Below are 54,267 nucleotides of genomic sequence, written 5' to 3' on the forward strand. Positions count from 1 at the left end.
CGGGCCTTGACCTTGGAATGACCAAGGCCGGCGGCCCGCGCCTAGCCTGCGCCGCGCCTGGCTTGAACGCGTCTCCTTCTTCATGGTGAAACGGGTTCTGTGGAGACAACAATATGCAGGAGACAGCCATCCTGGCTGATGCCGCGTGCGATCTGCCGCGCGACGTCATGGCCCAGCTGAAGGTCCACACGATTCCGTTCCGCATCCGCGCGGGCGAGCATTTCGTCGCCGATACGCGCGATGAAGACGCGCTGCCCACGCTCTACCAGCGATACCTGGTCGGCCGGCAGGACCACTACGCCGAATCGATCCCGCTGCTCGAGCGCGAGCTGGAAGAACACCTGCTGCACAACGTGGTGGCCCACTGCGACCGCGCCATCCTGTTCACCATCGCCAGTTCGCGCAGCAAGCTGTATGCGCATGCCACCGGCGCGGTGATCGGCACCGTGGCGCGCAGCGTGCGCCTGCGCAAGGAAGCCGGGCGCACCGGCCTGTTCGACCTGACCGTGGTCGACACCGGCGCGATCGGGCCGGGCCAGGCGCTGATCGTGCGTGAAGCCGCGCGCATGGCGGCCGCCGGCGCCAGCCCCCAAGCGGTGCAGGTAGCGGTCGAGACGCGCCTGCGCGATGCCGCCCATATGTTCCTGGTGCCCGACGAGCTGCTCTACATGTACACCCGCGCGCGCCAGAAGGGCGAGGGCAGCATCACTTGGGGGCGCTATGTGATGGGCAGCGCCTTCAATATCCGTCCGGTGGTGCGCATGCACCGCGGGCACACCGACGCCATCGCCAAGGCGCGCGGCTCCGAGGAAGGTGCGCGCCGCGTGCTGCAGCATGCAGAGCAATGCATCCGCGGCGGCGACCTGATGGTGCCGGCGATCTCTGTCTGCTATGCCGGCCCGCTCGACGCCGTGCGCGCGATGCCGGCCTTCCAGTCGCTGGAGCGCACCGCGCGCGGCCAGGGCGTGGCGCTGATGCTGGCGCCGATGAGCCTGACGGTGGCGCTGAATGTCGGCGCGCGCGCGTTCGGGCTGAGCTATCTTTCCGAATCGCCGCCGCCTTTTGAATAACCCTCCAAGCAATGCATCCACAGACGAGGACACCATGAGCATCCGCACCGGCATCGAGCAGGGCATCCTGACCATCGAGTTCGACCGTATCGACAAGAAGAACGCCATTACCGCGGCGATGTACCAGGCCATGGCCGACGCCCTGCGCGCGGCCGAGACCGACCGCACCGTGCGCGCCATCCTGCTGCGCGGCAAGCCAGAGATCTTTACCGCCGGCAACGACCTGGAAGACTTCATGCAGCGCCCGCCTGCCGCGGGCGAAGGCGCCGAGCAGGCGCCGGTGTTCCAGTTCCTCTACCAGATCAGCCACGCCACCAAGCCGATCGTGGCAGCCGTCAGCGGTGCCGCGGTCGGGGTGGGCACGACCATGCTGCTGCATTGCGACCTGGTCTATGCGTCCGATACGGCCAAGCTGTCGCTGCCGTTCGTGCAACTGGGCCTGTGCCCCGAGGCAGCCTCGAGCTTGTTGCTGCCGCGGCTGGTCGGCTACCAGCGCGCGGCCGAGAAGCTGCTGCTGGGCGAAGCCTTCAGCGCGCAAGAGGCGCTGGAGATCGGGCTCGTGACGCGGGTGCTGCCAGTGGCCGAACTGCACGACTTTGCCCTGCAGCAGGCGCGCAAGCTGGCGGCCCTGCCGGCGTCCTCGCTGCGCGAGACCAAGCGGCTGATGAAGGCGGGGGATATGGCGGCGGTGGAAAAGCAGATGGCCGACGAGGGCGCGGTGTTCCGCAGGATGCTGGCGGCGCCGGAGGCGAAAGAGGCGTTTGCTGCCTTCTTCCAGAAGCGCAAGCCGGATTTTACGAAATTCGAGTAGGCCGGCCGGAGCCCCGGAAAGGAAAAAAGCCGCCTGCTTTTACGCAGGCGGCTTTTTGCAATCGGGGGCGAAGGCGCTCAAGCCGACGGCAACACCCGCGGCTGCCGCGATTCATCCGTCGCCACATACGTCAGCGTGGCCTCGGTCACCTTGACGATCTCATTGCTGTGGCGCATCCGTTGCGCATAGACCTCGACCGACACCGTGATCGAGGTACGGCCGGTCTTGACGATGTCCGCATAAAAGCTGACCAGGTCGCCAACGAACACCGGATGCTTGAACAGGAAGGAGTTGACCGCGACGGTGGCCACGCGGCCCTGGGCGCGTTCCACCGCCGGGATCGAGCCGGCGATATCCACCTGCGCCATGATCCAGCCCCCGAACACGTCGCCGTGCACATTGGCGTCGGCGGGCATGGGCACCACGCGCAGAGCGGGATTCTTGCCGGCGGGCAGGGCGGGGACGGTGTGGGGAGCGTTCATGACGGTGTGTGGTGGACTGCGGAAGGAGGCGGGGCGGGGCGAAAGACCCTTCGCCTGCCACGTAATGCGAACTCTGCGACAATCGTGCATTGGCCTGAATTCTAACGTATGCGCCGCTATTCCACGACCGCTGAGCCGGCCCCCGCTCCTGCTTCAAACACGCTCTTTCCCGGTCAGCGCGCGCCGCGCAGCGACTGGCAGACGGTGCGCAACCTGCTGCCCTACGTCTGGCACTACAAGTGGCGCGTGATGCTGGCGCTGGCGTGCCTGGTGTCCGCCAAGGTGGCCAACCTGGGCGTGCCGGTGCTGATGAAGCAGCTGATCGACAGCATGAACCTGCAACCGGGCGATCCGCGCGCGCTGCTGGCGGTGCCGGTGGGGCTGATCGTTGCCTACGGGCTGCTGCGGCTGTCGGCGACGCTGTTCACCGAGTTGCGGGAGATGCTCTTTTCCAAGGTCACGCAGAGCGCGGTGCGCGAGATCGCGCTGCAGGTGTTCCGGCACCTGCACGCGCTGTCGCTGCGTTTCCACCTGGACCGGCAGACCGGCGGCATGAGCCGCGACATCGAGCGCGGCACGCGCGGCATCCAGTCGCTGATCTCGTATTCGCTGTACAGCATCCTGCCCACGCTGGTGGAAATGGGGCTGGTGATCGGCTTCTTTATCCTGCACTACGACATCTGGTTCGCGGCCATCACCGGCTGCGCGCTGTTGGGCTATATCGTCTTCACCATCGTGGTGACCGAGTGGCGCACGCATTTCCGCCGCCGCATGAACGAGCTGGATTCGCGCGCCAACCAGAAGGCGATCGATTCCCTGCTCAACTTCGAGACCGTCAAGTACTTCGGCAATGAAGAGTATGAAGCGCAGCGCTACGACGAGAACCTGCGCAAGTACCGCACCGCCGCAATCCGCTCGCAGAATTCGCTGTCGTTCCTGAACTTCGGCCAGCAGACCATCATCGCATTGGGGCTGATCCTGATCCTGTGGCGCGCCACCGTGGGCGTGGTCGACGGCAAGCTCACGCTGGGCGACCTGGTGCTGGTCAATACGCTCATGATCCAGCTCTATATCCCGCTGAACTTCCTTGGCGTGATCTACCGCGAGATCAAGCAGGCCACCACCGACATGGACCGCATGTTCGTGCTTCTGGGCACCAACCAGGAGGTGGCCGACGCGCCTGGCGCGCAGCCGCTGCAGGTGAACGGCGCGCAGGTGCGTTTTCGCGACGTGCGCTTCAGCTATGAGCCGGACCGGCTGATCCTGGACGGCGTGGACTTCACCATCGCGGCGGGCACCACCACCGCGGTGGTGGGGCACAGCGGCTCGGGCAAGTCGACGCTGGCGCGGCTGTTGTTCCGCTTCTATGACGTCAACGGCGGCGCCATCGAGATCGACGGCCAGGACATCCGCACGATCACGCAGGACAGCCTGCGCCGCGCCATCGGCATCGTGCCGCAGGACACCGTGCTGTTCAACGACAGCATCTTCTACAACATCGCCTACGGCCGGCCCGACGCCAGCCGCGACGAGGTCATCGCCGCCGCGCGCGCCGCGCAGATCGACACCTTTATCCGCGAGCTGCCGCAGGGCTACGACACCCCGGTGGGCGAGCGCGGCCTGAAGCTGTCCGGCGGCGAGAAGCAGCGCGTGGCGATCGCGCGCACGCTGCTGAAGAACCCGCCGGTGCTGGTCTTCGACGAAGCCACCTCGGCGCTGGATTCACGCACCGAGCAGGCGATCCAGGCCGAGCTGATGCGGCTGGCGCAGAACCGCACCACGCTGCTGATCGCGCACCGGCTGTCCACCGTCGTGCATGCCGACCAGATCCTGGTGATGGACCACGGCCGCATCGTCGAGCGCGGCACCCATGCCGAACTGATGCGCGCGCGTGGCCGCTATGCCGAGATGTGGGACATCCAGGCGCGCGCCGCCGCCAAGGGCGGCGAAGCCGTGAGCGCGGACGCGCTGGCACTCGATGTGGGCGACGCCACGCAGGACGCCTGACGGGACTGCGTTCTCCTGCATCCACGTGCACCAAGGGTGGCGGGCATTGTCGACAATCATTGCCGACGATACCGCTGCGGCAATCGCCTCGCACGTTTTTGGGTCGGCAATCGCTTGCGGGCACGCCCTGAAACGGGGCTTCAAAACCTGGCACGTCCCTTGCGGACGACTCTTTCCGAGATCACGGTCAACGGAGAGAGTCCATGCCTTATTTCCACGCTGCGCCAGCGTCCCCCGGCGTTTGCGCCGCTGCCGCCGAGAACAATGCGCATACCGGCACGGGCGCGTCCCGCAACGCGGCTCGGCGCCGCCTGCTGAAGCTCGGCGTGATGATCGGCACCAGCCTGGTGCTGTCGACACAATTCGCCGGCGCGGCCCACGCGCAGGCTGCACCAACCAAGGTCCGCTTCCAACTGGACTGGCGCTTCGAAGGGCCGGCGGCACTGTTCCTGCTGGGCGAGCAGAAGGGCTACTACAAGGCCGAGAAGCTCGACGTCTCGATCGACGCCGGCAACGGCTCGGGCAACGTGGTCAACCGCGTGGCCTCGGGCACGTACGACATGGGCTTCGCCGATATGTCGTCGGTGATGGAGTTCTACGGCAACAACCCGGACGCGAAGAACAAGCCGGTGGCCGTGATGATGGTCTACAACAACACGCCCGCGGCCGTCCTCGCGCTGAAGAAGTCCGGCATCCGCGCACCGAAGGATCTCGCCGGCAAGCGCATGGGCGCGCCGGTGTTCGACGCCGGCCGCCGCGCCTTCCCGATCTTCGCCAAGGCCAACGGCCTGCAGGCGTCCTCGTTCAGCTGGCAGGCGATGGACCCGACGCTGCGCGAGACCATGCTCACGCGCGGCGACCTCGATGCCATCACCGGGTTCTCGTTCACCTCGATCCTGAACCTGAACGCGCGCGGCGTGAAGGATGAAGACATCGTGGTGCTGCCGTACCCGCAGTTCGGCGTGAAGCTGTACGGCAACGCGGTGATCACGTCTGAAGAATTCATGAAGAAGAACCCGGAGGCAGTGAAGGCCTTCCTGCGGGCCTTCAGCAAGTCGGCGCGCGACGTGATCGCCCGTCCGGAAGAGGGCATCAAGGCGGTCAAGGCGCGCGATGGCATCATCGACGAGAAGCTGGAAGTGCGCCGGCTGAAGCTGGCGCTGGACAGTGTGGTCAAGTCGCCGGACGCGAAGGCCGAGGGCTTCGGGCGCATCAGCAAGCCGCGCCTGTCGCTGATGGCCTCGCAGGTGGCCGACGCCTTTGGCACCAAGGGCCGCATCAACCCTGATGCGCTGTGGACCGACGCGTTCCTGCCCAGCGCGGCTGAACTGGATGTGCTCCGATGATGACGCGCCAGGCTGCCTTCATGCCCGCGTCCGGCGGGAGCGCCGCGCCCGCGGCCGCGGAACCCTTTGTCGATTTCAACCGGGTCTGGCTGGCCTATAACGACGAGCTGGCGCACAAGGGCGAGTTCGCGGTCGAGGACATCTCGCTGCAGGTGGCGCCGGGCGAGTTCATCGCCATCGTCGGCCCGTCCGGCTGCGGCAAGTCCACCTTCATGAAGCTGGCGACCGGGCTCAAGCCGGCCACGCGCGGCGTCGTGAAGATTGCCGGCCAGAAGGTGACCGGCCCGCTCAAGCAGGTCGGCATGGCCTTCCAGGCGCCCACGCTGCTGCCGTGGCGCACCACGCTGGACAACGTGATGCTGCCGCTGGAGATCGTCGAGCCGTACCGCTCCACCCTGCGCGCACGTCGCGGCGAGTACGTCGAGCGTGCCCGCAAGCTGCTGCAAACGGTGGGCCTGTCCGGCTACGAGGACAAGTACCCGTGGCAGCTGTCCGGCGGCATGCAGCAGCGCGCCTCGATCTGCCGCGCGCTGATCCACGAGCCGCGCATGCTGCTGCTGGACGAGCCCTTCGGCGCGCTCGACGCCTTTACCCGCGAGGAACTCTGGTGCGTGCTGCGCGACCTGTGGCAGGCGCAGCGCTTCAACGTGATCCTGGTCACGCATGACCTGCGCGAGGCCGTGTTCCTGGCCGACACCGTCTATGTGATGAGCCAGCGCCCGGGCCGCATCCTGATGCGCAAGGAGATTACCCTGCCGCGCCCGCGCGACCTGGAACTGACCTATACCGAGCCCTTTGCCGACCTGGTGCACGTGCTGCGCGAGAAGATCGGCCATGTGCGGCAACACTAAGGCAAAGCTACGATGATGACTCTCACTTCCGCGCAGGAGCGCCGCGTGCAGCGCGTGGCGCCCTGGCTGCTGCTGGCCGCGGTGCTGCTGCTGTGGCAGGGCGCGTGCATGGCCTTCGGCGTGTCCGACTTCATTTTGCCGACGCCGTCGGCGATCGTGGCCTCGCTGGTGGAATATGCCGACGTGATCGCCGGCCATGCGTGGCGCACCTTCTGGACCACCATGGTGGGCTTCGCCGTGGCCATCGCCGTGGGCGTGCTGCTGGGGCTGGCAATGGGCTCGTCGCGGCTGCTCTATGCCGCCAGCTATCCGCTGATGACGGCCTTCAATGCGCTGCCCAAGGCCGCCTTCGTGCCGATCCTGGTGGTGTGGTTCGGCCTGGGCGCTGGCCCGGCGATCCTGACCGCGTTCCTGATCTCGTTCTTCCCGATCATGGTCAATATCGCCACCGGGCTGGCCACGCTGGAGCCGGAGCTGGAAGACGTGCTGCGCGTGCTGGGCGCCAAGCGGCGCGACGTGCTGTTCAAGGTCGGGCTGCCGCGTGCGATGCCGTATTTCTTTGCCTCGCTGAAGGTGGCGATCACCCTGGCCTTTGTCGGCACCACGGTGTCGGAGATGAACGCCGCCAACGAGGGCATCGGCTACCTGCTGGTGTCGGCCGGTTCGGCCATGAAGATGCCGCTGGCCTTTGCCGGGCTGGTGGTGATCGCAGTGATGGCGATGGCGATGTACGAGCTGTTTGCGGTGGTCGAGAAGCGCATGACCGGCTGGGCGCATCGCGGCTGACGGCTTGCTGCCGGGCAGGTGACGCAGGCCCCGGCGCGGGTGGATAATCCGCGTCATGGAAATCAAATGGCTTGAAGACTTCGTCAGCCTGGCCGAGACGCACAGCTTCTCGCGCTCGGCCGAGCTGCGCCACGTCACGCAGCCCGCGTTCTCGCGCCGCATCCAGTCGCTGGAGGCGTGGGTCGGCACCGAGCTGATCGACCGCTCGAGCTACCCCACCAGCCTGACCCCGGCCGGCAAGGTGTTCTACGAGCAGGCGCTGGCCATGCTGGCGCAGGTCAGCGAGACCCGCGCGCTGATGCGCGGCCAGCGCTCGGCCAACGCCCAGGTGCTGGAGTTCGCGGTGCCGCATACGCTGTCGCTGACCTTCTTCCCGGAATGGCTCAAGGCGCTGGAGCGCCGGATCGGCACGCTGCCGTGCCGGCTGCGCGCGCTCAACGTCCACGACGCGGTGCTGATGCTGGTGGAGGGCGGCTGCGACCTGGTGATGGTCTACCACCACGCGCGCCAGGCGATCCAGCTGGATCCGGCACGGTACGACATGCTGGTGCTTGGTACCGAGCGGCTGTCGCCCTACAGCGTGCCGGACGCCGCCGGCAAGCCGCTGTTCCGGCTGCCCGGCACCGACAAGAAGCCGGTGCCTTTCCTCAGTTACACGCCCAACGCCTTCCTCGGCCGCATGGTCGACCTGCTGTTGGCAGATACCTCCGAGGCGCTCAAGCTCGACAAATGCTACGAGACCGACATGGCCGAGGCGCTCAAGGTGATGGCGCTGGCCGGCCACGGCATGGCCTTCCTGCCCGAAAGCGCGGTACGCGAGGACGTGGCCGCGGGCCGGCTGGTGCGGGCCGAGTCGGCGCGCGGGCTGCCCTTGTCGATCGACATGGAAATCCGCCTGTACCGCGAGCGCCCGGGCGAGAACGGCAACGAGCGCCGTGCCGGAGCACGGCGCAAGCGCCAGCTGGTCGACCAGGTGTGGTCGACCTTGTCGGCGGCCCAGGCTCCCCAGCTTGCCGGGGCCCCGGTTTCCGCCAGATGACAAGGTTATGCAGGTTTTGCATGACGGGATGAGCAAACGGCATTGGATTCGGGTGGGGCGCCACCCCTAAGCTTGCGGGCATTCTTCACACCGGAACCAACCGATGTCTTCCGCAGCACCGACCAATATTGCTGGCCAAAAGCACGCACTCCCGTCTTACCTCAATGCCGACAATCTCGGCCCCTGGGGCATCTACCTGCAGCAGGTCGACCGTGTCACGCCTTACCTGGGCTCGCTGGCACGCTGGGTTGAAACCCTGAAGCGCCCCAAGCGCGCGATGGTCGTCGACGTTCCCATCGAACTGGATAACGGCACCATTGCCCATTTCGAGGGCTATCGCGTGCAGCACAACCTGTCGCGCGGCCCGGGCAAGGGCGGCGTGCGTTTCCACCAGGACGTGACCCTGTCCGAAGTGATGGCGCTGTCGGCCTGGATGTCGGTGAAGAACGCCGCGGTCAACGTGCCCTACGGCGGTGCCAAGGGCGGCATCCGCGTCGATCCGCGCACGCTCTCGCACGCCGAGCTGGAACGCCTGACGCGCCGCTACACCAGCGAAATCAACATCATCATCGGGCCGAGCAAGGATATTCCGGCGCCGGACGTCAACACCAACGCCCAGGTCATGGCCTGGATGATGGACACGTACTCGATGAACTCCGGTAGCACGGCCACCGGCGTGGTGACCGGCAAGCCGATCTCGCTGGGCGGCTCGCTCGGCCGTCACGAAGCCACCGGCCGCGGCGTGTTCGTGGTCGGCTCCGAAGCCGCGCGCAATATCGGCCTGGAAATCAAGGGCGCGCGCGTGGCGGTGCAGGGCTTCGGCAACGTAGGCGCCGTGGCCGCCAAGCTGTTCCATGAGGCCGGCGCCAAGGTGGTGGCGGTACAGGACCACCGCACCACGCTGTTCGACCCGGCCGGCCTGGACGTGCCGGCGCTGATGGAATACGCCTCGCACAGCGGCACCATCGAAGGCTTCCGCGGCGAAGTCCTGCGTACCGCGCAGTTCTGGGAAGTCGACTGCGACATCCTGATCCCGGCCGCGCTGGAAGGCCAGATCACGGCCGAGAACGCGCCGCAGATCAAGGCCCGCCTGGTGATCGAGGGTGCCAACGGCCCGACCACCCCGGAAGCGGACGACATCCTGCGCGAGCGCAATATCCTGGTGGCCCCGGACGTGATCGCCAACGCCGGCGGCGTGACCGTGTCCTACTTCGAATGGGTGCAGGATTTCTCGAGCTTCTTCTGGACCGAGGAAGAGATCAACCAGCGCCTGGTACGGATCATGCAAGAAGCCTTCCGGGCAATCTGGCAAGTGGCACAGGACAACAAGGTGACCCTGCGCACGGCGGCGTTTATCGTGGCCTGTACGCGGATCCTGCAGGCGCGCGAGATGCGCGGCCTGTATCCCTGACAGGCAGGACAGGAAAGCCGGGACGAGGCACTGCTATGGTGCAACGCAGCAATTGTCCCGGCACCCCTGGGTTATGACCGCCAGACGCGGTCTCCGGCTAGCGCCGGAGACCGCGTTGTCATATCCGGATGCCGTGCGCAGTGATTGCCCTGAAGTGTGGTTCTAGGAGAAAACCCAGTTGTATTGCGGCGGATGCTGCGCAATACTGTTCCATCAGTGGGGTTTTTGTCTCTAGAATCCCGCTTTCTCTTCATGGTCAAGGAGATGTTATGAATTTTGCCAAGTTGGCTGCCCTGATGATTGCCGGGGGCGTGATGTGCGGGACGGCACAGGCAGCTGAACAACTGACGGGCACGCTGAAGAAGATCAAGGACACCGGCGTCATCACGCTGGGCGTGCGCGAGTCGTCGATTCCGTTCAACTACAACCTGGGCGGCGTGCGGCAAGTCGGCTATTCCTACGATATCAACATGAAGATCGTGGAAGCCATCAAGGACCAGCTGAAGCTGCCGAACCTGCAGGTCAAGGAAATCCCGATCACCTCGCAGAACCGCATCACGCTGCTGCAGAACGGCACCATCGACATCGAGTGCGGCTCCACCACCAACAACCTGGAACGCCAGAAGCAGGTTGCCTTCACCAACTCCATCTTCATCATCGGCACGCGCATCATGGTGAAGAAGGATGCCGGCATCAAGGACTGGGCCGACCTGAAGGGCAAGAACATCGTCACCACCGCCGGCACCACGTCGGAGCGCCTGCTGCGCAAGATGAACGATGACCAGAAGCTGGGCCTGAACATCATCAGCACCAAGGACCACGGCCAGTCGTTCCTGACGCTGGAATCGGGCCGCGCGGTCGCGTTCATGATGGATGACGCGCTGCTGTACGGCGAGCGCGCCAAGGCCAAGAACCCGGCCGACTGGATCGTGGTGGGCAAGCCGCAATCGCGCGAGTCCTATGGCTGCATGATCCGCAAGGACGATCCGCAGTTCAAGAAGCTGTCCGATACCGTGATCTCCGGCATGATGAAGGACGGCTCGATCAACACCCTGTACACCAAGTGGTTCATGCAACCGGTGCCGCCGAAGGGCCTCAACCTGGACTTCCCGCTGTCCGAAGACATGAAGGCGTTGTTCAAGACGCCGAACGACAAGGCGCTGGACTGACCTGCCGTTGACAGCAGTGTGAAACGGAAGGCATGTCCTTCCGTTTCTTTTTGAGGACGCAACATGAACTACAACTGGCATTGGGGAGTCTTCCTCGAACAGGCCGCCCAGAACGAGACCTACCTGGACTGGATGATCTCGGGCCTGAAGGTGACACTTGCGCTGGGGCTCTCGTCCTGGGTCATCGCCCTGGTCATCGGCTCGGTGCTTGGCGTGCTGCGCACCGTGCCCAACAAGTGGTTGGCGGGCATCGCCGCCACCTATGTGGAAATCTTCCGCAACATCCCGCTGCTGGTGCAGCTGTTCATCTGGTATTTCGTCATGCCCGAGCTGCTGCCCGGCGGCGAGTCGATCAAGCAGATGAACCCGTTCGCGCAGCAGTTCCTGGCCGCCATGCTGTGCCTGGGCACTTTCACCGCCGCGCGGGTCTGCGAGCAGGTGCGCTCGGGCATCAACTCGCTGGCGCGCGGGCAGAAGAACGCCGGCCTGGCGATGGGCTTTACGCTGCCGCAAACGTACCGCCACGTGCTGCTGCCGATGGCGTTCCGCGTGATCGTGCCGCCGCTGACCTCCGAGTTCCTGAATATCTTCAAGAATTCGGCGGTGGCGTCGACCATCGGCCTGCTGGAACTGGCCGCACAGGGCCGGCAACTGGTGGACTACACCGCGCGCCCGTATGAATCGTTCATCGCGGTCACGCTGATGTACGCGCTGATCAACGTGACGGTGATGCTGATCATGCGCTGGGTGGAAGCCCGCACGCGCGTGCCCGGCTTTATCGGCGGCAAGTAAGGGGGCGCCATGGCTTATTCATTCGATTTCACCTCCATCACCCCTGCCACGCTCGATGTCCTGGGCGAGGGCATGATGGTCTCGCTCAAGATCACCGTCACCGCGGTGGTGGTGGGCATCGTCTGGGGCACCATCCTGGCGATGATGCGGCTGTCGTCGTTCAAGCCGCTGAACTGGTTTGCGCAGGGGTACGTGACCATCTTCCGTTCCATCCCGCTGGTGATGGTGCTGCTGTGGTTCTTCCTGATCATCCCGCAGGTGCTGCAGAACATCTTCAACCTGTCGCCGGCGACCGACCTGCGCATGACCTCTGCACTGGTGGCCTTTGCGCTGTTCGAGGCCGCGTACTACTCGGAAATCATCCGCGCGGGCATCCAGAGCGTGTCGCGCGGGCAGATGTTCGCGGCGCAGGCGGTGGGCATGACCTATGGCCAGTCGATGCGGCTGGTGATCCTGCCGCAGGCGTTCCGCAACATGGTGCCGCTGCTGCTGACGCAAGGGATCATTCTGTTCCAGGATACGTCGCTGGTCTACGTCAGCGCGCTGGCCGACTTCTTCGGCCAGGCCTACGGCATCGGCGAACGCGACGGCCGTATCGTCGAGATGCTGCTGTTCGCCGGCCTGGTGTACTTCGTTATCTGCTTCTCCGCTTCGCTGCTGGTCAAGCGTTACCAGAAAAAGGTGGCTGTATGATCGAAATCAACAATGTCTCCAAGTGGTACGGCACCTTCCAGGTGCTGACCGACTGCACCACCAAGGTCGCCAAGGGTGAAGTGGTGGTGGTGTGCGGCCCGTCCGGGTCGGGCAAGTCCACCCTGATCAAGACCGTCAACGCGCTTGAGCCGTTCCAGAAGGGCGATATCCTGGTCGACGGCACCTCGGTGGGCAATCCCAAGACCAACCTGCCCAAGCTGCGCTCGCGCGTGGGCATGGTGTTCCAGAACTTCGAGCTGTTCCCGCACCTGTCGATCACCGAGAACCTGACCATCGCGCAGATGAAGGTGCTCGGCCGCTCCAAGGACGAGGCGCTGGCCAAGGGCCTGAAGTACCTGGACCGCGTGGGCCTGAAGAGCCAGGCGGAGAAGTACCCCGGCCAGCTGTCGGGCGGCCAGCAGCAGCGCGTGGCGATCGCCCGCGCGCTGTCGATGGACCCGATCTGCATGCTGTTCGACGAGCCGACTTCGGCGCTGGACCCGGAGATGGTCAACGAAGTGCTGGACGTGATGGTGCAGCTGGCCCAGGAAGGCATGACCATGATGTGCGTGACCCACGAAATGGGCTTCGCGCGCAAGGTGGCCAACCGCGTGATCTTCATGGATCAGGGCAAGATCGTCGAAGATGCCGACAAGGAAGAATTCTTCGGCAATATCGATGCACGTTCGGAGCGCGCGCGCCAGTTCCTGTCGAAGATCCTGCATCACTGAACGGCCGGCAGGGCAAGCAAGGAGGGACGCCTCGGCGTCCCTTTTTTTGTTTCCGATGGTTCAGGTGCAGGCCGTGTTGGCCGCGTTCTTCGCCTGCACTTCCGGCGGGATCGGCACCGTCAGCGTCATGGTCGGGCGCCCGTCCTCGAACATGATCAGCTCGCCGGGGGCAAAGCGGGTCCAGGTCTCGTTGTCGGTCAGCGGCTGGGTGGCGATCACCGCCACGCGGTCGTCCGGCGTGGTGACCTGGGCGAAGTCGATCGACAGGTCGGCATCGATCAGATGCGCGGTCGAGAACGGCCACTGCCGCACGATGTAGTACAGGTGCGTGGAACAGTGCGCGAACTGGGCCTGGCCGTTGCACAGCAGGTAGTTGAACACGCCATGCAGCGTGATCTCGCGGGTGATGTCGGCCAGCGCATGGCACAGTTCGTTTAGCGGCGGCTGCGAGCCCGGAAAGCGCTTGCGCAGGCCCTGCATCAGCGTGCAGAAGGCCAGTTCGCTGTCGGTGTCGCCCACTGGCTGGTAGACGCCGGACAGGAACGGGGTGAAGCCCTTCAGGTCGCCGTTATGGGCGAAGATCCAGTGGCGGCCCCACAACTCGCGCATGAAGGGGTGGCAGTTCTCCAGCAGCACGGTCCCCTGCGTCGCCTTGCGGATATGCGAGATGACGTTCTTGGACTTGATCGGGTAGCGCTTGATCAGGTCTGCCACCGGCGAGGTGCCGGCGGACTGGTTGTCGATAAACAGGCGGCAGGCCTTGTCCTCGAAGAAGGCGACACCGAAGCCGTCGGCGTGATGGTCGGTCAGGCCACCACGCGCGGCAAAGCCGGTGAAGGAGAACGTCACGTCGGTCGGCGTGGCGCAGTTCATGCCTAGCAGCTGGCACATATCGGGGCACCGGTCGGCAGCGGGCTGCCGCTTTGCAATAGAATGCAGACATTATCCCGCGCACCCGGGCCGCTGCCAAGCAGCGTTGGCCGGGCCATGCGCGGCGACCTACCATCCTGCACGTATCTCCCCAACCACCATGCGCCAACACAAGATCGCCGTGATTCCCGGAGACGGAATCGGCACGGAAGTCATGCCCGAGGGCATCCGCGTGATGGACGCCGCGGCGCGGCGCTTCGGCATCGGCTTCCAGTGGGACCACTTCGACTTTTCCAGCTGCGACTACTACGCCCGCCACGGCAAGATGCTGCCGGACGACTGGTTCGACACGCTGGTCAAGTACGACGCCATTTATTTCGGCGCGGTGGGCTGGCCTGATGCCGTGCCCGACCACGTCTCGCTGTGGGGCTCGCTGCTGCAGTTCCGGCGCTCGTTCGACCAGTATGTGAACCTGCGCCCGGTGCGGCTGATGCCCGGAGTCAGGAGCCCGCTGGCCGGCCGCCAGCCTGGCGATATCGATTTTTATGTGGTGCGCGAGAACACCGAGGGCGAGTACTCCAGCATCGGCGGGCGCATGTTTCCGGGCACCGAGCGCGAGATCGTGGTGCAGGAAACCGTGATGAGCCGTACCGGCGTTGACCGCATCCTGAAGTTTGCCTTCGAGTTGGCGCAGAAGCGGCCCAAGAAGCACCTGACGTCGGCGACCAAGTCCAATGGCATTTCGATCACCATGCCGTACTGGGACGAGCGCGTCGAGGCGATGGCGGCCAGCTATCCCGGCATCAAGGTCGACAAGTACCACATCGACATCCTGACCGCGCATTTCGTCCAGCATCCGGACTGGTTCGACGTGGTGGTGGCCAGCAACCTGTTCGGCGACATCCTGTCCGACCTGGGCCCGGCCTGCACCGGCACCATCGGCATCGCGCCGTCGGGCAATATCAACCCCGACCGCACCTTCCCCAGCCTGTTCGAGCCGGTGCACGGCTCGGCGCCGGACATTGCGGGGCGCGGCGTGGCCAACCCGATCGGCCAGATCTGGTGCGGCGCCATGATGCTGGAGCACCTGGGCCATGAAGAAGCCGGCGCCGCCGTGCTGGGTGCGATCGAGAAGGTGCTGGCCGCGGGCCCCGAACACGCGCCGCTGACGCGCGACATCGGCGGCAAGGCCGGCACGGCCGACCTGGGCCTGGCTATCGCGGAGGCGCTGTGAGCGCGGCGGGCGCGGGTGAGCCGCGCGTACTCCTGCTGGACAGCTTCCACGCCGCCGTGGCGGCCGCTGATCCGCTGCAGATCGTGGCGCAGCACCTGCCGCCGCCGCACGCGGGCGGCCGCACGCTGGTGGTGGGCGCGGGCAAGGCCGCAGCGTCGATGGCCGCGGCGGTCGAGCGTGCCTATGCCGGCAAGGCCACGCTGGAAGGGCTGGTGGTCACGCGCTACGCCCACGGGCTGCCGACCGGCCATATCCGCGTGATCGAGGCTGGCCATCCGGTGCCCGACGAGGCCGGCGAGCAGGCCGCCGCCGATATCCTGGCCAGCGTGCAGTCGCTGACGCCGCAGGACCGGCTGCTGGTGCTGGTGTCGGGCGGCGGCTCCAGCCTGCTGTCGCTGCCGGCCGAAGGCATCCCGATGGCTGACCTGAAGGCCACCACCCGGGAACTGCTGCGGTGTGGCGCGCCGATCACCGAAATGAATATCGTGCGCAAGCATGTCTCGCGCATCCAGGGCGGGCGGCTGGCGCAGGCAAGCCGTGCGCCGGTGACCACGCTGATCGTCTCGGACGTGGCCGGCGACGATCCCAGCGCGATCGCCTCGGGTCCGACCGTGGCCGACCCGAGCACCTTTGCCGATGCACTGGCGATCCTGCGCCGCTGGGGCGCGCAGGTGCCGGCCAGCGTGCAGGCGCACCTGGAGCGCGGCGCCCGCGGCGAGGTGCCGGAAACGCCCAAGCCGGGCGACGCGCTGTTCGCCCAGGTCGACAACCGCATGATCGCCACTGCCCATGGCAGCCTGCAGGCGGCCGCGGCGCTGTTCCGCGAACGCGGCATCACGCCGGTGGTGCTGGGCGATACCGTGACCGGCGAAGCGCGCGAAGTGGCCCGCGTCTACGCTGCGCTGGTGCGCGAGATTCGCGCGTACAATGCGCCGTTTGCCACGCCCGTGGCACTGATTTCCGGAGGTGAGTGCACGGTCACTTTGCCTGCCGGCGGTGATGCCGCGAAGGCGCGGGGCGGGCGTTGCTCCGAATTCCTGCTGTCGCTGGCAGTCGAGCTTGACGGCATGCCCGGCGTGCATGCGATTGCGGCCGACACCGACGGCATCGACGGTTCGGAAGACAATGCGGGTGCGCTGGCCGATCCGACCACGCTGGCGCGCGCCGCGGCCGCTGGCCTGCCGGGACTGCGCCAGCTGGACGCGCACGACGCCTGGGGCCTGTTCGATGCCATCGGCGACCTGGTGGTCACCGGCCCGACGCGCACCAATGTGAACGACTACCGCGCTATCCTGATTCTCTGATTTCGACGAACGCCCGCCGCCGCCGCGGCAGGCCCAAGCTAGCCATGACCCAGAAGCTCACCATCACCCGCCCGGACGACTGGCACCTGCACCTGCGCGACGGCGCGGCCCTGGCCGCCGTGTTGCCCGACACCGCGCGCCAGTTCGCACGCGCCATCATCATGCCCAACCTGAAGCCGCCCGTGACCACGGTGGCGCAGGCGCAGGCCTACCGTGCCCGGATCCTGGCGGCGCTGCCGGCCGGCATGCAGTTCGAGCCGCTGATGACGCTGTACCTGACCGACAACACCACCGCCGAAGAGATCACCGCGGCCAAGGCCAGCGGCTTTGTGCACGGCGTCAAGCTGTACCCGGCCGGCGCCACCACCAACAGCGACGCTGGCGTGACCGATATCCGCCGCTGCTACCCGGCGCTGGAAGCGATGCAGCGCGCGGGCCTGCCGCTGCAGGTGCACGGCGAGGTGACCGACCCGAGCATCGATATCTTCGACCGCGAAGCCGTCTTTATCGACCGCGTGATGACGCCGCTGCGCCGCGACATGCCCGAGCTGAAGGTGGTGTTCGAGCACATCACCACCAAGGACGCGGCCGAGTACGTGCGCGACGCCAGCGGCCCGGTCGGCGCCACCATCACGGCGCACCACCTGCTCTACAACCGCAACGCCATCTTCACCGGCGGCATCCGCCCGCACTACTACTGCCTGCCGGTGCTCAAGCGCGAGACCCATCGCGAGGCCCTGGTGGCGGCCGCCGTCTCGGGCAGCCCGCGCTTCTTCCTGGGCACCGACAGCGCGCCGCACGCGCGCGGGCTGAAGGAACATGCCTGCGGCTGCGCCGGCTGCTATACCGCGCTGCATGCAATGGAGCTGTATGCCGAGGCTTTCGACGCCGCCGGCGCGCTGGACAAGCTGGAAGCCTTTGCCAGCTTCAACGGCCCGGCCTTCTACGGCCTGCCGCGCAACACCGGCACGCTGACGCTGGAGCGAGAGGACTGGGAACTGCCGGCCGAGCTGCCCTACGGCGACACCACGCTGGTGCCGCTGCGCGGCGGCGAGACGCTGCGCTGGAAGGCCCGCTAAACCCTGCCGAGGCCTTGCCCATGCAGGTGCCCGCGGCCGACGAGCCTTTCGTCGCCGCGCTGGCCGGGATCGACTGGTCCCGGCCGTGGTTCCAGCCGTTTGCGGCACAGGGTGCCGCGCTCGCTGCGGCGGCGCAGGGCGGGGCCGATCTGCGCGCGCTGTTCGAAGCGCGCGCCAGCCAGCTTGGCCTGCGCAATGCGCGCGGCCTGCCGCTGCGTTTTATCGCCCCGCATGCCTTGCCCGAAGGCAGCGCTTATGAGGCGCATATCCATGCCACGGGCGAGATCCCGACCCGCGACAATCTCCACGATTTCTTCAACGCGCTGACCTGGCTGCATTTCCCGCAGGCCAAGCGCGTGCTCAACCAGATCCAGGCCGAGGTCATCGCGCGCGAAGGCGTGCAAACCAAGCGCGGCGGCGTGCGCGATGCGGCGACCCTGTTCGACGAAAATGCGGTGCTGTTTGTCAGCGCCGATCAGGACCTGGCGGATGCGCTCAAGGGGTTTGCGTGGCAGCAGCTGTTCGTCGCGTGCAGGCCGGCGTGGGGCAGGGCCTGCACGGTGGTGCCGTTCGGCCATGCGCTACTCGAAAAACTGGTGCGGCCGTACAAGTCGGTCACGGCGCATGCGTGGGTGCTGCCGCTGGCGCCGCATCAGACGGCATGCCCGTCGCTGGACGCCATGCTGGCGCATTCCCTTGCCGCTGCGGCCCAGGCTGGCGCGCTGCGCGGCGGGCGCAGTTTTGCGCCGTTGCCGGTGATGGGCATCCCGGGCTGGTGCGACGATAACGCCGAACCTGGCTTCTACGCCGATACCGCGGTGTTCCGCCCAGGACGGCGCGCCGGCTGAAGGCGCCGCCAATCAGTGTTAGACTGCGGGCCGCAAAGCAGGCCAGGCAACCGCTGCCTGCACCGCAAGGTGCAGGGGGAGGAAAGTCCGGACTCCACAGGGCAGGGTGTTGGCTAACAGCCATCCACGGCAACGTGCGGAATAGGGCCACAGAGACGAGTCTTGCCGCCGGGTTCGCCTGGCGGGAAGGGTGAAACGCGGTAACCTCCACCTGGAGCAATCCCAAATAGGCAGGCGATGAAGCGGCCCGCTGAGTCTGCGGGTAGGGAGCTGGAGCCGGCTGGTAACAGTCGGCCTAGAGGAATGGTTGTCACGCACCGTTTGCCGCAAGGCGGGCGGGGCGCACAGAATCCGGCTTATCGGCCTGCTTTGCTTCTTCTTCCGGGACCCGGCGCCACCACGGCATGCCGGGTCTGCATCTTCCCTTCAGGCTTCGACGATTTCCAGCGTGTGCGTGATCTCGGCCGTCTTGGCCAGCATGATCGACGCCGAGCAGTACTTCTCGTGCGACAGCTTGATGGCCCGTTCGACCGTGGCGGGGTTGAGATTCTTGCCGGTCACCACAAAATGGAAGTTGATGCGGGTGAAGACCTTGGGGTCCTCGCCGGCGCGCTCGGCCTGCAACTGCACGCTGCAGCCGGTGACGTCCTGGCGGCCGCGCTTGAGGATCAGCACCACGTCATAGGCGGTGCAGCCGCCGGTGCCGAGCAGCACCATCTCCATCGGCCGCGGCGCCAGATTGTGGCCGCCGCCCTCGGGCGCACCGTCCATCGCAACGATATGACCGCTGCCGGTCTGGGCCACGAAGCTCATGCCGTCCGCGCCCATCCATGTCACTTTGCATTCCATTTTGTTCGTTCCTGTCTTTTGTATTGTGTGCTTCCGATCACAAGCGCGTGATCTCGAATCTTGCAATTCTCAGTATATGGCATCGTCAAGCTTGAGCTGCTGACGCCAATACCCCTATAAAATCTGAGGGTTTCCTCTAGTGCGACAGTTCAGCGACATGCCTGGGTGTTGCATAAATCATTGATTTTTAACGGAAATGGCTTATCTTACGCACGGCGCTTTTCGTTCCGCAATACGAAATTGCATTTCGCAGTGCAAATTTCCCTTGCACTGGGGAAAACCCCATGTATAATTTGAATCATTGAACGACGGCGCTGACAGCGCGCCAGAGTGCGAAAGCGAAGCCCCCGGGGCAAGCCCTCCGCACCGCCCGCCAGTCCCTCCGTCGATCTCCCAGTGTCTCCTCCACCCTCCTCCTTTGGTGGATTCAAACCCAAGCTCAACAGCTTGGGTTTTTTTTCGCCCCTGCGTCCTGGCGCACCGTGCACGCCAAAGTGCCCGAGGCTGCCCTGGCTTGGCCCCTCCATGGCAGCGATCTTGACGAAAAGATCAGTCTTTGCTTGTGCGCTTCCGGCAGCCGTCAGTATAATGGAAGGCTTTCCGTCATACCCGCGGAAGAAAGAGCAGGATCAGGCCAGCCTTCACGGGCCAGCCACAAGACTTGCAGGGGCGAGCACAAGCCTTCGCGAGTCGGATTTCGGGTACGAACTAATAGTCAGGAAAAATCATGAAGACCTTTTCCGCCAAGCCTCATGAGGTAAAGCGCGACTGGTACGTGATTGACGCGACGGACAAAGTCCTCGGCCGTGTCGCCAGCGAAGTGGCACGCCGTCTGCGCGGCAAGCACAAGCCGGAATTCACTCCGCACGTCGACACGGGTGATTACATCATCATCGTCAATGCAGCCAAGCTGCGTGTCACGGGTACCAAGGAAACGGACAAGAAGTACTATCGCCATTCGGGCTACCCGGGCGGTATCTACGAAACGACGTTCGGCAAGATGCAACAGCGTTTCCCGGGCCGTGCCCTGGAAAAGGCTGTGAAGGGCATGCTGCCGAAGGGTCCGCTGGGCTATGCGATGATCAAGAAGCTGAAGGTTTACGCCGAAGCCGAGCATCCGCACGAAGCGCAGCAGCCCAAGGCGCTGGAAATCTAAGGAGGCCAATCCATGATCGGTAACTGGAATTACGGTACTGGCCGCCGCAAGAGCGCTGTGGCTCGTGTCTTCATCAAGTCGGGCAAGGGCGACATCGTCGTCAACGGCAAGCCCATCAAAGAGTATTTCGCTCGCGAAACCTCGCTGATGATCGTGCGCCAGCCCCTGGAACTGACCGCCCACGGCGAAACGTTCGACATCAAGGTCAACGTGACCGGCGGTGGCGAAACCGGCCAGGCCGGCGCAGTGCGCCACGGCATCACCCGTGCCCTGATCGACTACGATGCGACCCTGAAGTCGGCGCTGTCGAAGGCTGGCTACGTCACGCGCGATGCACGTGAAGTCGAGCGTAAGAAGGTCGGCTTCCACAAGGCGCGTCGTCGCAAGCAGTTCTCGAAGCGCTGATGCGCTTTCGCGGGTCCGGTACTGCCGGACTTTGCGAGACCAGAAAACCGCACGCTGGCCGTGCGGTTTTTTTTCGCGCCCAGGGTACGGAAATGCATTGGCCTGCCGAAAAAGCGATTGGGCAGCCATACTTTTGTGGGGTATGGGCTGCGCGCGGCTACAATCACGCCCTGTCGCCATCGGCAAGTGCTGCTTGCCGGCGCGAATGCGCCACGGCCGGAGGGTTCGGCACGAACGAGAGAGGAGTGAGAGTGATGCTGTTTTCGAAAAAGAAGGGCCTTTCGATCGATACGCTGATCGGCGAAGACTCCGTCATCGACGGCGACCTGGTGTTTGCCGGCGGCCTGCGCCTGGACGGCCGCGTGCGCGGCAACGTCACGGCGGCGCCGGGCAAGCCGAGCATGCTGGTGGTCAGCGAAAAAGGCATGGTCGAGGGCGAGATCAGCGTCGGCCACCTGGTGCTCAACGGCACCGTCAAGGGCCCGGTGCAGGCCACCGACCTGCTCGAACTGCAGCCGCATGCCCGCGTGCTGGGTGACGTGCGCTACGCGGCGCTGGAAATGCACCAGGGTGCGCTGGTCGAAGGCCGCCTGATGCCGCTGGTGCAAGGCGAAATCAAGGCGCTGCCGAATCTGCTCGAGGCGGCGCCGGCGGCTGAAGTGACGGAAGCGGCGGACGAGGCTGCTGTCACGGACCGCGCAACGCCCGCTGCCGGCGCCCATCCCACTGAAAAGGCCGCCTGAGCGGCGCCCGCCATGCCGGGAACCCCTTGAAAACACAGGGTTTCGGCACGATCTTCCAGTAGCGCTTAGAATACAGGCGTATCTAAACAGGAGAACACCCCATGAACGCAGTCGCAGAGGCACCCGTTACCGAGGACGTGCCGGCACCGTTCGTCTTTACCGACAGCGCCGCCGACAAGGTCAAGCAGTTGATCGAGGAAGAGGGCAATGCCGAACTGAAACTGCGCGTGTTCGTGCAGGGCGGCGGCTGCTCCGGCTTCCAGTATGGCTTCACCTTCGATGAGGAAGTCAACGAAGACGACACCACCATGGTCAAGAACGGCGTCACCCTGCTGATCGACTCGATGAGCTACCAGTACCTGGTCGGCGCGGAGATCGACTACAAGGAAGACATCAACGGCGCGCAGTTCGTGATCAAGAACCCGAATGCCTCGACCACCTGCGGTTGCGGCTCGTCGTTCTCGGTCTGACCCACACCGGTCCCCAGAAAAAAACGCACCTTCGGGTGCGTTTTTTTCTTTTCCGCGATAGCTTACTGCGCGGCGCGCCAGACCACGGGAAACCAGTCTTCGCGCATGCGCTCGCCGGTCTGCTGATCGATGCCGGGGAACGGCGGCGAGGTGCGCCCGGGCCGCTGCATGAAGCGCACGTCGTCGCCCAGGAAGCGCGCCGAGAACGCGCGTCGGCGCCCGGTGCCGGTATTGCCGGCCGCGCCGTGCACGGTGCGGAAGTCGAACACCACGGCATCGCCCGGCGCCAGCTCCGGCGCGAGCAGGGTGTAGCTGCCGTCTTCCACGTCCGGCATCTCCATGAAGGCGTCGTCACCGCCATAGAAGTTCTCGTTGCTGGCCCAGCGCTTGGGCCGCACCAGCCGCGGCCAGCGGTGCGAGCCGGCCACCAGGCGCAGCGTATTGGCCTGCGTGACCGGATCCAGCGGGATCCAGTAGCTCGCGGTCTGGGTGCCGTCGACACAGTAATAGGGCAGGTCCTGGTGCCACGGCGTGGGCTTGGCCGTGCCGGGCTCCTTGACCAGGATGTGCTCGTGGAATACCTGCACCGCCTGCGACTGCATGATGCACCCGGCAAAGGCCGCCGCCGGCGACTGGCGGATAAAGTCATCGAACGGCGTAATGCGCTGCCAGTTGCAGTAGTCCTCGAAGAAGCGCCCGCTTTCGCCGGGCCGTACGTTCTCGATGGCGAAGGGGCCTGGCTCGGCCAGGTTCTGCGCAAAGCCGTCGCGCAGCCGTTCGACCCAGTCGGTGAAGGCGCCGCGCAACACCAGCACGCCGTCGCGCTGGTAGGTGTCGATCTGTTCCTGGGTGATGTTCATGGCAACGTTGTGTGGGGGCGATGTGCCCAGTATCGCCATGCATTGGGGATAGGAAAAGCATATATTTCCTATGTTGTGATATAGGAAATCATGATTCCATTCTCCTTCCGCCAGCTCGAATACTTTGTCGCTGCAGCCGAGCACGGCAGTATCAGCGCGGCGGCTCGGGCGCGTCATGTGTCGCAGCCTTCTGTCTCCACCGCGGTCGCACAGCTGGAAGACACCCTGGGCGAGCCTCTCTTCAGGCGCCAGGTCAGCCGCGGGCTGTCCCTGACGCCCGCCGGGCAGCGCTTGCTGGGGCGGGCACGAGACATCCTCGCGCTGGCGGCCGGCCTCACCGTGGACGACGCCAGCGGCCGGGGGCTGATCGGCCAGCTCTCGCTGACCTGCTTCCAGGACCTCGGGCCGTACTTTGTGCCACGTCTGCTGGCGGGGCTGCGCCGGCACCATCCGGGCATCTCGGTGACCTTGTTCGAGGCCGATCTGGCAACCGTCCACCGCACGCTGCAGGCGGGCAAGGCCGAACTGGCGCTGACCTATGAACTGGGGCTCGATGCCCGCACCGAGCGCCGCACGCTGGCGGAACTGGCACCCTATGCGCTGCTGCCCGCCGGCCATCCGCTGGCAAGCGGCACCGAGGTGAGCCTGGCCGACCTGGCCGGCGAACGGCTGATCCTCGAGGACATCCCGCAGACGCGCGAGTACTTCCTGTCGCTGTTCTGGGCGCATGGCCTGCACCCGGTGCTGCACCAGTACACGCAGACCTTCGAGATGCAGCGCGGGCTGGTGGCGCACGGCTATGGCGTGGCGCTGTCGTGCACGCGCCCGGCCGGCGACCACAGCTACGACGGCGTGCCGATCGCCTGCCTGCCGCTGCGCGAGCCGGTGACGCCGCAGCGCGTGGTGCTGGCGCGCTCGCCGGCCATGCGGGCCTCGCCGCTGGCGCAGGCGTTTATGGATTGGGTGGAGGCGGGCGGCGCGATGCGCCTGCCCTAGGCCCTAGCGCTTAGCGCGGATAGATCGCGCCCAGCACGCGCGGCCCGGCGGCGCCGGTCACGGTGGGCACGTTGCCGGGCAGGCGCACCAGGCACTGGCGTGCCAGCCAGGCAAAGGCGATGGCTTCGACCTGCGACACCGGCACGCCGTAGTCTTCCGAGGTCTCGATGGCCACGCCGGGCATCGCCTGCGCCAGCCGTGCCATCACGAACGCATTGCGGGCGCCGCCGCCGCAGACGATCAGGCGGCGCGCATCGGGGGCATGGGTGCGCACGTCGCGCGCGATGGCCTCGGCCGTCAGCGCGGCCAGCGTCGCCTGCACGTCGGCAGGCGCGAGGTGTTGGGATGAGGCGAGACGGGCTTCGAGCCAGCCCGGATGGAACAGGTCGCGCCCGGTGCTCTTGGGCGGCGCTGCGCTGAAGTAGGGCTCGGCCAGGCACTGCGCCAGCAGTGCGGCGTCGACACGCCCGCTGGCGGCCCAGTCGCCGTTGCTGTCAAAGGGAAGCCCGCGGTGGCGGCCGACCCAGTAGTCGAGCAGCGCATTGCCCGGGCCGCAGTCGAAGCCGCTGACGGCGCCGCCCGCCGCGGGCAGGATGCTGATATTGGAGATGCCGCCGATATTGCAGGCAACGCGGGTTTCGGCGTTGCTGCCGAACAGCGCATGGTGCAGCGCCGGCACCAGCGGCGCGCCCTGGCCGCCGGCGGCGATGTCGCGGCTGCGGAAGTCCGCCACCACGTCGATGCCGGCCAGCTCGGCCAGCCGCGCCGGATGCTGGCTCTGACGGGTGTAGCCGATGCCGTCGTACAGGCCCGGCCGGTGGCGGATAGTCTGGCCGTGGGCGCCGATGGCGGCCACCGCGGCTGCGTCGACCTGCGCCTCGCTCAGCAGGGCGGCCACGCAGCCGGCATAGACCTGCGCCAGCGCATTGGCAGCCAGTGCCTCGCGGTGGATCTCGTCCTCGCCCGGCTGCTGCAGGGCGGCGAAGGCCGCGCGCAGCGTGTCGGGGAAGGGCTGGCTGGCGGCCGCCAGCACGGCGGGCCGCGCGCCGCTGAAATCCACCAGCACCGCGTCGGCACCGTCCATGCTGGTGCCGGACATGATGCCGATATAGCGTTCGCTGCCAGGCACGGACAGGGTCACGATGGGCGCGCTCAGTTGGAGGCGGTCAGCACGTTGTAGGTGCGCAGCGCATTGATGCGGCTGAGCAGCCCGCTGGTGTAGGTCAGGAATTCCTGGCGCGACTTGCCGGTCAGCGTCGGCGATTCCATCAGCGTGATGGTCAGCGGGTTCTGCGGCACGTCGTTGAAGCGGAACTCATAGTGCAGGTGCGGGCCGGTGGCCCAGCCGGTCGAGCCGACATAGCCGATCAGCTGACCCTGGCGCACCGGCTGGCCCTGGCGCATGCCGGCAAAGCCGGACAGGTGCGCGTAGTAGGTCGAGTAGCCGTTGGCGTGGTTCAGGATGACGATATTGCCGTAGCCGTTCTGCTGGCCGACGAACTCGACCACGCCGTCGCCGGTGGCCAGCACCTTGGTGCCGGTCGGGGCGGCGAAGTCCACGCCCTTGTGCTGCGCCCAGTCATGATGCAGCGGATGCTCGCGGCCGCCGAAGCCCGACGACACGCGCGAGAATTCCACCGGCGAACGCAGGAACGGCCGCTTCATGCTGCGCCCGTCGAAGGTGTAGTAGGCGCCGCCGTCCTTGCTGTCCTCGGGCGCGAACCACAGCGCCTGGTGCAGCTGGTTGCGGTTGATCAGCTCCAATGCGACCACGCGGCCGTTGCGCACGAAGGTGCCGTCGCGGAAGCCCGCTTCGTAGATGATGCGGAAGCGGTCGCCGTTGGCGATGTCGTGGTGGAAGTCGATCACGCCGGAGAAGATCGACAGCATCTGCTGCACGACTTCGTCGGGCACGTTGGCCGCGTCCATGGCCTTGAAGAAACCGCCCGCGGAAATTGCTCCCGAGGCCATCTCGTAGTGCACGTCGTTGTCGACGCGCTGCACCTTGGCCTTGTAGGCGGCGGCGGTGTCGTCGCTGGCCGCGCGCACGCGCTCGATCACCAGCTCGCGCGAGGCCGCTGCGTCGCCGCCCAGGTTGGCCTGCAGCGACACCAGCGTGTTGCTTTCGTCGATCTCCGCCTGCACCGCCTGGCCGGGGCTCAGGCTGAACAGGCCGCGCGCGGTCGGGTTCTTGACGATGAACGCCTGCGCATCGGCATCGTCCACGCCCAGCCGCTTGAGCAGGCTGGCGATGGTGTCGCCGCGCTGCATGCGCTCTTCGCGCACGTAGACGGCCTCGCTGTCGGTAAGCTGCTCAAGTTGCTCGCGCACGTCGGGCATGCGCAGCGCCTGCTGCGTGCGCGGTGCGAGCGGATCGTCAAAGGCGCTGCGCGGCGCAACGCCCATCGCCGCGGCCATGCCGAGCGTGAAGATTGCGCCCACCGAGGCCGTCAGTTGTTTGCGCCGCCGCGCGTGCTGGGGGTTGGTCGGATCGACAAGAACCACCAGCTCACGCGCGAAAACTTCGCGGAGTCTGGACCACATCACGTAAAATTCAACCTTGGTCTGAGCACCGCTGCCGGGGACGATGTGTCTCGTCTGCCTTCCTCCCCCGAGGTGCGGCACGGGCTCTTCACTGTTATTTGGCCGCCTGCATTGCTGCACAAAGTGGCGGGTAGCGCACTTGAAAGGCTTCCGTAGGCGCCGGGAATCGCGGATTATACCAAAATCCGGCCCTGGTGGCTGTCAGGAAATTTCCTAAAATTTCAAGTATTTCAAAGACTTACGTCATGACTGAAGTAGCCACGGGCCCCACGGCCAAATACCCCCTGACGCCGTCGGTGATGCAGGCCCTGGAAGTCTCCAGGCGAGGCTGCGACGAACTGCTGATTGAATCCGAGTGGGCGCAGAAGCTGGCGCGCAGCGAGGCCACCGGCGTGCCGCTGCGCATCAAGCTGGGCCTGGATCCGACCGCGCCCGACATCCATATCGGCCATACCGTGGTCCTGAACAAGCTGCGCCAGCTGCAGGACCTCGGCCACCAGGTGATCTTCCTGATCGGCGACTTCACCTCGACCATCGGCGATCCGTCGGGCCGCAACAGCACGCGCCCGCCGCTCACGCGCGAACAGATCGAGGCCAACGCCCAGACCTACTACCGCCAGGCCAGCCTGGTGCTGGACCCGGCTCGCACCGAGATCCGCTACAACAGCGAGTGGTGCGATCCGCTGGGCGCGCGCGGCATGATCCAGCTGGCGGCCAAGTACACCGTGGCGCGCATGATGGAACGCGACGACTTCACCAAGCGCTTCCGCTCCGGGATTCCGATTTCGGTGCATGAGTTCCTCTACCCGCTGATGCAGGGCTATGACTCGGTCGCGCTCAAGTCGGACCTGGAGCTGGGCGGCACCGACCAGAAGTTCAACCTGCTGGTCGGGCGCGAGCTGCAGAAGGAATACGGCCAGGAGCCGCAGTGCATCCTGACCATGCCGCTGCTGGTGGGCCTGGACGGCGTCGAGAAGATGTCCAAGTCCAAGGGCAACTACGTCGGCGTGACCGAGGCGCCCAACGAGATGTTCGGCAAGCTGATGAGCATCTCGGACGACCTGATGTGGCAGTACTACACGCTGCTGTCGTTCCGCCCGATGAGCGAGATCGACCTGATGAAGCAGGAGATCGCCGCGGGCCGCAATCCGCGCGACTGCAAGGTGCTGCTGGCGCAGGAGATCGTGGCGCGCTTCCACAGCCAGGCCGATGCCGAGAAGGCGCTGGAAGATTTCAACCACCGCGCCCGCGGCGGCGTGCCGGACGATATCCCGGCGGTCAGCCTGAGCGGCGCGCCGCTGGGCATCGCGCAACTGCTCAAGCAGGCCAACCTGGTGCCGTCCACGTCGGAAGCCAACCGCAATATCGAGCAGGGCGGCGTCAAGATCGATGGCGCCACGGTCGGCGACAAAGCCACCAAGGTGGCGGCGGGCACCTACGTCGTGCAGGTCGGCAAGCGCCGCTTCGCGCGCGTGACGCTGGCCTGAGGCGGCCGGGATGATCGCGCTGATCCAGCGGGTGGCCCAGGCCCGCGTCACGGTCGAAGGCCGAACCACCGGTGAAATCGGCGCCGGCCTGCTGGCGCTGGTCTGCGCCGAGCGCGGCGACACCGAGGCGCAGGCCGAGCGGCTGCTGGCCAAGATGCTGTCGTACCGGGTGTTTTCCGATGCGGCCGGCAAGATGAACCTGCCGGTGCAGAACATGGACGGCAACGGCAACGCCGGCGGGCTGCTGGTGGTGTCGCAGTTCACGCTGGCGGCCGATACCAACAGCGGCACGCGGCCGAGCTTCACGCCCGCGGCCTCGCCCGAGGACGGCCGGCGCCTGTACGAGCATTTCGTGGCGCAGGCGCGCGCCGCCCATCCGCAGGTGCAGACCGGCGAGTTCGGCGCGATGATGCAGGTCAGCCTGGTCAACGACGGCCCGGTCACCTTCTGGCTGCGGGTGCCGCCGGCCTGAACAGATTCGAAGCTGCCGCGCCCCGGCGCGGCACCAAGACAGGAGAGACAAATGAAACTCTGGAGCAAGTCCTTCAACGACAACGCGCCGATTCCCGGCGAGTTCGCCTTCTGTGTGCCCGACGCCGCCGCCCACGTGGCCCTGTCGAACAACCGCAATCCCGACCTGCACTGGGAAGACGCCCCGGCCGAGACGCGCTCGTTCGTGCTGATCTGCCACGACCGCGACGTCCCGAGCAAGGGGGACGACGTCAACCAGGAAGGCCGCGAAGTGCCGTCCTCGCTGCCGCGCGTGGACTTCTTCCACTGGGTGCTGGTCGACATCCCGCCGGGCCTGACCTCGATCGCGGCGGGCTCGCACAGCGACGGCGTGATCGCGCGCGGCAAGCCGGGTCCCGAAGCCACCGGCGGCACCGCCACCGCGGGCGGCTTGCGCCACGGCATCAACGACTACACCGGCTGGTTTGCCGGCGATGCCGACATGAAGGGCGACTACTACGGCTATGACGGCCCGTGCCCCCCGTGGAACGACACGCTGCTGCACCACTACGTGTTCACGCTGTATGCGCTGGACGTCGACCGGCTGCCGCTGGATGGCACTTTCACCGGCGCGCAGGCGCGCGAGGCGATCCAGGGCCATGTGCTGGCGCAGGCCAGCCTCACCGGCACCTATACGCTGAACCCTAAGCTGGCGAAATAACGCCTGGCCGGCGCCGCGCCAGCCGCGCGGTGCCGGCCTCAAGGAAATCCCGAAGGAAACGGCATGTCGCAAAGCCCCGGGCCGCATTCGCTGGCCTATACCCACCTGATCGTGATCCGCCACGGCGAAACGGCCTGGAACCGGGACCGCCGGCTGCAGGGCCAGCTCGACATTCCCCTGAACGAGACCGGCCGCGCCCAGGCGCGCGCGCTGGCCACTGCGCTGGCGGGCGAGCCGATCGATGCGGTCTATGCCAGCGACCTGTCGCGTGCGATGGAAACCGCTGCGCCGCTGGCCGAGGTGCTGGGGCTGCAGGTACGCCCCGATGCGCGCCTGCGCGAGCGCAGCTACGGCACGCTGCAGGGCAAGACCTACGCCGAGGTGGCCGAGCACCTGCCCGAAGATTTCGCCCGCTGGCAGGCGCGCGTGCCGGACTACGCGCCGGCTGAAGGCGAGTCGCTGCTGGGCTTCCATGAGCGCGCGGTCGAGGTGGTGCTGGCGCTGTCGCGCCGGCACCCCGGCGAGCGCATCGCGCTGGTGGCGCACGGCGGCGTGCTCGACTGCCTGTACCGCGAGGCCACCGGCATGACGCTGGAAGCGCCGCGCCAGCATGAACTGCTCAATGCCAGCGTGAACCGGCTACGCAGCGACAGCACCCACCTGACGCTGGCGCAGTGGGGCGATGTCAGCCACCTGGAGAACCTGGCGCTGGACGAGGTGGACCGGCGCGTGCCGTAGCCGGAAAGCTAGACCCGGACCCGGAATGGCGTGAAGTCGGTATCGCGGTCGAAGTAGTCCTCGTTCTCGGCCCGCTTCAGGAAGCCCACCACCTTATACGTCACCGGCGTCATTACCACTTCCCAGCCGGTCTTCAGCACATACTGTGCCACCGCCACCTGGATCACCTTTTCCAGCGGCCAGATTCCGTAGAAGGCGATCACATAGAACAGCGACGAGTCCACCAGTTCGCCGGCCAGGGTCGAACCGATGGTGCGCGTCCACAGCCACCGCCCGGCGCTCCACAGCTTCATCTTGGCCAGCACGAAGCTATTGGTGAAGCTGCCGCAGCAGAACGCGATCAGCGAGCCGAGAGCGATCCGCCAGGTGTTGCCGAACACATCCTGCAGGCTCTTCTGATAATCCGCCATGAACGGCGCCACCGGCATGTTCAGCACCACCAGGCTCATGAAGGTGGCGAAGGCCAGTGCGGCAAAGCCTGCCCAGACCACGCGCCGGTCGCGGCCATAGCCGTAGACCTCGGTCAGCACGTCGCCGAAGATGTAGGAGACCGGGAAGAACAGCACCCCCGCGCCGAAGGTCACCGTACCGATCACCGGCAGCGTCACCTGCGCCGCCTTGGCCGCGCCGATCAGGTTCGAGCACAGCAGCACGGTGACAAAGGCCACCATGACGAAGTCGTAGTAGCGGTAGACACGCGCGGCACGGGCCGGGCTGGCGGGGATGGCTGACATGAAGGCTCCGGTCGCGCGCGCGGGCGCAGTGGGTTGGGCGCGATTATGCCAGCCGGCGCCCCGCGGCGCGTCGAGAGAGCGCTCCCCAAAAGAAATTCCCGGCCGGAGCCGGGAATCTGTTCGGGAGTGGCGGCCCTGCAGGGGGCGGGGCCAGCGGTGTCAGAGTTCCAGCTTGCTGATCTTGGAGCCGTTCACCGAGACGTCGAACATCAGGCCGGCATTGGTCTGCACGAATGCAATCACCGGCTGCTGGCTGGTCAGCGTGTCGAGCCGGCCGTCCGCGCCGATCTTTGCCACCGCCACGTTGGCATCCGCGCCCGCCGTCCAGCCCTTGCTGGCCACGAACTTGTTGTAGGCCTCGGGCGTCATGAACATGATGATGACAGCCTTCGACTGCCCACCGGCGGTCAGCCCGACCGAGGCCTGCGTCGTGCTGTAGTAGCCGACCGTCGCGCCCTTCGAGCGCAGCGAGCCCTCGCCGTATTCGGCGCCTACAATGAAGCCGCCGGCAAGTACGCGTGGGAATACCAGGACGCCCTGCGCACGCTGCGCCAGCTCGCGCGAGCCGTTAGTCGAGGAGAACAGCCGGTTCAGCGCGCCGTCGACACCCGCATCGATTTCCTGCTTCTTGGCGACCGAGTCTTTCGGCGCGCCGGTGCCGGTGGTGGTGCAGCCCGCGGCCATCGCGGTCGCAACGAGAAGGCCGGATCCTGCAACCCGGGTAACAAAGTGGCGACGATTCATAGGTAACCTCCTGATGGGAAAAGTACCGCGTCTGGCTCAGTGGCTCAGTTGGCTGCGGCTGCCGCGGGTGCCTTGACCGTAATGGCCACGACTTCACGGTAGACGATCTTGGCCATCTGGCCCTGCTTGATGCCCTTCAGGTCGATGGCCGGGTCCTGCACTTTCACGGTGCGCAGCGTCTCGCGCGGACCGCGGAAGGTGATCAGGCGCTGGGCCGGGTCGACCTTGGTGATCTGTGCGGTCACCGTGGTGGTGATCTCGCGCATGATGCCGGGCTTGCCGCCCTCGGCGGCGCGCGTGGTGCGGTCGACCGATTCGGCCAGTGCGGTGGCCTTGCTGTCGACCGGCTCAAGCGCGGCGACCAGCGCGGCGCCACGCGCCACGGTGAGGATGTCGCCCTTGCGGATCTGGCCAAAGTTGCGGACTTCGTCGCCACCGACCAGTTCGACCACGTTGCCGCGCGGGCCCTGGACCAGCACGGCCTTGGATTCGGGATCGATATCGACGATCTTGCCGCTGATGACCGCTTCTTCGGCTACGCCGACCGGCGCCGGCGGGCGCTGGGCGTTGGCACTGCCGGCGGCGAACGCGGTGGCGGCGAGGGCTGCGGCGAGCAGGCTGGACGACTGGCGAATCATTGGCTTTCCTTGACGTATTTGTGAAGGTGCCGTGCCTGGCGGGGCACGGCCATCGCGGTACCGGGCCGGTGCCGATAAAGCCATTGTGGACAATCGGCCACGGGCCAGCAATCCACTTCGAAAAAATTTGGAGCGGGAAATTAAAACATTTAATTGGTGCTGCGCCGGAGACCAGCCAAGGCGCTACTGCTGCGCTGCAGCGTGCTGTCAGGCGTCGCCGAACAGCTCGCTGGGGCCGCCTTGCGGGTTGGCCAGGCCGAAATGCCGGTAGGCGGCAGCCGTGGCCACGCGCCCGCGCGGCGTGCGCTGCAGGTAACCTTGCTGGATCAGGTAGGGCTCGAGCACGTCCTCGATGGTGTCGCGCTCCTCGCCGATGGCCGCGGCCAGGTTGTCCACACCCACGGGGCCGCCGCCGAACTTGTGCAGCACGGCTTCCAGCAGCTTGCGGTCCATCAGGTCGAAGCCGACGCTGTCCACGTCCAGCATGGCCAGCGCCGCGTCGGCCATGGCGCGGGTGATGTTTCCATCACCCTTGACCTCGGCGTAGTCGCGCACCCGGCGCAACAGCCGGTTGGCGATACGGGGCGTGCCGCGCGCGCGCCGGGCGATTTCCAGCGCGCCCTGCGGGTCGATGCGGGCATGCAGCAGCTGCGCCGAGCGCGTGACGATGCGGGCCAGTTCCTCTGCGGTATAGAACTCCAGCCGCGCCACAATGCCGAAGCGGTCGCGCAGCGGGTTGGTCAGCATGCCGGCACGCGTGGTGGCGCCCACCAGCGTGAACGGCTGCAGGTCGAGCTTGACCGAGCGCGCCGCCGGGCCTTCGCCGATCATGATGTCGATCTGGTAGTCCTCGAGCGCCGGGTACAGGATTTCCTCGACGACCGGCGAGAGCCGGTGGATCTCGTCGATGAACAGCACGTCGTTGGCTTCCAGGTTGGTCAGCAGCGCGGCCAGGTCGCCCGGGCGCTCCAGCACGGGGCCCGAGGTCTGGCGCAGGTTGACGCCCATCTCGCGCGCGATGATGTGGGCCAGCGTGGTCTTGCCCAGGCCCGGCGGGCCGAACAGCAGCACATGGTCCAGCGCCTCGCGGCGGTTGCGCGCGGCGTGCATGAAGATGTCGAGCTGCCCGCGCACCTTTTCCTGGCCGACATACTCGTCCAGCAGCTTGGGCCGCAGCGCGCGCTCGAACGCCTCCTCGTGCGACGAGGCGGGGGTGGCGGCGATCACGCGGGCGGGGGCGGCAAGCTTGTCAGTTTCGATCATGGTCGTCAGGGGCCCGGACAGCGGCAACAATCCGCCATTCTACGCGTCTATGCAGGTCTCAAGCCCTGGACAATGCCTTGAGCGCCAGCTTGATGCCTTCCGACACGCCGGTCCCCGCCGGCACCTGCTTGATCGCGGCGGCGGCTTCCTTCTCCGAGTAGCCCAGCGCCAGCAGCGCATTGAGCACGTCGACGGCGCTGTCCGGCACCGCCGGCGTGCCCGGTGCATGGCCCAGCTCCGCGCCCAGCTTGCCCTTGAGTTCCAGCAGCAGCCGCTCCGCGGTCTTCTTGCCGATGCCGGGAATGCGCGTGAGGCGGCCGGCTTCCTGCAACGTGATGGCCTGCGCCAGCTCGGGGACCGACATGCCCGACAGCACCGCCAGCGCCATGCGCGCGCCGATGCCGGTGATCTTGATCAGCTCGCGAAAGGTGTTGCGCTCCGCCGCGCTGCCGAAGCCGTACAGCAGGTGCGCGTCCTCGCGCACGATCAGCTGTGTCAGCAGCGTCACCGGCTGGCCCACCGCGGGCAGGTTGTAGAAGGTGCTCATCGGCACGTCCACCTCGTAGCCGACGCCGTGGCAGTCGACCAGCAGGTGCGGGGGATTCTTCTCGATAAGGGTGCCGGCGATGCGTCCGATCATGGTGCGGAGGAGGGAGTGGAAGGTGGGGTGCCAGGGAGGCGGCGGCCGCAAGTGTAGCCCAGCGGCCGCCCGGCCGGTCAGCGCCCCCGCGTATCCACCGCGCGTCGGCCCAGCGCCGGGTCGTCGGTGAAGAAACCGTCGATGCCGGCCGCGATAAAGGCCTGCACCTCCCGCTCCATGCCGGACGGGCTGCGCGTGGCTTCGTCGCCGCCGGTCTGCAGCGCCTTGGGCAGGAAGCTGTTTTCCGGGCGGAAGGTGTAGGGATGGACGAACAGCCCGGCAGCATGCGCCTGGCGCACCACCGGCGTCGGCGCAGCCAGCGCGCCCTGCGCATCGCGCGGCACCACGCTGCTTTTCTCGGGGCCGATGCCGTCGGCATAGGCCGCCACCTCGCGCAGGCCGGTCGCGCCCAGCATGTCGCCGAAGGTGCGGCCGTCGCCCGCCAGCTTCCAGTCGGCCGGACCCTTGCGCGGGTTGCCGATGAGCTGCACCAGCTTCACGTTGGGCAGCCCGCTGCCAAGCGTGCGCCGCAGCGCGCGCAGGCTGCCGGTCTCGAAGCACTGGATAAACACGGGTGCGTTGCGCAGGTAGGGTTGTGCCCGCAGCGCGGCCACCAGTTTGTCCTCGAGCGGCAGCCCGATGCCGCGGAAGTAGCTTGGGTGCTTCAGTTCCGCGTAGATGCCGATGGGTTTGCCGGTGCGCAGCGCGGCCTGCTCGGCCAGGCGCACGATCTCGTCGAAGGTCGGCACCCCGAACTGGTCGTTCAGGCGCGCATTGTCCGGGCGCAGGCGCGGGATGCGCTCGCGCGCGCGCAGCGTCTTGAGCTCGGCCAGCGTGAAGTCTTCGGTGAACCAGCCGCTCAGGCGCTCGCCGTCGATCACCTTGGTGCGCTTGCGCTCGGCAAACTGCGGCAGGTCAGCCACGTTGGTGGTGCCGGTGATGTCGTTCTCGTGGCGCGCTACCAGCACGCCGTCGCGTGTCATGACCAGGTCGGGCTCGATGGCGTCAGCGCCGTCCTCGATGGCCTTGGCGTAGGCGGCGAGCGTATGTTCGGGGCGCAGGGCGCTGGCGCCGCGGTGGGCGATCACCAGCGGCCTGGGCTGGGCGGCGGAGGCGGCCGGGGGCGGGGCGCTCGGCGCGGGCGCTGGCACCTGGGCGGCGGGCTTCGGGCGCGGCGCGGTGGCGCAGCCGGCGACCAGCACGGCGCAGGCCGCGGCGGCAGCGGCCGGGAACAGCCATCGCCGGAAGGCAAGAACTGGGAAGAGGCCGGCGGCGCGCCAGCGCGGCGCGCTTAATCGGGACTGGCTAGGCATGCAGCGTTCCTGTGGTGAGACCAAGGCCCGATTGTAAAAGATGGCAAAGCGCGCGCGGCAAGCGCCATCCGACAGTGCGCTCAGCCGACCAGCCGCCCGCGCCGCACGCGCATGCCTTTGCGCACCAGATTGGGCGCCAGGCCCGCCAGCGTGCCCAGGGTATCGCCGCCGTTGGCATGGCAGATCGCCACGCCGAGCGCATCGGCGGCATCGCTGCCGGGCTGGCCCGGCAGCATCAGGAGCCGCGTCACCATTTCCTGCACCTGCGCCTTGTTGGCGCGGCCATAGCCGACCACCGCCACCTTGAGCTGCAGCGCGGTGTACTCGAACACGGGCAAGCCGTAGCCGACCAGCCCGCAGATCGCCGCGCCGCGGGCCTGGCCGAGCAGCAGCGTGGACTGCGGGTTGACGTTGACAAAGACCTTCTCGATCGCCGCGCAGTCGGGCGCATAAGTCCGCGACACCTCGCTGATGCCGTCGTACAGCGTCTTCAGCCGTTCCGGCAGGTTGGCATTGCCGTCGCTCTTGATCGTGCCCGAGGCGATGTAGGCAAGCTTGTTGCCCTGCTTCTCGATCACGCCGAAGCCGGTGGTGCGCAGGCCGGGGTCGATGCCTAGGATTCGCATTGGGTGGGTAGGGTGGATGCCGTCGCTAGTGTATTGCTTTTTGCGCCGGCACCTAATGCAAAAAGCGGTTTCGCTTTCCCTTGCAGGAGAACGAAACCGCTTCGGGAGCCGGCGGTCTTGCCAGGCAAGACCGCAAGCCTGCCAGTGCTTAGTGGCGGAAGTGGCGCGTGCCGGTCACCACCATCGCAATACCGCGCTCGTCGGCGGCGGCGATCACTTCGTCGTCGCGCATCGAGCCACCCGGCTGGATCACGCAGGTCGCGCCCGCGTCGACCACCACGTCCAGGCCGTCACGGAACGGGAAGAACGCATCCGAGGCCACTGCCGAGCCGGCCAGCGTCAGGCCGGCGTTCTGCGCCTTGATGCTGGCGATGCGGGCCGAATCCACGCGGCTCATCTGGCCCGCGCCCACGCCCAGCGTCATGCCGCCGCCGCAGAACACGATGGCATTGGACTTGACGAACTTGGCCACGCGCCAGGCGAACATCAGGTCGTCCATTTCCTTCGGGGTCGGATGGCGGCGCGTCACCACGCGCAGCTCTGACGGCTGCACGTTCCTGGCGTCCGGGCTCTGCACCAGCAGGCCGCCGCCGACACGCTTGAAGTCATACTGGTTGACGCCCTTGCCCAGCGGGATCTCAAGCAAGCGCACGTTCTGCTTGGCCGCGAACACGGCACGCGCGCCGGCGCTGAACGACGGGGCGATCAGCACTTCGACGAACTGCCTGGCCACGGCCTGCGCGGCGGTCTCGTCCAGTTCGACGTTGAAGGCGATGATACCGCCGAAGGCCGAGGTCGAATCGGTCTTGAAGGCCTTGTCATAGGCTACCAGCGCATTCGCGCCCAGCGCCACGCCGCACGGGTTGGCGTGCTTGATGATGACGCAGGCGGCACCCGCGGCGGCGTCGAACGACTTCACGCATTCCCACGCGGCATCGGCATCGGCGATGTTGTTGTACGACAGTTCCTTGCCCTGCAGCTGCACGTAGTTGGCCAGTGCGCCGTCGACGGCCTTCAGGTCGCGGTAGAACGCGGCCGACTGGTGCGGGTTCTCGCCGTAGCGCATTTCCTGCACCTTGTCGAAGGCCAGGTTCAGCGTCTGCGGATACGCACTGCGGGCCTGGTGCGACTTGTCGGTACCCAGGCTGGTCAGGTAGTTGGTGATGGCGCCGTCGTACTGCGCCGTGTGCGCGAATACCTTGGTGGCCAGGCGGAAATTGGTGTCATAGCCGACGCTGTTGGCGTTGGCGCGCATTTCATCGAGCACCACGGCGTAGTCGGCCGGGTCGACGATCACGGTCACGTCGCGATGGTTCTTGGCCGCCGAACGCAGCATGGTCGGGCCGCCGATGTCGATGTTCTCGATCGCGTCGGGCAGGGTGCAGTCATCCTTGGCCACGGTCTGCTGGAACGGGTACAGGTTGACTACCAGCAGGTCGATGGTCGGGATGCCGTGCTCGGCCAGCGCGGCCATGTGCTCGGGCAGGTCGCGGCGCGCCAGGATGCCGCCGTGCACCTTCGGGTGCAGCGTCTTGACGCGGCCGTCGAGCATTTCCGGGAAGCCGGTGTAGTCGGCCACCTCCGTCACGGGCAGGCCGCTGTCGGCCAGCAGTTTGGCGGTGCCGCCGGTGGAAAGCAGCGTGACGCCGAGCGCGTTCAGTTCGCGCGCGAAATCGACGATGCCGGTCTTGTCGGAAACGGAGAGTAGGGCTTGCTTGATCATGGCTGTGGGAGACGCTTCAAATTCAAAGTAAACCGTGCTGCTGCAGCTTCTTGCGCAGCGTATTGCGATTGATGCCCAGGTAGGCGGCCGCCAGCGACTGGTTGCGCTCGGCGCGCACCATCACGGCTTCCAGCAGCGGCCGTTCGACCGCCTCGAGCACCATGTTGTACATATTGGACGGCTCTTCGCCGTCGAGGTCGCGAAAATAGGTATCCAGGCTTTCCCGGATGCACTGGTCGATAGCGTTGCGGCTCATGCGGCAAGCAGCTCCCCGTTTTTGTTGTTGTTCGCTTCGTCTTGGTCTTGTGCTGCGTCGTCCACGTACACCAGCCGGTCAGAGATCTGCGCCTGCTCGTCAAAGAACGCATTGACCGCCGCCAGTTGCCCGGCGGTGCTTTCCAGCGTGTTCATGCGGTGGCGGAACAGGTTGGCGCCGCGCAGCCCGCGGGTGTACCAGGCAATATGCTTGCGCGCGGTGCGCACGCCGGTGAATTCGCCATAGAAGGCGTAGTGGTCTTCCAGGTGCGCATTCATGATGGCACGGATCTCGGCCACTTCCGGCGACGGCAGCATCTCGCCGGTCTTCAGGAAGTGCTCGATCTCACGGAACAGCCAGGGCCGGCCCTGGGCCGCGCGGCCGATCATGATCGCGTCCGCGCCGGTCAGTGCCAACACCTGTTTGGCCTTCTGCGGCGTGGTGATGTCGCCGTTGGCGACCACCGGGACCGAGACCGCTGCCTTGACCGCGGCAATGGTCTCGTACTCGGCGTCGCCGTGGTACAGGTCGGCGCGGGTGCGGCCGTGGATGGTCAGCATGCTGATGCCCGCTTCCTCGACCATGCGCGCGATGCGCAGCGCATTGCGGTGCTCGCGGTCCCAGCCGGTGCGGATCTTCAGCGTGACCGGCACCCGGTCGCCCACGGCGCCGACCACCGCCTCGACGATGCGCACCACCAGCGGCTCGTTCTGCAGCAGGGCCGAGCCGGCGGCGACGTTGCACACCTTCTTGGCCGGGCAGCCCATGTTGATGTCGATGATCTGCGCGCCGCGGTCCACGTTATAGCGCGCGGCCTCGGCCATCATTGATGGCTCGGCGCCGGCGATCTGCACGGCGATGGGCTCGACCTCGCCGGCATGGTTGGCGCGGCGCATGGTCTTCTCGCTCTTCCACAGCTGTGCGTTGGACGCCACCATTTCCGACACCGCATAGCCCGCGCCGAGCTGCTTGCACAACTGGCGGAAGGGCCGGTCGGTCACGCCCGCCATGGGGGCGACAAACAGGTTGTTGCGGAGTTGGTGAGGTCCGATCTGCACGGTTGGGCGGCGGTTCTGGGAGGCCGTCCCGGTGACCGTAGCGCTTTCGCGGCGCGGATGGCGCCAGGGAAGGGATCGGGACGGCCTGCTCTGAGACGGAAGACGAAACGGAAAAACATGCCCCTGCCGAAACTGCTGCCGGCGTTGGATCGGGACATGTGCGAGGGCAGGATTCTACCGCCAAACCGTCGCCATTGCCCAAGATTTGAGCATCCGGAGCGCATCCGGGCAGGGGCCATGGCGCAAACGCCGACACGCGCGTGGCGCTTGCGCCACTGGCTGGAGTCAGCGACGCATTCCAAACATCATGTGGCGCGCCAGCGCATGCCGCAGCGGCGGCAGGCAGGCCAGCGCGGCCAGCGACGCGCCCCGCGCGTGCGCGGCCAGCGGGTAGTCGATGCCGAACAAGCGCGGCAGCAGGTCGGTCACGCCGATGGTGACGGCGCGGTCGAGCCGGTGGCGGCTGGCGAAGGCTTGCAGCGCCTGCGGCGTGCAGGCGCTGCGCAGCGAATCGGCCAGCGCGAAGGCGTCGCGCAAGCCCAGGTTGAGCCCCTGTCCGGCCACCGGGTGCAGCGTTTGCGCGGCATTGCCGACCGCCGCCACGCGGCCGTTGACGGTCACCGGTGCAGCATTCAGGCCGAGCGGGAAGGCATGGCGCTTGCCGGCCAGCGTGAAATGGCCCATGCGGTCGCCAAAGGCGCGCCCCAGTTCCGCGGCGAACTCGGCTTCCGGCAGCGCGATGCGCCGCGCGGCCTGGTCCGGCGGGCAGCACCACACCAGCGCATAGCCCGGCAAGCCGTGCTCCTCGTGCGGCAGCAGCGCCAGCGGGCCGTCCTCGGTAAAGCGCTCCCAGGCCCAGCCCGCCTGCGGGCGCGAGCAAGTCACATGGGCGATCACCGCGGTCTGGCGGTAGTCGCGCGTGCGCGCGCCGCGGCCCTGGTGGGCGGCCTGCTGGTGGAACAGCCCGCCCTCGGCCTGCACCACCAGGCGCGCGGCCAGGTGCGCCACCTGGCCGTCGTGGCCGGTGCCGGCCAGTTGCACGGTGCCGGCATCGGGGTCGTCCGCGGCGCGCGGCGCGGGATCCTGTGCGATCTGGTCGATGCGGGTCTCGAACACGCGCCGCAGCCGGCCTTCGCCCGCTGCCTGCGCGGCATGGGCAAGCGCGCGTTCCAGTGCCTCGCACAAGTCGCCGTAGCGCACCACGTAGCCGAGCGCCGGCACGCCGTAATCGTCATGGTGCAGCCGGACATGGCCGAAGCGGCCGCGCTGCGAGACATGGATGTGCTCGATCGGGCTGCCGGGCACCGGCCAGGCGCCGATCTGCTCCAGCAGCTGGCGGCTGCCATGCGACAGCGCAATCGCGCGCGGATCGCGCGCGGCGCGCGCCGGGGTGGCGGCATCGACCAGCGTCAGGCGCCAGTCGGCAGTGCGCAGCAGCTGGCAGGCCAGCGCCAGCCCGACCGGGCCGCCGCCGACGATGGCGATATCGTAAAGGCCGTGGAAATCAGGCTGCGCGGCCGGCATCGTCGCTGCCTCCTGCATGACCCGCATCCGCCTCCGGTTGTGCCGCCGCATTGCGCTTCCAGCAGATCGCATCCGAGCGCGACTTGCCCGCCGCGGCGTCGCGCAGCGCGTTCTCGAGCTTCTGGTGGTTGAAACCCGGCAGTGCGCGCAGCTGCTCCAGCAGTGCCACATGGTTGGCGGCATCGAGCGGCACCACGCAGCCCTGCCCCGAATCGGGCGTGCCGATCAGGATCAGCCAGGCGGTGCCGGCCCAGGGCGCGCGGTCGGACACCCGCACCACCACGCGCTCAAGCGCGTCCCAGGCGAGTTCCTCGCGCTGGCCGTCGGGGCGGTGCACCACCACGCGGTCGTCGTACAGGTTGATGATGAAGGGTTCGGACGGATCGGGCCGGCGGGTGCTGCCAGCATTGCTGCCGCTGCGGGCCTGGCCCGGAAAGATCCTGCGCAGCCAGCCGATCATTGCAGACCTCCGGCAGCGCTCGCGTTATCGCGCATCAGCGCCTCGATCTCGCTGGCCAGCACCGGCACGCCGCGCGTGATCAGCTCGCAGTCGCCGTCGGTGACCACGGCGTCGTCCTCGATGCGGATGCCGATATGCCAGTAGCGCTCGGGCACGTCCTCGGCCGGGCGCACATAGATGCCAGGCTCGATGGTCAGCACCATGCCCGGCTGCAGCGGCCGCCACGGGCGCTCGCCTTCGCCGCTATGGCTGGCCACGCGGTATTCGCCTACGTCATGGACATCCATGCCAAGCCAGTGGCCGGTGCGGTGCATGTAGAAGCGGCGGTAGCTGCCGCTGGCCAGCACGTCGTCGAGCGTGCCTTCCTTGTTGCGGTCAAGCAGGCCGGTATCGAGCATGCCCTGCGCCAGCACGCGCACGGCGGCGTCATGCGGCACGTTGTAGGGCACGCCGGCGCGGGTCTCGGCAATGGCGGCGTCCTGCGCGGCCACCACCAGGTCGTACAGCTCTCGCTGCGCCGGCGAGAAGCGGCCCGAGACCGGGAAGGTGCGGGTGATGTCCGAGGCGTAGCCGTCGAACTCGCAGCCGGCATCGATCAGGCAGAGGTCGCCGTCCCTCAGCTCGGCGGGGCCGGCGCGGTAGTGCAGCACGCAGGCGTTGGGGCCGGCCGCGACGATAGAGTTATAGGCCACGCTCTGCGCGCCATGGCGGCGGAACTCATAGAGCAGTTCTGCTTCCAGGTGGTATTCACGCAGCCCGGCGCGGGTGGCCTGCATGGCCCGCACATGGGCCCCGGCGGAGATCTGCGCCGCGCGGCGCATGGTGGCCAGCTCGCCCGCATCCTTGAACAGGCGCATTTCATCGAGCAGGGTGCGGATGTCAAGCGCAACCGACGGCGCGGCCACCCCGGCGCGGCCCTGCATGCGCACGGCGTCCATCCAGCGTCGCATCTGCACGTCGGTGCGGGTCGAGTCGGCCAGCGGGTAGGCAATCTGCGCGCGGTTGGCCAGCAGCGGCGGCAGCGCCGCGTCGATCTCTTCGACCGAATGCGCTTCGTCAAAGCCAAAGGCGGCGCGCGCGCCTTCCGGGCCGAAACGGAAACCGTCCCAGATCTCGCGCTCTTCATGCTTGGGGCGGCAGAACAGGATGCTGCGGTCGGTATCTGCGGGGTCGCCCGGCGCGCCGGCCACCAGCACCAGCACGGCCTCGGGCTCGGTAAAGCCGCTCAGGTAATAGAAATAGCTGTCGTGCCGGTACGGGTAGTCGCTGTCGCGGTTGCGCATGGCTTCCGGCGCCGTGGGCAAGATCGCCACGCCGCCGCCACCGGCGCGCAGGTGCTGCAGCACACGGGCGCGGCGGTCGCGGCAGGCGGCGAGGAGGGCGTTATCGGGTGCGGACATGGTAGGGCCTGGGATGAGGGAGATCAGGCCGATTTTAACGCCGCTGGCGTACCGTGGCCGCCGCCGCTTGCAAGCCGATGCGCATATTGGCCGTGAGGGCCTCGCCACAGGTACTGTTGCGTCGGTTGTGGCACCCGGATCTAGCGCCCGTGCGCCGCCACAGGCGCTGCCGCCGCAAGCGCTGCATCCAGCTCGGCCAGCTGCCCCGGCGTGCCCACGTTTTCCCAGCGGCCGTCGAAGCGTTCGCCGGTAGCGGTGCCGGCCTCGATGGCCTCCCAGTAGTAGGGTGTCATCGGCATTTTGGTGCCAGGTTCGATGGCGGTGAAGAGACGCGTGTCGTACAGGCCGATATTGCCGAAAGTCAGCTGCTCGCCACCGTTGGCCAGTGTCCCGTCGAGCGTCAGCAGGCCGTTCGGTTCCAGCGTGAAGTCGCCGTTCGGGTGAAAATCCGGATTGGGCACCATCACCAGGTGCATGCGCGGGGCGGGCGCGCCGGCCATGTCGTGCGCGCGAGGCAACAGCCTGCGGAAGTCATAGTCGCAGAAAATGTCGCCCGACACGGCCAGGAAGATCTCGCCGCGCTCCGGGTGCGCGGACAGCAGCGGCAGGGCCTGTGCTATGCCGCCGGCGGTTTCCAGCGCGTCGCCTTCAGCCGAATAGGCAATGCGCACGCCGAAGCGGCTGCCGTCTCCCAGCGCGGCTTCGATCTGTGCGCCCAGCCAGGCATGGTTAATGACGATGTCGCGCAGGCCGGCACGCGCCAGCGCCTCGATCTTCCAGACGATCAGTGGCTTGCCGCCCACCGCCAGCAGCGGCTTGGGGCAGGTATCGGTCAACGGACGCATGCGGTCGCCGCGGCCGGCGGCGAAGATCATGGCCTTCATCAGAAGAGAGCCTCCAGGGCAAGCAGCGCGGCCATGCCACCGGCGATGGTCCAGCCCACGCTGCGGGTTCGAGCGGCGATCAGGATGGCCACCACGCCGGCCACCAGCCGCGCGTTGGCGGGGGTGAGGGCAAGCTCGCCATGCTGCATCAGCAGGTCAGGAGCGATCAGCGCCGATAGCATTGCTGCCGGCACGAACTGCAGCGCGGTGCGGAACCACGACGGCAGGCGCACGCGGCCTTCCACGGCGATGAACGACAGGCGGATCAGGAAGGTCGCCAGGCCTGCGGCAAGAAAGACCCACAGCAGGGTCATCGCACTCATGCGGCCTCCTTGCCAGCCGGTCCGCCTCGCGTGGCATCGGCGCCACGGCTGGCCGGGCGTTGCCCGGGGCGGTTGCCGCGGCTGAGCACCAGCATGCCCACGGCAATGCCGCCGAGCGCCGCCACCATCAGCCCGAGCTTGTGCGGCAGGCTGTAGCAGGCCACCGCCAGCACGCTGGCGGCCAGCGCCGCGGCCACGTGCGAGCGGTGCTTCAGGCCCGGCACGATGATGCCGATGAAGGTCAGCGGCAGGAAAAAATCGAGCGGCCAGTCGCGCGGCACCTGGGCGCCGACCAGCACGCCGGCCAGCGTCGACAGCTGCCAGCTGGCCCACAGCGCGAAGCCGCCGCCGAAGTAGTACCAGTGGCGGTAGCGCGCGCGCGGGCCGCTATCGCCCAGCCGGTGCGTCATCGCGGCAAAGGCTTCGTCGGTCAGCAGGTAGGCGATCAGCGCCTTCCAGCGCCGCGGCAGGTGCGCGAGCGTGGGCGCGATGGTGGCGGAATACAGCGCGTGGCGCAGGTTGACCATGGCCACCGTCAGCGTGATCACCACTGCCGGGGTGCCTGCGGTCCACAACTGGGTCAGGATCATCTGCGAGGCGCCGCCGAACACAACCACGCTCATCGCGCAGGCCAGCCACGCCGGCATGCCGGCGCCGACGGCCAGCACGCCGTAGATCAGGCCGAACGGCACCACGCCCAGCAGCATCGGCGCGAGCGCGCGCGCGCCGGCCAGCCATTCGCCGGCGGCGGTGATGGCGGGCGCGTGGCTGTCGGGCAGAACGGGCTCGGTGTCGGGCACGGCGTCAGAACGTGTAGCCGGCCGGGCTGGCCACGCCTTCGAGCGCGTCCAGCAGCCGGATCAGCTTGCGCAGTTCGGTGTAGCGGCCGGCCACCTGGCGGGTGTATTTCATCACCAGCGGCAGGTTGGCCAGGTAGCCGTCCTTGCCGTCGCGGTGGTACAGGCGGGCGAAGATGCCCAGCACCTTGAGGTGGCGCTGCAGGCCCATCCACTCGAAATCACGATAGAACTCGCCAAAGTCGGCGTTGACCGGCAGGCCGGCCTTGCGCGCGCGCTCCCAGTAGCGGATCAGCCAGTCCAGCTGCTGCTCTTCGTCCCATTCGATATAGGCGTCGCGCCACAGCGAGACCGCGTCGTAGGTGATCGGGCCGATCACCGCGTCCTGGAAGTCGAGCACGCCCGGGTTGGCGCCGCCGTCGAGCACCATCAGGTTGCGCGAGTGGAAGTCGCGGTGTACGTAGACCTGCGGTTGCGCAAGAATGTTGGAGAGTAGCGTTTCCGTCACTTCGTGCAGGTCAGCCTGCTGGGTCTCGGTCAGGGTGGCCCCCAGGTGCCTGGCCACGTACCACTGCGGGAACAGGTCGAGCTCGCGCTGCAGCAGCGCGCGGTCGTAGGCCGGCAGTTCGCCGGCGCGGGTGGCGGCCTGGATGCGGATCAGCGCGGCGGCCGCGTCGGCGTACATGCCGTGGGCGGTGGAATCATCGAGCCGCGACAGGTAGGTCTGGCTGCCAAGGTCGGCCAGCAGCAGGAAACCCTGCTCCAGGTCCTGCGCCAGCACGGTCGGCACGGTCACGCCGGCCGCGCCGAACAGCGCGCATACATGGATGAACGGGCGGCAGTCCTCGTGCGCCGGCGGCGCGTCCATCACGATGGCGGTGGGATGCGCCGGATGGCCGGTGCTGACGCGGAAATAGCGCCGGAAGCTGGCGTCGGCCGAGGCGGGGGCGCAGGAATCAGGATCGGCGGACCATGCCGGGCCAAGTCCGGATACCCAGGCCTTGAGCTGGTCCAGGCGCGGGTCGTGAGGGAGAGCTGCCATACAGATACGTGTGGGGAACGGGCGCAGAGTGGAAATGAAACCGAAAGTAAGCGGGAAGGGGACCCTAGGTTGCCCCGTATAATACCCGACCAGACCCGGGCGCCGGGCGGCCCCCGGGTGGGGCCATTCGGTGCCCCGCAGCCTGCTCCGGCGGGGGCTGGCGGCTTGCAGGCGGGCCGCAGCCGACGCCGAGACTGACAACCCGTGCGAATGACCGAACAACGACGATCACCGAACAACAGGGCCTTGCCTTCGCCTGCCCCAACCAGCGTTCCTGCCCGAGCCAGGCGCGCCGGCGGCCTGCACGCGGGCGCGCTGCGGCCGCTGGTGCTGGCCATGGCCAGCCTGTCGGCCGGCGCACACGCGCAGATGTCCGGTTCGGCGATCCCCGATCTTGACCAGGTCGAGCCGGTGTTCGAAGCCGCGCCGAAAGCGCCGCCGCTTCCGGTGGAATCCGGCGAACTGGTGCCGCGGCTTGCCGAACCCGGCAAACAGTCTGACACCGGCTCCGGCGCCCCGACCTTTATCGAGGCCGACCGCATGACCGGCTACAGCGAGCGTGGCGTCGAGCTGGAAGGCCATGCCGAGCTGCGCCGTGACGGCGGTGCGATCAAGGGCGACAAGCTGACCTACGATCAGGACACCGACGAAGCCTTCGCGCAGGGCAATGTGCGCATGTCGCGCAGCGGCACGCTGGCGGTCGGCCCCGAGGCGCGGATGAAAGTCGAGGCCAACGAAGGCTACATGCTGTCGCCGGACTATTATTTCCAGCAGACCGGCGGCACGGGCAAGGCCGAGCGCATCGACTTCCTGGACAAGGACCGCAGCACTGCCAGGCACGCGTCGTACACCACCTGCTCGCCGGACAACGCCGACTGGTACTTCAGCGCGAACCGGATCGACCTGGACAACGACCGCCAGGTGGGCGTGGCCTATGGCGGCGTGCTGAACTTCTTCGGCGTGCCGATCGCAGCGGCGCCGGCGTTCAGCTTTCCGCTGAACGACGACCGCCGCAGCGGGTTCCTGGCGCCGCTGATGGGTTATAGCTCGAAATCAGGCTTCGACCTGACCACGCCGTACTACGTCAACATCGCGCCCAACCGCGACCTGACCATCTATCCGCGGCTGATGACTGAGCGCGGCCTGCAACTCGGCGGCGAGTACCGCTACCTGGGCGAGGGCTACAACGGTCGCCTGCGCGCCGAGTTCCTGCCCGACGACAAGAAGACCAACTCGAACCGTTGGGCCTATTCGGTCCAGCACAACCAGAAGCTGGCCCCGGGGCTTAATGCCTACCTGAACGTGAACCGGGTATCGGACGACCAGTACCCGGACGACTTCAACCGCAGCGTGGCGCAATCGACGCTGCGCCAGTACACGCAGGAAGGCGGCGTTACCTATAACTGGCAGGATTTCACGGTGCTCGCGCGGGTGCAGAAGTTCCAGACCCTGCGCCCCAGCGAACCGTCGTACGAGCGCGTGCCGCAGCTCAACGGCAAGTACATCCGCTATGACCTGGGCGGCTTCGATGTGCAGGTGGACGCGGACTACACCCGCTTTCGCATCCCGCTGACGTCCACCGGCTTCCAGCAGCCGCAGGGCGAGCGCATGTATATCCAGCCGAGCATCAGCTACCCGATCGTGCGGGCGGGCTGGTACGTGACGCCGAAGGTCACCTTCAATGCGACCCAGTACCAGATGGAGGCGGCCTCCAACACGCCTACGGCGCAGAATAATTTCTCGCGCGTGCTGCCGACCATGAGCCTGGATTCGGCCATGACGTTCGAGCGTGAGGCACCGACGGTCAGCCGCCTGTTCGGCGTGAACTATGTGCAGACGCTCGAGCCGCGGCTGTTCTACGTGTACACCCCGTTCCGCGACCAGAGCCAGTTCCCGCTATTCGACACAGTGCAGTCCGACTTCGGCTACGGGCAGATCTTCAGCGAGAACCCGTTCACCGGCTACGATCGCGTCGCCGACAACAACAAGCTGACCGGCGGCCTGACCACGCGCTTGATCGAGGCCGACACTGGCATTGAACGCTTCCGCGGCACCATCGCGCAGCGCTACGACTTCACCGGCCAGCGCGTGCAGATCAACGGCACGCTGGCGGATCCCAAGGCGGGTTTCTCGGACCTGCTGGCGGCCACCACCATCCAGATGTTCCGCGGCTATTACCTGGACGCGGGCGTGCAGTACAACCCCGACAGCGACCGGATCAACTACGGCAACGTGGCGCTCTCTTACCGGCCCGAGTCGCGCAAGGTGATTAACGCAGGCTACCGCTACCGCCGCCCGACCTCGGTGACCGACAACACCGCGATCGACCAGTTCGAGGTGTCAAGCCAGTGGCCGATCACGCGCCGTGCCTACGGCATCGCACGCTTTGCCTTCGACCTGGCCGCAAGCCAGATGGTCGATGCGCTGGCCGGCGTCGAGTACGCCGCCGACTGCTGGGTCGGCCGAGTGGTCTACCAGCGCTTCCGCAACACCACGCAGGGCTACACCGGGCGGGTCTTCCTGCAGGTGGAGTTCCGTGGCCTTTCCAAGATCGGTTCCAACCCGTTGAATATCCTGCGCCTGAACGTGCCGGGCTATGAGCCCGTGTCGGCCAAGCCGGTGCCGACGACCCAGTTCGATCACTATGAATGACGGATTACGATGAAACGTCAAGAATTCGCCGTGTTTTCCTTTCTCCTGACGTCCTGGCACCGCTTGCTGCTGCCGGCCGTGCTGGCCGCCATGACGGTGCCGGCCGCCGCGCAGCTCAAGGCGCCCGGGACCGCGCCGCGCTCCAGCGGCATCTTCGTGCCGCAGGCGTCTGACGTCGCGGCGCCGTCGAGCCAGCCCAAGCTGGGCGTGCCGCAGGCCAGCGGCCAGAAGCGTTCGCAACTGGTCGACGAAGTGGTCGCGGTCGTCAACAACAGCGTAATCACGCGGCGTGAGCTGGTCGACCGTGCCGACGAAATTGAAGGCCAGCTGCGTGCCGCCGGCCGCCCGGTGCCTGCGCGCGCCGACTTGCTGGGCGAGGTGCTCGAGCGCCTGGTGATGGAGCGCGTGCAGACCCAGGCCGCACAGGAAGCCGGCATCCGCGTGACCGACCAGGAAATCGACCGCGCCATTGAATCGGTGGCGCAGCAGAACCGGCTGAACGCGGCCGAGCTGCGCCGCCGCGTCGAGGCCAGCGGCATGACCTGGACCAAGTACCGCGAGGAACTGCGCAAGCAGGTGCAGGTGATCCGCCTGCGCGAGCGCGAGGTCGATTCCAAGGTGCAGGTCTACGACGGCGAGATCGACAACTACCTGGCCGCCCGCGGCGGCCAGGGCGCCGCCAGCGGTCCCGTCCAATACAACGTGGCGCAGATCCTCGTGCGCGTGCCCGAGAATGCCTCGGACGCACAGAAGCAGGCGCAGCGCGCCAAGGCCGAAGGGCTGCTCAAGCAGGCCCAGGGCGGTGCTGATTTCGCGCAGCTGGCGCAGGCCAATTCCGAGGGCCCCGAGGCGGCCCAGGGCGGCGCGATGGGCTTCCGCGAGATCGGCCGCCTGCCGGCACTGTTCGCCAACGCAGTGGTCGACCTGCAGGCGGGCGGGGTGGCGCCGCAGGTGGTGGAAAGCGCCGCGGGCTTCCATGTGGTCAAGCTGGTGGCCAAGCGCGCGGCGCCGGCATCCAGCCCGGCCGCGGCCTCGAAGATCACCCAGACCCAGGTGCGCCACATCCTGATCCGCACTGGCCCCAACATGCCCGAGGCCGAGGCGCGCCGCCAGCTCAGTACGCTGCGCGACCGCATCACCCACGGCGGCGATTTTGCCGACGCGGCCAAGCGCTTCTCGCAGGACGGCTCGGCGCAGAACGGCGGCGACCTCGGCTGGGTGTCGCCGGGCGAACTGGTGCCCGAGTTCGAGCAGGCCATGGGCCGCCTGCGCCCGAACGAGATCTCGGAGCCGGTGGTCACGCAGTTCGGCGTGCACCTGATCCAGGTGCTCAACCGCCGCGAGACCGAGATGTCGCCCGAGAAGCAGCGCGACTTCGCCCGTGCCGAAGTCCGCGAACAGAAGCTGCGCGCAGCCTATGATGACTGGGTGCGCCAGCTGCGTTCGCAGGCGTATGTGGAGTACCGGGTCAACCGGCAGCGCTGAAGCGCCGGTCCCCCCTATCCGCTGACCTGACATGCCCGACCCGCTAGCCCTTGCCATCTCGACCGGAGAACCCGCCGGCATCGGTCCCGATATCACCATCGGGGCGTTGCTGCAGCTGGCGGGCGCCAACAATGGCGTCGGCGGCGGGCAATACCGCTTCCATGTGCTGGGCGATGCCCGCCTGCTGGCCGATCGCGCCGCGGCGCTGGGTGCCACGCACGCCTGGGAGCGTCGCATTGCCGACGGCGACGTGATCGTCGAGGACATCCCGCTGGCGGTCGCGTGCGAGGCCGGGCGGCTCGACGCGCGCAACGGCCCCTATGTGCTGAAGCTGCTCGATGCCGCCATCGGCGGCTGCCGCGGGCGCGGCAAGGCCGCACCCCGGTATGCCGCAATGATCACGGCGCCGGTGCAGAAGAGCACCATCAACGACGCCGGCGTGCCCTTCACCGGCCATACCGAATACCTGGCCGACAGCGCCCGCGTGCCGCGCGTGGTGATGATGCTGGCCGGCCCGCAGCCCGCGCACGACGGGGCCATGCTGCGCGTGGCGCTGGCCACCACCCACCTGCCGCTGCGCGCGGTGCCCGATGCGCTGTCCGTGCCGCTGCTGGTGCAGACGCTGTCGATCATCGATGCCGACCTGCGCCGCTACTTCGGCATCCCGCGGCCGCGCATCCTGGTGACGGGCCTGAACCCGCACGCCGGCGAAAGCGGCCATATGGGCCGCGAAGAGATCGACATCATCGCGCCCGCGCTGGCGCAGGCAAAAGATGCCGGCATCGACGCGCGCGGGCCCTTTCCGGCCGACACGCTGTTCCAGCCGCGCCACCTGCGCGATGCCGACTGCGTGCTGGCGATGTACCATGACCAGGGGCTGGCGCCACTCAAATACGGCACCTTCGGCCACGGCGTGAATATCACGCTGGGGCTGCCCTTTATCCGCACCTCGGTGGACCATGGCACCGCGCTCGACCTTGCCGGCACCGGCCAGGCCGAACACGGCAGCATGATCGAGGCCATCCGCAGTGCGGTCACCATGGCCGGCCACGCCAATGGCCGGCGCCCTGGCAGCAACGGTGCCACGGGCAGCCATCCCGGCCACACCCATTCCGGCCCGCAGCCGCCATGCTGAAGCTGGACGAATAACCCATGCGTTCAAACGTGCACCAGGGCCATGTGGCCCGCAAACGATTCGGGCAGAACTTCCTGGTCGACGACACCATCATCCACGGCATCGTCAATGCCATCAGCCCGCAGGCCGACGACGTGCTGGTCGAGATCGGCCCCGGCCTGGGCGCGCTGACCGACCCGCTGCTCGAACGGATCCCGCAGATGCAGGTGGTGGAGCTGGACCGCGACCTGGTCGAGCGCCTGCGCCGCCGCTATGGCGAGCGCCTGCAGGTCCATGCCGGCGATGCGCTGGCGTTTGATTTCGACAAGCTCGCCGTGCCAGGCCGCCCGCTGCGCATCGTCGGCAACCTGCCATACAACATCTCCAGCCCGCTGCTGTTCCACCTGATGGACTTCGCCGACCAGGTGCGCGACCAGCACTTCATGCTGCAGAAAGAGGTGGTGGAGCGCATGGTGGCCGAGCCAGGCAGCAAGGCCTTCGGCCGGCTCTCGATCATGCTGCAGGTGCGCTACTACATGGAACACGTGCTGGATGTGCCGCCAGGCGCCTTCAACCCGCCGCCCAAGGTCGATTCCGCCGTGGTCCGCATGATCCCGTGGCCGCGCCACAGCGACGGCCGGCTGCGTTCGCCGCATGCCGATTGCGACATCACCGTGCTGGGCGACGTGGTCACTGCGGCGTTCTCGCAGCGGCGCAAGGTGCTGCGCAACACGCTCTCGTTCCTGCGCGACCAGGTCGACTTCGATGCGATGGGCTTCGACCTTGGCCGCCGCGCCGAGGAAGTGCCCGTTGGCGAGTATGTCGAACTGGCCCGGCGCCTGGGTGGTACACCATCCGGCCAGGCCGGACAGGCCGCCTGAGGCCCGCGCATCCCGAATCCCGAATCCCGAATTTCCCGCGACTATTTCGTGCAAGACCGTCCCATGACAGCCCAGTCCCAAACCAGCCAAACCAACCGGCGTCCCGTGATCCTGACCGGCGACCGTCCCACCGGCCCGCTGCACCTTGGCCACTATGTCGGCTCGCTGAAGAGCCGCGTGGCGCTGCAGGACTCGCACGAGCAATACGTGCTGCTGGCCGACACCCAGGCCATGACCGACAACGCGCACGATCCCGACAAGGTGCGCCGCAACGTGCTGGAGGTGGCGCTGGACTACCTGGCCGTCGGCATCGACCCGGCCAAGACCACCATCACCGTGCAGTCGCACCTGCCGGCGCTGGCCGAGCTGACGCTGATGTACCTGAACTTCGTCACGGTGGCGCGGCTGGAGCGCAACCCGACCATCAAGGAAGAGATCCAGGCGCGCGGCTTTGGCCGCGACATCCCGGCCGGCTTCCTGTGCTACCCGGCATCGCAGGCCGCGGACATCACTGCCTTCAAGGCCCACGTGGTGCCGGTGGGCGAAGACCAGGCGCCGCTGATCGAGCAGACCAACGAGATCGTGCGCCGCATCAACCACCAGGTCGGCCGCGAAGTGCTGCCCGAGTGCAAGGCCCTGATCCCCGAGTTCGGCCGCCTGCCTGGCGTGGACGGCAAGGCCAAGATGAGCAAGTCACTGGGCAACGCGATCGCGCTGGGGGCCTCGCCCGAGCAGATCAAGGCCGCGGTGCACAGCATGTACACCGACCCCAACCACCTGCGCGTGTCGGACCCGGGCCAGGTCGAGGGCAACGTGGTGTTCACCTACCTGGATGCGTTCGACCCCAACACCGAGGAAGTCAAGGCGCTGAAGGCGCACTATCAGCAGGGCGGTCTGGGCGACATGGTGCTCAAGCGCCGCATCGAGGGCATCCTGCAGGACATGCTGGCGCCGATCCGCGCGCGCCGCGAAGAACTGGCCAAGGATCCGGACTATGTGTTCGACATCCTGCGCCAGGGCACCGCGAAGGCGCGCGCACTGACCCAGCAGACGCTGGATGAAGTGCGCGACGCGCTGGGCATGTTCTCGTTCGAGGCACGCCGCTGAGCGTCAGGCAGCGGCGGCCCCGGGCCGCCGCCTTATTGCGCTAGCCGCGCCGCTCAGGCGCGGCGATTGACCAGCACGATGCCGGCCAGCACCAGCAGCTCCGCCACGGCGAAGCGCGGGCCCACCGCGTCGTGCATCAGCACCACGCCGAAGGCGACCCCGAACAGCGGCGTCAGGAAGGAAAACACCGACAGCCGCGACGCCAGGTAGCGCCGCAGCAGCCAGAACCAGGTCAGGTAGCGCCGAACAGCAGCCCAGCCAGCAAGCCGGCGTTCAGGGTGCCGTCGCGCCGCCACAGCGGCGTGCCGCGCCAGGCGGCAAAGCCGAACACCAGCAACGCCGCCGCCGCCGAGCGCACGCCGGCCTGCAGCACCGCCCCCATCAGCGGCGCGGTGACCTTGATCACCACCTGCTGCAGGCCCCAGGCGGCGCACAGCACCACCATCAGGCCCACGGCGATGCCGTCCAGCGGCTGCCGGGTCAGGGTTTGCGTGCTCATGGCCAGCGTCCGTCAGGGACGGCTGGCGTCGCGGGTGGAGTGGCGCTCGATCAGCTCGATCTTGTAGCCGTCCGGGTCTTCGACAAAGGCGATCACGGTGGTGCCGCCCTTGACCGGGCCGGCTTCGCGCGCGACCTTGCCGCCGGCGGCGCGGATGCGCTCGCAGGCGGCCGCGGCATCGTCGGTTTCCAGCGCGATATGGCCGTAGGCCGTGCCCAGGTCATATTGGCCGACGCCGTAGTTGTAGGTCAGTTCCAGCACTGCGGTCTCGCTCTCGGGGCCGTAGCCGACGAAGGCGAGGCGGTACTTGTACTCAGGGTTGTCGCTCTCGCGCAGCAGCTGCATGCCGAGCACGCGGGTATAGAAATCGATGGAGCGCTGCATGTCGCCGACGCGCAGCATGGTGTGGAGGAGTCGCATTTGAGGGCCTTCAACTGTTTTAGGTATAGGAAGGCGCCATTTTAGTGCGTTTGGCCGAAACGTACCGGCCCGCTCCCGCCCGCTCAGAAGGTCGGCAACAGCTCGGGCGGGTGTGCCCGCAGTTGCGCGCGTGCATCGCGGAACTCAGGGAAGATCGATTCCACGGTCTGCCAGAAGCGCGGGCCGTGGTTCATTTCCCTCAGGTGCGCCAGCTCGTGCGCGGCGACATAGTCGATCATCGACAGCGGGAAATGCATCAGGCGCCAGTTCAGCCGGATCTTGCCGTCGGCGGTGCAGCTGCCCCAGCGCGTGGCGGCCGAAGTCAGCGCAAAGCCGGTGTGGCGCACGCCCAGCTTGTCGGCGTAGATATCGAGCCGCTCGGCCAGCAGCCGGCGCGCCTGCTGCTGCAGCCAGCCCTGCACGCGGTCCTTGATCTGCTGCTCGTCGGCATGGCCCGGCAGCGCCAGGTGCAGCACGCGGCGGTCGGCATCGAACAGCAGCGCGCCGAGCGGCGACTCCAGCGACAGCGTCAGCGGCTGCCCCAGGAAGGGCAGGCTGGCGCCGTCGCGCCATTGCACCGTAGGCAGGATGCGGCGCGACTCGCGGTGGCGCCACTCGCCCAGCTTGTTGAAGATCCAGCGCTGTTTTTCCAGGATGGCCGACTCGATGTCCGCCAGCGTGACCCAGCGCGGCGCCGTGATCGACAGGCCGCGGTCGTCGATGGTGAAGCCGATGGTGCGGC

At 67.2% G+C, this 54,267-nt stretch carries 55 protein-coding genes, 1 other RNA gene and 1 pseudogene (1 of these 57 only partly in view); 31 read left to right on the top strand and 26 right to left on the bottom strand.

The window, feature by feature from the left end:
• Window positions 1–113 precede the first annotated feature (113 nt).
• The gene (locus A3A5_RS0122465) at window positions 114–1,070 is read left to right on the top strand and encodes a DegV family protein (protein ID WP_018312757.1); all 957 of its coding nucleotides are present in this window, start codon (window positions 114–116) and stop codon (window positions 1,068–1,070) included.
• A gap of 34 nt (window positions 1,071–1,104) precedes the next feature.
• Window positions 1,105–1,881, top strand: a complete 777-nt coding sequence (locus A3A5_RS0122470) for an enoyl-CoA hydratase (protein WP_018312758.1) — start codon at window positions 1,105–1,107, stop codon at window positions 1,879–1,881.
• 77 nt (window positions 1,882–1,958) lie between these two features.
• Here the strand turns inward: A3A5_RS0122470 and A3A5_RS0122475 are convergent, their stop codons facing one another.
• On the bottom strand, window positions 1,959–2,363 hold the full coding sequence (locus A3A5_RS0122475) for an acyl-CoA thioesterase (protein WP_013955553.1): 405 nt from the start codon (window positions 2,361–2,363) through the stop codon (window positions 1,959–1,961).
• A gap of 108 nt (window positions 2,364–2,471) precedes the next feature.
• Here A3A5_RS0122475 and A3A5_RS0122480 point away from each other — a divergent pair, with 108 nt between their 5' ends.
• The 10 genes from A3A5_RS0122480 (at window position 2,472) to A3A5_RS0122525 (ending at window position 13,188) form a co-directional block, all read left to right on the top strand.
• Window positions 2,472–4,370, top strand: a complete 1,899-nt coding sequence (locus A3A5_RS0122480; protein ID WP_018312759.1) for an ABC transporter ATP-binding protein/permease — start codon at window positions 2,472–2,474, stop codon at window positions 4,368–4,370.
• A gap of 203 nt (window positions 4,371–4,573) precedes the next feature.
• The gene (locus A3A5_RS0122485) at window positions 4,574–5,716 is read left to right on the top strand and encodes an ABC transporter substrate-binding protein (protein WP_018312760.1); all 1,143 of its coding nucleotides are present in this window, start codon (window positions 4,574–4,576) and stop codon (window positions 5,714–5,716) included.
• Window positions 5,713–6,567, top strand: a complete 855-nt coding sequence (locus A3A5_RS0122490) for an ABC transporter ATP-binding protein (RefSeq protein WP_018312761.1) — start codon at window positions 5,713–5,715, stop codon at window positions 6,565–6,567. Before A3A5_RS0122485 ends, A3A5_RS0122490 begins: the two co-directional genes overlap by 4 nt.
• 12 nt (window positions 6,568–6,579) lie before the next feature.
• A complete protein-coding gene (locus A3A5_RS0122495) occupies window positions 6,580–7,353 on the top strand; it encodes an ABC transporter permease (RefSeq protein WP_018312762.1) in 774 nt (257 codons plus the stop codon).
• A gap of 55 nt (window positions 7,354–7,408) precedes the next feature.
• Entirely contained in the window at window positions 7,409–8,392 is a 984-nt protein-coding gene (locus tag A3A5_RS0122500) for a LysR family transcriptional regulator (protein ID WP_018312763.1), read from the top strand.
• A gap of 103 nt (window positions 8,393–8,495) precedes the next feature.
• Complete coding sequence (locus tag A3A5_RS0122505) at window positions 8,496–9,803, top strand: Glu/Leu/Phe/Val dehydrogenase (RefSeq protein ID WP_018312764.1); 1,308 nt, start codon at window positions 8,496–8,498, stop codon at window positions 9,801–9,803.
• A 269-nt stretch (window positions 9,804–10,072) separates the two neighbouring features.
• Complete coding sequence (locus A3A5_RS0122510) at window positions 10,073–10,972, top strand: glutamate/aspartate ABC transporter substrate-binding protein (RefSeq protein ID WP_018312765.1); 900 nt, start codon at window positions 10,073–10,075, stop codon at window positions 10,970–10,972.
• A 63-nt stretch (window positions 10,973–11,035) separates the two neighbouring features.
• A complete protein-coding gene (locus A3A5_RS0122515; protein ID WP_018312766.1) occupies window positions 11,036–11,764 on the top strand; it encodes an amino acid ABC transporter permease in 729 nt (242 codons plus the stop codon).
• A gap of 9 nt (window positions 11,765–11,773) precedes the next feature.
• Complete coding sequence (gene gltK / locus A3A5_RS0122520; protein WP_018312767.1) at window positions 11,774–12,457, top strand: glutamate/aspartate ABC transporter permease GltK; 684 nt, start codon at window positions 11,774–11,776, stop codon at window positions 12,455–12,457.
• A complete protein-coding gene (locus tag A3A5_RS0122525; protein WP_018312768.1) occupies window positions 12,454–13,188 on the top strand; it encodes an amino acid ABC transporter ATP-binding protein in 735 nt (244 codons plus the stop codon). The genes gltK and A3A5_RS0122525 overlap by 4 nt, the downstream gene beginning before the upstream one ends.
• Window positions 13,189–13,248: 60 nt before the next feature.
• Here A3A5_RS0122525 and A3A5_RS0122530 read toward each other — a convergent pair whose 3' ends face one another.
• Window positions 13,249–14,079, bottom strand: a complete 831-nt coding sequence (locus A3A5_RS0122530) for a class II glutamine amidotransferase (protein WP_018312769.1) — start codon at window positions 14,077–14,079, stop codon at window positions 13,249–13,251.
• A gap of 139 nt (window positions 14,080–14,218) precedes the next feature.
• Here A3A5_RS0122530 and A3A5_RS0122535 point away from each other — a divergent pair, with 139 nt between their 5' ends.
• The 5 genes from A3A5_RS0122535 (at window position 14,219) to rnpB (ending at window position 18,898) form a co-directional block, all read left to right on the top strand.
• On the top strand, window positions 14,219–15,292 hold the full coding sequence (locus tag A3A5_RS0122535; RefSeq protein WP_018312770.1) for a tartrate dehydrogenase: 1,074 nt from the start codon (window positions 14,219–14,221) through the stop codon (window positions 15,290–15,292).
• Window positions 15,289–16,596 (top strand): glycerate kinase, encoded by a 1,308-nt coding sequence (locus A3A5_RS0122540; RefSeq protein ID WP_018312771.1) that lies wholly within the window; start codon window positions 15,289–15,291, stop codon window positions 16,594–16,596. Before A3A5_RS0122535 ends, A3A5_RS0122540 begins: the two co-directional genes overlap by 4 nt.
• Window positions 16,597–16,640: 44 nt before the next feature.
• On the top strand, window positions 16,641–17,675 hold the full coding sequence (gene pyrC / locus A3A5_RS0122545; RefSeq protein WP_018312772.1) for a dihydroorotase: 1,035 nt from the start codon (window positions 16,641–16,643) through the stop codon (window positions 17,673–17,675).
• Between the two features lie 20 nt (window positions 17,676–17,695).
• On the top strand, window positions 17,696–18,523 hold the full coding sequence (locus A3A5_RS0122550; protein ID WP_018312773.1) for a DUF3025 domain-containing protein: 828 nt from the start codon (window positions 17,696–17,698) through the stop codon (window positions 18,521–18,523).
• A gap of 34 nt (window positions 18,524–18,557) precedes the next feature.
• Window positions 18,558–18,898: RNase P RNA component class A (gene rnpB, locus A3A5_RS40370), an RNA gene on the top strand.
• Between the two features lie 51 nt (window positions 18,899–18,949).
• On the opposite strand, the gene A3A5_RS0122555 is transcribed toward rnpB, so the two are convergent.
• Window positions 18,950–19,372 carry an OsmC family protein gene (locus A3A5_RS0122555; protein ID WP_018312774.1) on the bottom strand — a complete coding sequence of 141 codons (423 nt, stop codon included), beginning with the start codon at window positions 19,370–19,372 and terminating at the stop codon, window positions 18,950–18,952.
• A 727-nt stretch (window positions 19,373–20,099) separates the two neighbouring features.
• Here A3A5_RS0122555 and rplM point away from each other — a divergent pair.
• From rplM to erpA, 4 genes are all read left to right on the top strand, one after another.
• Complete coding sequence (gene rplM, locus A3A5_RS0122560) at window positions 20,100–20,528, top strand: 50S ribosomal protein L13 (RefSeq protein ID WP_010813907.1); 429 nt, start codon at window positions 20,100–20,102, stop codon at window positions 20,526–20,528.
• Between the two features lie 12 nt (window positions 20,529–20,540).
• Window positions 20,541–20,933, top strand: coding sequence for a 30S ribosomal protein S9 (gene rpsI / locus A3A5_RS0122565; protein WP_018312775.1), 393 nt, complete (start codon window positions 20,541–20,543; stop codon window positions 20,931–20,933).
• A gap of 254 nt (window positions 20,934–21,187) precedes the next feature.
• Window positions 21,188–21,676, top strand: coding sequence for a polymer-forming cytoskeletal protein (locus A3A5_RS0122570; protein WP_018312776.1), 489 nt, complete (start codon window positions 21,188–21,190; stop codon window positions 21,674–21,676).
• 101 nt (window positions 21,677–21,777) lie between these two features.
• Entirely contained in the window at window positions 21,778–22,146 is a 369-nt protein-coding gene (erpA, locus tag A3A5_RS0122575; RefSeq protein ID WP_010813904.1) for an iron-sulfur cluster insertion protein ErpA, read from the top strand.
• A gap of 62 nt (window positions 22,147–22,208) precedes the next feature.
• Here erpA and A3A5_RS0122580 read toward each other — a convergent pair whose 3' ends face one another.
• Window positions 22,209–23,006 (bottom strand): phytanoyl-CoA dioxygenase family protein, encoded by a 798-nt coding sequence (locus A3A5_RS0122580; RefSeq protein WP_018312777.1) that lies wholly within the window; start codon window positions 23,004–23,006, stop codon window positions 22,209–22,211.
• A 90-nt stretch (window positions 23,007–23,096) separates the two neighbouring features.
• Between A3A5_RS0122580 and A3A5_RS0122585 the strand changes: the two genes are divergently transcribed.
• Window positions 23,097–24,002 carry a LysR family transcriptional regulator gene (locus A3A5_RS0122585; RefSeq protein WP_018312778.1) on the top strand — a complete coding sequence of 302 codons (906 nt, stop codon included), beginning with the start codon at window positions 23,097–23,099 and terminating at the stop codon, window positions 24,000–24,002.
• Window positions 24,003–24,012: 10 nt separating this feature from the next.
• Here A3A5_RS0122585 and A3A5_RS0122590 read toward each other — a convergent pair whose 3' ends face one another.
• Window positions 24,013–25,143: an anhydro-N-acetylmuramic acid kinase gene (locus A3A5_RS0122590; protein ID WP_018312779.1), complete on the bottom strand. Its 1,131-nt coding sequence runs from the start codon at window positions 25,141–25,143 to the stop codon at window positions 24,013–24,015.
• A gap of 11 nt (window positions 25,144–25,154) precedes the next feature.
• The gene (locus tag A3A5_RS0122595; RefSeq protein WP_018312780.1) at window positions 25,155–26,546 is read right to left on the bottom strand and encodes a M23 family metallopeptidase; all 1,392 of its coding nucleotides are present in this window, start codon (window positions 26,544–26,546) and stop codon (window positions 25,155–25,157) included.
• Window positions 26,547–26,791: 245 nt separating this feature from the next.
• Between A3A5_RS0122595 and tyrS the strand changes: the two genes are divergently transcribed.
• The 4 genes from tyrS to A3A5_RS0122615 all read left to right on the top strand — a co-directional run bounded on the left by tyrS (window position 26,792) and on the right by A3A5_RS0122615 (window position 29,942).
• Window positions 26,792–28,033, top strand: a complete 1,242-nt coding sequence (gene tyrS, locus A3A5_RS0122600) for a tyrosine--tRNA ligase (RefSeq protein WP_018312781.1) — start codon at window positions 26,792–26,794, stop codon at window positions 28,031–28,033.
• Between the two features lie 10 nt (window positions 28,034–28,043).
• Window positions 28,044–28,505 carry a D-aminoacyl-tRNA deacylase gene (gene dtd / locus A3A5_RS0122605; RefSeq protein ID WP_010813898.1) on the top strand — a complete coding sequence of 154 codons (462 nt, stop codon included), beginning with the start codon at window positions 28,044–28,046 and terminating at the stop codon, window positions 28,503–28,505.
• A 51-nt stretch (window positions 28,506–28,556) separates the two neighbouring features.
• Window positions 28,557–29,204, top strand: a complete 648-nt coding sequence (locus A3A5_RS0122610; protein ID WP_018312782.1) for a YbhB/YbcL family Raf kinase inhibitor-like protein — start codon at window positions 28,557–28,559, stop codon at window positions 29,202–29,204.
• Window positions 29,205–29,267: 63 nt separating this feature from the next.
• Window positions 29,268–29,942 carry a histidine phosphatase family protein gene (locus tag A3A5_RS0122615; protein WP_018312783.1) on the top strand — a complete coding sequence of 225 codons (675 nt, stop codon included), beginning with the start codon at window positions 29,268–29,270 and terminating at the stop codon, window positions 29,940–29,942.
• An 8-nt stretch (window positions 29,943–29,950) separates the two neighbouring features.
• Here A3A5_RS0122615 and A3A5_RS0122620 read toward each other — a convergent pair whose 3' ends face one another.
• The 17 genes from A3A5_RS0122620 to A3A5_RS0122700 form a co-directional block, all read right to left on the bottom strand.
• Window positions 29,951–30,676 carry a queuosine precursor transporter gene (locus A3A5_RS0122620; protein WP_018312784.1) on the bottom strand — a complete coding sequence of 242 codons (726 nt, stop codon included), beginning with the start codon at window positions 30,674–30,676 and terminating at the stop codon, window positions 29,951–29,953.
• Window positions 30,677–30,835: 159 nt separating this feature from the next.
• Window positions 30,836–31,420, bottom strand: coding sequence for a YSC84-related protein (locus A3A5_RS0122625; RefSeq protein ID WP_026201017.1), 585 nt, complete (start codon window positions 31,418–31,420; stop codon window positions 30,836–30,838).
• 44 nt (window positions 31,421–31,464) lie between these two features.
• Window positions 31,465–32,058 (bottom strand): hypothetical protein, encoded by a 594-nt coding sequence (locus A3A5_RS0122630; protein ID WP_018312786.1) that lies wholly within the window; start codon window positions 32,056–32,058, stop codon window positions 31,465–31,467.
• Between the two features lie 207 nt (window positions 32,059–32,265).
• On the bottom strand, window positions 32,266–33,321 hold the full coding sequence (gene ruvB, locus A3A5_RS0122635) for a Holliday junction branch migration DNA helicase RuvB (RefSeq protein ID WP_026201018.1): 1,056 nt from the start codon (window positions 33,319–33,321) through the stop codon (window positions 32,266–32,268).
• A gap of 58 nt (window positions 33,322–33,379) precedes the next feature.
• Window positions 33,380–33,961, bottom strand: a complete 582-nt coding sequence (gene ruvA / locus A3A5_RS0122640; protein ID WP_018312788.1) for a Holliday junction branch migration protein RuvA — start codon at window positions 33,959–33,961, stop codon at window positions 33,380–33,382.
• Window positions 33,962–34,038: 77 nt separating this feature from the next.
• Window positions 34,039–35,274 carry a glycerophosphodiester phosphodiesterase gene (locus A3A5_RS0122645; protein WP_018312789.1) on the bottom strand — a complete coding sequence of 412 codons (1,236 nt, stop codon included), beginning with the start codon at window positions 35,272–35,274 and terminating at the stop codon, window positions 34,039–34,041.
• An 80-nt stretch (window positions 35,275–35,354) separates the two neighbouring features.
• Window positions 35,355–35,900 carry a crossover junction endodeoxyribonuclease RuvC gene (gene ruvC / locus A3A5_RS0122650; protein ID WP_018312790.1) on the bottom strand — a complete coding sequence of 182 codons (546 nt, stop codon included), beginning with the start codon at window positions 35,898–35,900 and terminating at the stop codon, window positions 35,355–35,357.
• A 148-nt stretch (window positions 35,901–36,048) separates the two neighbouring features.
• Entirely contained in the window at window positions 36,049–37,623 is a 1,575-nt protein-coding gene (gene purH / locus A3A5_RS0122655; RefSeq protein ID WP_018312791.1) for a bifunctional phosphoribosylaminoimidazolecarboxamide formyltransferase/IMP cyclohydrolase, read from the bottom strand.
• A gap of 22 nt (window positions 37,624–37,645) precedes the next feature.
• Window positions 37,646–37,879, bottom strand: coding sequence for a Fis family transcriptional regulator (locus tag A3A5_RS0122660; protein ID WP_010813887.1), 234 nt, complete (start codon window positions 37,877–37,879; stop codon window positions 37,646–37,648).
• Window positions 37,876–38,937, bottom strand: coding sequence for a tRNA dihydrouridine synthase DusB (gene dusB / locus A3A5_RS0122665; RefSeq protein WP_026201019.1), 1,062 nt, complete (start codon window positions 38,935–38,937; stop codon window positions 37,876–37,878). The genes A3A5_RS0122660 and dusB overlap by 4 nt, the downstream gene beginning before the upstream one ends.
• 285 nt (window positions 38,938–39,222) lie before the next feature.
• A complete protein-coding gene (locus A3A5_RS0122670; RefSeq protein WP_018312793.1) occupies window positions 39,223–40,461 on the bottom strand; it encodes a UbiH/UbiF/VisC/COQ6 family ubiquinone biosynthesis hydroxylase in 1,239 nt (412 codons plus the stop codon).
• The gene (locus A3A5_RS0122675) at window positions 40,442–40,921 is read right to left on the bottom strand and encodes a hypothetical protein (protein WP_018312794.1); all 480 of its coding nucleotides are present in this window, start codon (window positions 40,919–40,921) and stop codon (window positions 40,442–40,444) included. The genes A3A5_RS0122670 and A3A5_RS0122675 overlap by 20 nt, the downstream gene beginning before the upstream one ends.
• Window positions 40,918–42,321 carry an aminopeptidase P N-terminal domain-containing protein gene (locus A3A5_RS0122680; RefSeq protein WP_018312795.1) on the bottom strand — a complete coding sequence of 468 codons (1,404 nt, stop codon included), beginning with the start codon at window positions 42,319–42,321 and terminating at the stop codon, window positions 40,918–40,920. The genes A3A5_RS0122675 and A3A5_RS0122680 overlap by 4 nt, the downstream gene beginning before the upstream one ends.
• 140 nt (window positions 42,322–42,461) lie before the next feature.
• Entirely contained in the window at window positions 42,462–43,205 is a 744-nt protein-coding gene (gene murU / locus A3A5_RS0122685; protein WP_018312796.1) for an N-acetylmuramate alpha-1-phosphate uridylyltransferase MurU, read from the bottom strand.
• Window positions 43,205–43,528, bottom strand: coding sequence for an AzlD domain-containing protein (locus tag A3A5_RS0122690; protein WP_010813881.1), 324 nt, complete (start codon window positions 43,526–43,528; stop codon window positions 43,205–43,207). The genes murU and A3A5_RS0122690 overlap by 1 nt, the downstream gene beginning before the upstream one ends.
• A complete protein-coding gene (locus A3A5_RS0122695; RefSeq protein ID WP_018312797.1) occupies window positions 43,525–44,328 on the bottom strand; it encodes an AzlC family ABC transporter permease in 804 nt (267 codons plus the stop codon). Before A3A5_RS0122695 ends, A3A5_RS0122690 begins: the two co-directional genes overlap by 4 nt.
• Before the next feature lie 4 nt (window positions 44,329–44,332).
• Window positions 44,333–45,367: an aminoglycoside phosphotransferase family protein gene (locus A3A5_RS0122700; protein ID WP_018312798.1), complete on the bottom strand. Its 1,035-nt coding sequence runs from the start codon at window positions 45,365–45,367 to the stop codon at window positions 44,333–44,335.
• Between the two features lie 210 nt (window positions 45,368–45,577).
• Here A3A5_RS0122700 and A3A5_RS0122705 point away from each other — a divergent pair, with 210 nt between their 5' ends.
• The 5 genes from A3A5_RS0122705 (at window position 45,578) to trpS (ending at window position 52,606) form a co-directional block, all read left to right on the top strand.
• Complete coding sequence (locus A3A5_RS0122705; protein WP_026201020.1) at window positions 45,578–48,019, top strand: LPS-assembly protein LptD; 2,442 nt, start codon at window positions 45,578–45,580, stop codon at window positions 48,017–48,019.
• A 9-nt stretch (window positions 48,020–48,028) separates the two neighbouring features.
• Window positions 48,029–49,504 (top strand): peptidylprolyl isomerase, encoded by a 1,476-nt coding sequence (locus A3A5_RS0122710; RefSeq protein WP_018312800.1) that lies wholly within the window; start codon window positions 48,029–48,031, stop codon window positions 49,502–49,504.
• 31 nt (window positions 49,505–49,535) lie between these two features.
• Window positions 49,536–50,639: a 4-hydroxythreonine-4-phosphate dehydrogenase PdxA gene (gene pdxA, locus A3A5_RS0122715; RefSeq protein WP_018312801.1), complete on the top strand. Its 1,104-nt coding sequence runs from the start codon at window positions 49,536–49,538 to the stop codon at window positions 50,637–50,639.
• A 17-nt stretch (window positions 50,640–50,656) separates the two neighbouring features.
• Window positions 50,657–51,499, top strand: a complete 843-nt coding sequence (gene rsmA / locus A3A5_RS0122720; RefSeq protein WP_018312802.1) for a 16S rRNA (adenine(1518)-N(6)/adenine(1519)-N(6))-dimethyltransferase RsmA — start codon at window positions 50,657–50,659, stop codon at window positions 51,497–51,499.
• 63 nt (window positions 51,500–51,562) lie between these two features.
• On the top strand, window positions 51,563–52,606 hold the full coding sequence (gene trpS, locus A3A5_RS0122725) for a tryptophan--tRNA ligase (protein ID WP_018312803.1): 1,044 nt from the start codon (window positions 51,563–51,565) through the stop codon (window positions 52,604–52,606).
• Between the two features lie 53 nt (window positions 52,607–52,659).
• Here the strand turns inward: trpS and A3A5_RS40595 are convergent.
• The 3 genes and pseudogenes from A3A5_RS40595 to A3A5_RS0122740 form a co-directional block, all read right to left on the bottom strand.
• Window positions 52,660–53,105, bottom strand: a pseudogene (locus tag A3A5_RS40595) (EamA family transporter).
• Between the two features lie 12 nt (window positions 53,106–53,117).
• Window positions 53,118–53,525: a lactoylglutathione lyase gene (gene gloA, locus A3A5_RS0122735; protein WP_026201021.1), complete on the bottom strand. Its 408-nt coding sequence runs from the start codon at window positions 53,523–53,525 to the stop codon at window positions 53,118–53,120.
• An 83-nt stretch (window positions 53,526–53,608) separates the two neighbouring features.
• Window positions 53,609–54,267, bottom strand: the 3' portion of a protein-coding gene (locus A3A5_RS0122740; RefSeq protein WP_018312805.1) for a M48 family metallopeptidase. It continues 202 nt past the right edge of the window; only the last 659 of its 861 coding nucleotides appear in the window; the start codon falls outside the window, past its right edge — the gene reads right to left on this strand; the stop codon is at window positions 53,609–53,611.

This window comes from Cupriavidus sp. UYPR2.512, assembly GCF_000379565.1.
In the GTDB taxonomy this organism is placed as follows: domain Bacteria; phylum Pseudomonadota; class Gammaproteobacteria; order Burkholderiales; family Burkholderiaceae; genus Cupriavidus.

What these genes read in the sequence shown, in the direction of transcription:
- A3A5_RS0122465 (WP_018312757.1), top strand. Translation starts at nt 114, where the DNA reads ATGCAGGAGACAGCCATCCTGGCTGATGCCGCGTGCGATCTGCCGCGC.
- A3A5_RS0122470 (WP_018312758.1), top strand. Translation starts at nt 1,105, where the DNA reads ATGAGCATCCGCACCGGCATCGAGCAGGGCATCCTGACCATCGAGTTC.
- A3A5_RS0122475 (WP_013955553.1), bottom strand. Translation starts at nt 2,363, where the DNA reads ATGAACGCTCCCCACACCGTCCCCGCCCTGCCCGCCGGCAAGAATCCC.
- A3A5_RS0122480 (WP_018312759.1), top strand. Translation starts at nt 2,472, where the DNA reads ATGCGCCGCTATTCCACGACCGCTGAGCCGGCCCCCGCTCCTGCTTCA.
- A3A5_RS0122485 (WP_018312760.1), top strand. Translation starts at nt 4,574, where the DNA reads ATGCCTTATTTCCACGCTGCGCCAGCGTCCCCCGGCGTTTGCGCCGCT.
- A3A5_RS0122490 (WP_018312761.1), top strand. Translation starts at nt 5,713, where the DNA reads ATGATGACGCGCCAGGCTGCCTTCATGCCCGCGTCCGGCGGGAGCGCC.
- A3A5_RS0122495 (WP_018312762.1), top strand. Translation starts at nt 6,580, where the DNA reads ATGATGACTCTCACTTCCGCGCAGGAGCGCCGCGTGCAGCGCGTGGCG.
- A3A5_RS0122500 (WP_018312763.1), top strand. Translation starts at nt 7,409, where the DNA reads ATGGAAATCAAATGGCTTGAAGACTTCGTCAGCCTGGCCGAGACGCAC.
- A3A5_RS0122505 (WP_018312764.1), top strand. Translation starts at nt 8,496, where the DNA reads ATGTCTTCCGCAGCACCGACCAATATTGCTGGCCAAAAGCACGCACTC.
- A3A5_RS0122510 (WP_018312765.1), top strand. Translation starts at nt 10,073, where the DNA reads ATGAATTTTGCCAAGTTGGCTGCCCTGATGATTGCCGGGGGCGTGATG.
- A3A5_RS0122515 (WP_018312766.1), top strand. Translation starts at nt 11,036, where the DNA reads ATGAACTACAACTGGCATTGGGGAGTCTTCCTCGAACAGGCCGCCCAG.
- gltK (WP_018312767.1), top strand. Translation starts at nt 11,774, where the DNA reads ATGGCTTATTCATTCGATTTCACCTCCATCACCCCTGCCACGCTCGAT.
- A3A5_RS0122525 (WP_018312768.1), top strand. Translation starts at nt 12,454, where the DNA reads ATGATCGAAATCAACAATGTCTCCAAGTGGTACGGCACCTTCCAGGTG.
- A3A5_RS0122530 (WP_018312769.1), bottom strand. Translation starts at nt 14,079, where the DNA reads ATGTGCCAGCTGCTAGGCATGAACTGCGCCACGCCGACCGACGTGACG.
- A3A5_RS0122535 (WP_018312770.1), top strand. Translation starts at nt 14,219, where the DNA reads ATGCGCCAACACAAGATCGCCGTGATTCCCGGAGACGGAATCGGCACG.
- pyrC (WP_018312772.1), top strand. Translation starts at nt 16,641, where the DNA reads ATGACCCAGAAGCTCACCATCACCCGCCCGGACGACTGGCACCTGCAC.
- A3A5_RS0122550 (WP_018312773.1), top strand. Translation starts at nt 17,696, where the DNA reads ATGCAGGTGCCCGCGGCCGACGAGCCTTTCGTCGCCGCGCTGGCCGGG.
- A3A5_RS0122555 (WP_018312774.1), bottom strand. Translation starts at nt 19,372, where the DNA reads ATGGAATGCAAAGTGACATGGATGGGCGCGGACGGCATGAGCTTCGTG.
- rplM (WP_010813907.1), top strand. Translation starts at nt 20,100, where the DNA reads ATGAAGACCTTTTCCGCCAAGCCTCATGAGGTAAAGCGCGACTGGTAC.
- rpsI (WP_018312775.1), top strand. Translation starts at nt 20,541, where the DNA reads ATGATCGGTAACTGGAATTACGGTACTGGCCGCCGCAAGAGCGCTGTG.
- A3A5_RS0122570 (WP_018312776.1), top strand. Translation starts at nt 21,188, where the DNA reads ATGCTGTTTTCGAAAAAGAAGGGCCTTTCGATCGATACGCTGATCGGC.
- erpA (WP_010813904.1), top strand. Translation starts at nt 21,778, where the DNA reads ATGAACGCAGTCGCAGAGGCACCCGTTACCGAGGACGTGCCGGCACCG.
- A3A5_RS0122580 (WP_018312777.1), bottom strand. Translation starts at nt 23,006, where the DNA reads ATGAACATCACCCAGGAACAGATCGACACCTACCAGCGCGACGGCGTG.
- A3A5_RS0122585 (WP_018312778.1), top strand. Translation starts at nt 23,097, where the DNA reads ATGATTCCATTCTCCTTCCGCCAGCTCGAATACTTTGTCGCTGCAGCC.
- A3A5_RS0122595 (WP_018312780.1), bottom strand. Translation starts at nt 26,546, where the DNA reads ATGTGGTCCAGACTCCGCGAAGTTTTCGCGCGTGAGCTGGTGGTTCTT.
- tyrS (WP_018312781.1), top strand. Translation starts at nt 26,792, where the DNA reads ATGACTGAAGTAGCCACGGGCCCCACGGCCAAATACCCCCTGACGCCG.
- dtd (WP_010813898.1), top strand. Translation starts at nt 28,044, where the DNA reads ATGATCGCGCTGATCCAGCGGGTGGCCCAGGCCCGCGTCACGGTCGAA.
- A3A5_RS0122610 (WP_018312782.1), top strand. Translation starts at nt 28,557, where the DNA reads ATGAAACTCTGGAGCAAGTCCTTCAACGACAACGCGCCGATTCCCGGC.
- A3A5_RS0122615 (WP_018312783.1), top strand. Translation starts at nt 29,268, where the DNA reads ATGTCGCAAAGCCCCGGGCCGCATTCGCTGGCCTATACCCACCTGATC.
- A3A5_RS0122620 (WP_018312784.1), bottom strand. Translation starts at nt 30,676, where the DNA reads ATGTCAGCCATCCCCGCCAGCCCGGCCCGTGCCGCGCGTGTCTACCGC.
- A3A5_RS0122625 (WP_026201017.1), bottom strand. Translation starts at nt 31,420, where the DNA reads ATGAATCGTCGCCACTTTGTTACCCGGGTTGCAGGATCCGGCCTTCTC.
- A3A5_RS0122630 (WP_018312786.1), bottom strand. Translation starts at nt 32,058, where the DNA reads ATGATTCGCCAGTCGTCCAGCCTGCTCGCCGCAGCCCTCGCCGCCACC.
- ruvB (WP_026201018.1), bottom strand. Translation starts at nt 33,321, where the DNA reads ATGATCGAAACTGACAAGCTTGCCGCCCCCGCCCGCGTGATCGCCGCC.
- ruvA (WP_018312788.1), bottom strand. Translation starts at nt 33,961, where the DNA reads ATGATCGGACGCATCGCCGGCACCCTTATCGAGAAGAATCCCCCGCAC.
- A3A5_RS0122645 (WP_018312789.1), bottom strand. Translation starts at nt 35,274, where the DNA reads ATGCCTAGCCAGTCCCGATTAAGCGCGCCGCGCTGGCGCGCCGCCGGC.
- ruvC (WP_018312790.1), bottom strand. Translation starts at nt 35,900, where the DNA reads ATGCGAATCCTAGGCATCGACCCCGGCCTGCGCACCACCGGCTTCGGC.
- purH (WP_018312791.1), bottom strand. Translation starts at nt 37,623, where the DNA reads ATGATCAAGCAAGCCCTACTCTCCGTTTCCGACAAGACCGGCATCGTC.
- A3A5_RS0122660 (WP_010813887.1), bottom strand. Translation starts at nt 37,879, where the DNA reads ATGAGCCGCAACGCTATCGACCAGTGCATCCGGGAAAGCCTGGATACC.
- A3A5_RS0122670 (WP_018312793.1), bottom strand. Translation starts at nt 40,461, where the DNA reads ATGCCGGCCGCGCAGCCTGATTTCCACGGCCTTTACGATATCGCCATC.
- A3A5_RS0122675 (WP_018312794.1), bottom strand. Translation starts at nt 40,921, where the DNA reads ATGATCGGCTGGCTGCGCAGGATCTTTCCGGGCCAGGCCCGCAGCGGC.
- A3A5_RS0122680 (WP_018312795.1), bottom strand. Translation starts at nt 42,321, where the DNA reads ATGTCCGCACCCGATAACGCCCTCCTCGCCGCCTGCCGCGACCGCCGC.
- murU (WP_018312796.1), bottom strand. Translation starts at nt 43,205, where the DNA reads ATGAAGGCCATGATCTTCGCCGCCGGCCGCGGCGACCGCATGCGTCCG.
- A3A5_RS0122690 (WP_010813881.1), bottom strand. Translation starts at nt 43,528, where the DNA reads ATGAGTGCGATGACCCTGCTGTGGGTCTTTCTTGCCGCAGGCCTGGCG.
- A3A5_RS0122700 (WP_018312798.1), bottom strand. Translation starts at nt 45,367, where the DNA reads ATGGCAGCTCTCCCTCACGACCCGCGCCTGGACCAGCTCAAGGCCTGG.
- A3A5_RS0122705 (WP_026201020.1), top strand. Translation starts at nt 45,578, where the DNA reads ATGACCGAACAACGACGATCACCGAACAACAGGGCCTTGCCTTCGCCT.
- A3A5_RS0122710 (WP_018312800.1), top strand. Translation starts at nt 48,029, where the DNA reads ATGAAACGTCAAGAATTCGCCGTGTTTTCCTTTCTCCTGACGTCCTGG.
- pdxA (WP_018312801.1), top strand. Translation starts at nt 49,536, where the DNA reads ATGCCCGACCCGCTAGCCCTTGCCATCTCGACCGGAGAACCCGCCGGC.
- rsmA (WP_018312802.1), top strand. Translation starts at nt 50,657, where the DNA reads ATGCGTTCAAACGTGCACCAGGGCCATGTGGCCCGCAAACGATTCGGG.
- trpS (WP_018312803.1), top strand. Translation starts at nt 51,563, where the DNA reads ATGACAGCCCAGTCCCAAACCAGCCAAACCAACCGGCGTCCCGTGATC.
- gloA (WP_026201021.1), bottom strand. Translation starts at nt 53,525, where the DNA reads ATGCGACTCCTCCACACCATGCTGCGCGTCGGCGACATGCAGCGCTCC.